Genomic DNA, 57,671 nt, shown 5'->3' with positions numbered 1-57,671 from the left:
GGTGCACGCCCTCGCCGGGCCGGAACCAGCCGAGGTCCCACATCGGGCGGTGCAGCATCGCGAAGGCGGGCTCGCCGTCCGGGCCCGGCACGGGCTCGGGGAAGTGCACGACGTCCTTGTTCGGGAAGAGGTTGAGGTCGGTGTCGAGGTCGGCCTGGTAGGCGAACTGGATCGGGCCGAGGCGCTCCCAGGTGACCAGGTCCTTCGAGACGGCCAGCGCCGGCTTGGGGCCGAGCGGGCCGTAGGCGACGTAGGACATGACGTGCAGGCCGAGGGCCTCGATCCAGGTGGTGCGGGGGTCCTCGACGCCCGCGTTGTTCTTGCCGCGCTCCCAGCCCGCGTCGGGGGCGAGGACGACGCCGCGGCGCTCGACGCCGGTGGGCACGCCGTCCTCCAGTACGACCTCGGCGAGGCCGACGCGGGAGATGTTGCCCTCCGCGACGAGGCGGGGCAGCAGGTGCAGGGTGCCGTCGGGGGTACGGCCGGAGGCCGGGTTGAGCACGCCCTCGGCCTCGGTGGCCTCGCCGGGCAGCGGGGACATCACGACGCCGACGCGGGTGAGGCGGTAGGGGACGGAGGTGGTGCCGGTGGTGCGGTCGTTCACAGGGGTTCAGCCCTTCGTGGCGGAGTCGATGTCGGTGGAGGTGAAGCGGCTCTGGAAGACGAGGTAGAGGGCCACCGCGGGCGCGGCCAGCACGCAGGCGCCGGCCAGGATCGCGCCGAACGGGTTGGCGGCGGCGGAGGAGACGGTGCTGATGTAGTTGGCCAGGGACACCGCCAGCGGCTGCATGCTCTGCTCCTTGGTGACCAGGAACGGCCAGAGGAACTCGTTCCACGGCCCGGTGAAGCTGAGCAGCACCACCGAGGCGATCGCCGGCTTGCACAGCGGGATCGCGATGCGGAGCAGGATCTGCAGTTCGCTGGCGCCGTCGATGCGGGCGGCCTCGAACATCGCCTGCGGCAGTTGCAGGAAGAACTGCCGGAAGATGAACACCGCGCTGGTGTTGATGGCGAACGGCAGGATCATGCCGAGGTAGGAGTCCGCCAGGCCGTAGTCCCGCACGATCAGCACGTACAGCGGGATCATGAGCAGCTGGAACGGGACGACCTGCACCAGCAGCACCATGGCGAAGGTGGTCCCCTTGCCCCGGAAGTGCAGCCGGGCCAGGGCGTATCCCGCCAGCAGGCCGAAGACGGTGGTGCAGATGATGACGCCGCCGGTGAAGATCCCGGAGTTGACCAGGGAGCGGCCCAGCGAGATCGCCGAGTTGATCTCGGAGTAGTTGTGCAGGGACAGGTTCCCCGGGCGGGGGAACGCCCCGGCCGGGCTGCTGTCGGGCTCACGCTGGAGGGAGCCGATGAGCATGTAGTAGAAGGGGAAGAGGAAGGCGAACGCCCCGAGGAGGAGCGCCAGGCGCGACAGGATGCGGCGCGCGCGGGTGTGCGTGTGCCGGTGCGGCGTGTGACGCACCGGAGCGTGCATCAAGGTGGGGGCGTGGGCGTCGGCCATGTCAGTCCCTCTCCAGCACGCGGCGGTAGACCAGGGAGACGGCGGTGATCAGCACCACCAGGATCACGCCGATCGCCGCGGCCTCGTCCGGGTGGCCCTGCTGCAGACCGCGCTGGTACATCAGCAGTACGGGCGAGGTGGTCGCGCCGTCCGGACCGCCGCCGCTGGTCAGCAGATACGGCTCGGTGAACAGGTTCGCGCCCGTCACCGTCGCCATGACCAGCACCAGCAGCGTCGCGGTGCGCACCGCCGGGACGGTGATCGACCAGAACATCCGCACCTTGCCGGCGCCGTCGAGCGAGGCCGACTCGTAGAGCTCGCCGGGCACGTTCTGCAGCGCCGACAGGTAGAGCACGATGAAGAAGCCCAGTTGCTTCCAGGCGACGAACACCGCGATCGTCGGCATCGCCAGGTGCGAGTTGACCAGCCACGACGGGCTGGGGGCCAGCGGTCCGAGCGCCTGGTTCACCAGTCCGTTGGAGTTGAACAGGAACAGCCACACGCCGACGACCGCGACGCTGGCGGTGATGTACGGCACGTAGTAGGCGGTGCGGAAGAACGCGCGCCCGCGCAGCTTGGAGTTGAGGGCGGTGGCGAGCACCAGGGACGCCCCCACCGTCAGCGGCACGTTGATGACCAGGAAGATCGCGATGTTGAGGAAGGAGTGCCACACCGCCGGGTCGGTCAGGACGCTGGTGTAGTTGGCGAACCCCACGAAGGGGCGGTCGACCTGGGCGCCCGGCGCGGCGAAGAAGTAGTCGTGGAAGGACATCCACACCGCGAAGCCGAGCGGGTACAGGAAGATCGCGGCCAGGTAGAGCACGTACGGGGAGACGAAGGCGATGCCGATCGGGTGCCGGCCGGCGAACCGCAGCCCGCCGGCGCGCGGCCCGCGGCCGGCCCGGGGGCGCGCCCCGGGCCGGGCCGGCCCGGGGCGGACGAGGTCATGCTGCGTGGAGGACATGGCGTCGGCTCACTGCTTCGCGAGGCCGTCGACCTTGCCCGCAGCCTCGTTGAGGGCGCTGCTCACATCGCCCTTCCCGAAGATGACGGACTTGGTGTACGCGTCGCGGAAGGTCTGCCAGATCTCGACGGAGTTCGGGACGTTCGGGGCCTCGACGGTGTGGTCCGCCTGCTCGGCGAAGGTCTTGTACTCGGGGTGCGAGGCGAAGTACGCGGGGTACGTGGTGACGAGGTCGTGACGCATCGGCATCTGGCCGGTGGCCTCCAGCAGCTTGCCGTCCTGCTCCTTGCTGGTGGCGAACTTCAGGACGTCCCAGGCCGTGCCCTTGTTCTGGCAGGCGGTGAACATACCGATCGACTTCTCGTCGCTGAAGGTGCCCTTGGCGGCCGCGCCGGTGGCGGTGGGGACCGGCACGGCGCCCCACTTGACCTTGTCGCCGTACACGGAGACCGCCCACGGGCCGACGATCGCCATGGCCGCCTTGCCGTCGGCGAAGGAGTCGCCGTTGTACTGCTCGTTGGGCGCCAGGTGGTCGGCGTACATGGTCTTCCAGAACTCGGCGGCCTTGACGCCGTCGGGCGAGTTGAACTGGGCCTTGCCGTCCTCGACGAGCTGCTTGCCGGTCTGGGCCGCGAACAGCGGGTAGAAGTCGAACCAGGACTGGTAGAACTCGGAGGTGGGCGCGGGCCAGATGGCGGCGTGCACACCGCTCTTGACCAGGGTGCGCGAGGTGTTCAGGAAGTCCTGGTAGGTGGCGAGCTCGGGGTGCTCGGGGTCCAGGCCGGCCTTCTTGAACAGCTGCTTGTTGTAGAAGATCATGACGGGGTTGCTCTTCCAGGGCATCTGGTAGTGCTTGCCGTCGGGCGAGGCGTACTGGGAGAGCCGCTCGCCGGTCCGCTCCTGGAGGTACTTCTCGGCACCCGGGAAGTCGTCGAGGGCCACCAGGCCGCCCTGCTTCTGGAAGCCGGGAACCGCGGCGGGGGCGGTGTTCAGCACCAGGCACGGGGCGTTGCCGGCCGTGATGGCCGCGCCGATGACCTCCTCGGAGCTCTTGCCCGCCGGTATCTCCTGCGCCTTCACCTTCTCCTTCGGGTGGGCGGCGTTCCAGTCGGCGACCATGCTCTTGCCCCAGGCGACTTCCTGGGCGTTGTTGGAGTACCAGACGGTGATCGGCCCGTGGGCGTCCTGACCGCCGCCGGTGCCGGAGCCGCCGCTGCCGCACGCGGCGAGCGGCACGGTCAGGGCCACGGCGGAGAGTACTCCGAGGAGGGTCTTCTTCATTGCGGTGTGCTCCATCTTCTCAAATGCGGATGAAACGGCTGTTCCGAGGCGTCGTCCGGCCACGGTGACTGCCTTCAGGAGAGAAAAACGTCGGGGGCGCGCGGGGCGCGGTCAGAGATGCGGTCTCCCACTGGGCGCCGGACCCGTGGAACCGCGCAGCATGAGCGCCGCGGGTTCCAGTTCCACATGCGGGGTCGCGCCGGTATCGATCGTCTCGATCAGGGCCAGCGCGGCGGCACGGCCCCAACGGGCGGCGTCGGCACGTCCGGTGGTGAGCGAGGGGCGGGTCCAGGAGGCCAGCGGCACGTCGTCGAAGCCGACCACGGAGAGGTCCTCGGGCAGTCTCAGGCCCGCCTCCTGCGCGACCGCCATGCCCGCGGTCGCCGACAGGTCGTTGGCGTACACGATGGCGGTGGGCCGGTCGGGGCGTGAGATCAGCGCCTGCGTCGCCAGCGCGCCGCCCTCGGCGGTGAACCCGCCGGGCAGCACGGGGCACGGGGGCAGGCCCGCCTCGGCGAGAGCGTCCTGGCAGGCCCGCAGGCGCCGCTGGGCGTGCAGGTACTCCTCGGGGCCGGCGACGTAGGCGATGTTCCGGTGACCGAACTCGACCAGGTGGCGTACGGCACCGGCGACCACGGGACGGTCGTCCAGGTTCACCGTGGCCAGGCCCTCGATGCCGCCGTCGGCCCCCACGGCCACGCCGGGCAGACCCAGTTCCCGCAACAGCCCCGGCCGGGGATCGTCCACGCGGAGGTCGGTGAGGAAGACCCCGTCCACGCGCTGGTCGTCCACCAGGCGGCGGTAGGTGTCCATTTCGCGCTCGGGCCGGCAGACGTGCAGCATCAGTCCGTCACCGGAGTCGGCTATCACCGACTCGATGCCCGCCATGAAGGCGGGGAAGAAGGGGTCGCTGCCGATCAGGTCCGGCTCACGGGTCAGCACCAGGCCCACCGCGCGGGCCCGGCCCGTCGACAGGGCGCGGGCGCTGCGGCTCGGTGTCCAGCCCAGCTTCTCGACGGCCGCGCGGACCCGTTGCTGGGTCGCGGCGGCCACTCCGGGGCGGTCGTTGAGGACGAACGAGACCGTGGCCCTGGACACGCCGGCCAGCGCGGCGACATCGGCGATGGTGGGGCGTCTGGCCATGGCGAACTCTCCGGGGACGGCTGCGGACGGGCGCCACCTCGGCATCGTGGGCTCCGTCGGGCGGCGCGCGTCGAGGCACGCCGTCCGGCGGCACCTTCGACGCCGGAAGCAACACGTTCTGTGCTCGCATAACGGTGCAATAACGGCGAAGCGCTTGCGTCACTTGGCGTTTGAACCGGTTTAAACGAGCGATGTCAGGAACCATGGCCGCGATGACGCCGGGTGTCAAGAAGTTGTTTGGAAACGCACGTCGATACGCGTTATTTTGAGCGAAATGTCCTAAATGCCATCAAGGGCACCGACCACCCCTCGGCCCGGCAGGCATGACGCGGCGTTACCGGTGCCCACGCCTGCGAGATGCGCACTCAACGGACAAAAGGGGCGGGCGGCCCGCCCCCGTAAGGGATGCGGACCGCCCGCCGGACGATCAGTGTGCGGTGCGCCTCACCGACGCAGCGCGCCGAGTGCCTTTCCGAGCAGTGCCGCGCGGTCGGCCGCCGAGGCCAGGTGCTCCAGGCCGAAGCCCAGCAGCACGGTGTCCTCCGTGGTGACCGCTCCGTACGTCTGGAACAGCGCACCCGTGCGCGCCCAGTCGTGGACGAGGGCGGGACTGCCCGGGGGCGGCCCCGCGACGGTCCACGGGCCGAACGAGGTCTCGAAGCCCTCGGTCTCGGTGACCGCGCCGCCGATGACGAGCGAGGCCTCGTCGACCTGGAGACCCTGGCCGCCGGAGTTCGGGTCGGTGACGTAGCTGAGCGAGACCTCGACCGTCTTGCCGGCGTAGGCGCTGAGGTCGAAGTTCACCGGCTGCCAGCCCGCGGAGGAGCCGGTGAAGCTGTTCCACTGCCCGGTGGTGCCGGTCGCGGTGCAGCCGTCGGTCCCCGGGGTCAGGTAGTGCTTCAGCCACGGGTGCTCGTCGATGTAGAAGCCGGCCTCGCACTCCGCGGGCACGTCGGTGCCGGTGGCGCCGCCCGTCTCCGGGAGTGTGGTCCAGTCGTCCGCGCCGACGGTGTGGATCTCCAGCAGCGCGTTGTCGTAGCCCGGCTCGGTGCTCCACAGTAGACGGGTGCGGAGCGCGGGCGCCTGGGCCGCGCTCACCCCGGTCAGGTCGATGGTGCGGGTGAGCCGGTTGTACGCGTCGTCGGCGTGGACGGCGGCGGCCATGAAGGAGCCCGCGTACGGCGCGTTCGGAGGCGCGGTCCCGTCGAACTTGCCCGCGCCCGCGCTCGTGAACTGCGGGTAGTCCTCGGGCGCGAGGTTGTCCGAGGTGACGCGGTACGTGCCCGCCCGGTCCAGCGGATTGCCCGGCGCGGCGCCGAGGGGACCGCCGACGCCGCCCAGCGCGCCGGACCCGGTGAAGGCGGTGGGCCCGGCCGTCGACGTGCGCGAGTAGGCGCCCAGGTAGTACTGGCTGAAGTCGTTGGACAGGTTGCCGCCACCGAGGTCGACCGACCCGCCGGCCTGCTCGCCCGCCTCGATCACCTTGCCGCGCTCGTTGAGAAAGGCGCGCAGCTGCAGCTGGGTGGCGTTGCGGGGCGCGGCCGCGCCGGTGTAGTGCACCACCGTGCGGAAGTGCCCGAGGACACCGAGCGCGTCGGGCACGCCCTGCGTGGCGACGTCCCAGACCGCCGCCTTCTGGCCGTTGGCCTTGAGCGCGTCGACGTAGACCTGGGTCTGGGTGGCCGCGGCGCCCTCCTCGGCGACGACCAGCACATCCGCCTTGGGCCGGTCGGCCACGGTGTAGCTGAAGTGCGTGCTGGAGACCCGCTCGCCGCTCTTGGTCTCCCCGGTGTACCAGACCTCGACCGTGTCGCCCGGGTCGCCGTCCCTCACCTTGGCGCGGTACTCGTCGAAGTAGAGGTTGTCCTCGCCGCCGTAGGTCTCGCCGCCGTTCCAGGAGTGCAGGGCCTCACCCTTCGCGGGGCCCCCGTTGACACGGTAGTTGAGCCTCTTGTCGCGCAGCGCCTCACGGACGACGACCGAGACCTCCTGGTCGGAGCCGCGGGAGTACGACGTGGTGAAGGTCGCCGGCGTGAAGTCGGCCGCGTCCAGGCCCACCGAGGAGGACGGGGTGTCCGGGTGGGAGGCGGTCTCCGCGACGGAGAGCGCGAAGGGGATGTTCTTCTCGAACTCCTGCTGGATCAGCGTCTCGTCGTCCGGGAAGTTGAAGACGGACTGGCAGTCGGCCGCCCGCCACTGGTCGTCCGGGTCGCTGTTGGAAGCGGTCTGGCAGGTCGACATCTCGGGCGTGAACATCGCCATGCCGTTGACGTTGGAGGCGTGGCCGTCGGCCTCGCCATTGGTCGTGTACAGCTCCGAGGAGACCTGCGGGTGGTAGCCGGGGATGGCGGAGTTGTCCGGCGTGCCGGCGAGCGAACGGTACAGGACGTCGTCGGGGGTGTCGGTCGCCACCTGCCAGCCGACGCCGTACAGGAGCAGTTCGGCGGCGGAGTGGTAGTTGATGCCGTAGGTGAAGTCGACGTGCTTCTCGAAGGCGTCCAGCGCGCGCGTCTCGGGCTCGGAGGCGGGACTCGCGCCGCGGTAGGTCTCGCTGGCGGGGCTGGGCGAGGAGCCCTCGTCGTCGTAGCCCCACTTGTAGCCGAAGTTGCGGTTGAGGTCGACGCCGTCGCCGGCGGATATCACGCCGTCGTTGTTGACGTCCCGCAGGTTCTTGCGCCACAGGCGCTTGCCCGGGTCCTGGAAGGTGTAGTCGTAGCCGTCCGGGTTGGCCGAGACGACGAACCACAGCTCGGTGGAGTCGACGAGCTTCTTGATGCGCGCGTCGGTCGCGTAGTGGTCCAGGTAGTAGTGCATCAGCCGGCGGGTCATCTCCGGCGTGATCCACTCCCGCGCGTGCTGGTTGGACATGTACAGCACGGAGGGCTTCGAGCCGTCCTTGGACCTCTTCGCGTCCTTGGTGAGCTTGAGCGCCAGGATGTCCTGGCCGCGCACCGTCTTGCCGATGGAGACGACCTTGGTCAGACCGGGGTTCGCCTGGCCCGCGGCCAGGATCTCCTCCTTGATGCCGCCCGCCCCGCTGTACGGCCGGAACACGCCTTCGGCCGCGCTCTGCACGCGCGCCTCGGACCTGGCGGCGAGGGCGTGCTCGGTGAGGGGCACGCCCTTCTCCTCGAGCTGCGCGGCCTGCCGGTCGGTGAGGTAGACCTCGACCGTGGCGGTGCCGCTCTCCGGCGCCTGCTCGCTCAGTTCGTGGCCGTCCTGCCCCGCTTCGAGCAGCAACGGGATCTGGCTCTTGGTGACTTCCGCGCGGAACACCTTGACCTCGTCCGCGTCGCCGCCGGCCGGGATCGGGCCCCGGGCCTGGGCGACGGGCGCGATGGCCGCGCTGCAGAGTATGAGAGCGCCGGCGATGACGGTCGTTAAGACTCTGGGTCTCACGACTCTCCTTCACATGGGTCTCGACAAGAACGCCAATACCATAAGAAGTTCACGCGCCAGTCAAGGGTGTCTCAAGGCGCGCTCTCGTCACCGCGACCCCGCGGGCACCAGCGCCCTGTGTCGGCCGGAAGCACGACGAGCGGGGCCGTCCTCCCGGCGGAGGGCGGCCCCGCTCGTACGGGCACGGCCCGCGAGCAGAGGGCGGATCAGCCGCGAACGATGTTCTCCGCCTGCGGGCCCTTCTGGCCCTGCGTCACCTCGAAGGTGACCTGCTCGCCTTCCTGGAGCTCGCGGTAGCCGTTACCGACGATGTTGGAGTAGTGGGCGAACACGTCCGGCCCCCCGTCCTGTGCGATGAAGCCGAAGCCCTTTTCGGCGTTGAACCACTTCACGACTCCAGATGCCACCGTGTCCATCCCTACATGTGCCGACGTGGCAGCGCACCCAGGTGCGCCGACGGGCCCCCGCGGCTGCGGGCCCCCGAGCCTGCTTACCCGAGGATGCGGACGTCTATCCCCCGACGGACCCCCCAACCGCGCGGATGTCCTCCCACCGGCCCGCTCGGCGGCGGGACTTGGCCGGCAGGCCCGCGAGTGGACCCGGAGCCCCGGTTCCGGGCACCATGCCGGCGTGAGCGTCATCGTCAGGTTCTTCGCCGCCCCGGACCACCAGGCGGCCGCCGCCGTCGTGGAGCGCGGCCCCGAAGGGGTCTTCGAGTCGTCGTACTTCGGCAACTTCGACCCGGACGAGGCACTGGTCGAGTGGCAGGGCATCCTCACCGGCCGCGGTTTCGAGGAGCTCGTCGCCGCCGGTGAACCCGAGGTCGTCGCCGGCCCCGACGACGGGGAAGGCCCCCTGCTGCTCGCGGTGTCGACGGCTCTCACGGAGGCGCTCGCCGTCGCGGGCCCGGACCGGATCGCCGAGGCCGGCCGCACCCGGTCCCTCGATCGGGCGGCGGACGGCGAGGTGATCGACCCGGAGACGGCGGTCCTGATCCTGGGCGACCTGGCCGCTCTCGCCCGCGGCATCGGCGGGCGGGGACACCGCCTGTACTGCTGGACCGCCTGAGCGCGGTCGCGTCCGGGGCTCAGACCTCGCCCTCGCTGCGGGCCAGCAGCGCTCGGGCGTTGCCGTGGAGCCACGCCGCGGTCACGTCGGAGGGCAGCCGGAGCGCGGTGAGTTCGTCGGCGAGGACCGCGACGGGGACGGGGTTGACCCAGGTGGACGTGCCGAACAGGACCCGGTGGCGGGCCAGGCTGGTGGCGTGGTGCAGGAGCGGGGCCCAGCCGGAGCCCGGGGCGGGCATGCGGCGCGGGCGGTGGGAGGAGAACTCCAGGTACACACCCGGGTGGCGGGCGGCGGTGAGGAGCATGTCCTGGACGTCGGGCCAGCCAGCGTGGCCCGCGACCAGCAGCAGGTCCTGATGGCGGGAGGCGAGGGTCTCGACGGTCCGCCAGCTGCCGAGGCCGGTCGGGTACCGTGCGGCGAAGTGGTGGCCGGTGTGGAGCCACACCGGCAGGCGCAGCGCGGCGGCGGCGTCGAACACCGGGGCGTAGCGCGGGTCCAGCGGGTCGGTGCCGTCCAGGAACGGGATGACGCAGAGCCCTCGCGCTCCCCCGGCGACGGCCCGCTCCAGCTCCCTCAGTGCCGCTGCCGGGTCGCGCAGGCCGATGCCGGCCCAGACGTGAACACGGTCGCGTACGGCGGCGGTGGTGTCGAGGAGCCATGCGTTGACGGTGCGCCCGTCCGGGCGCAGCTCCTGCGATCCCATGGCGAACTCGGCGACCACGCCCTGCCGTTGCCGCGCGGCGAGATGGGCGTCGAGGTCGAACCGCGGCCGCCCGGGCGGCAGCAGCACGTCGACCGCGTCCTGCCAGCGGCGGGCGAGCGCGTCGCGGTAGTCCTGGTGCGCGGCACCGAAGGTGCGGCAGAAGGCGCCGGAGAAGACGTCCAGGTACTCGGGGGCGTTGTGTGCCAGGCGGGCGAGGTACAGGCGCCATCCGATGTCGTCGTAGACCAGCGAGCAGGCGTCCACGACGGGCGGGCGGTCGCCCGGGGCGCTGTCGGCGGGGGACGTTGCGGGCGTGTTCACATCGCTCCGGGGGTGTGGGCGGCCTGGCCTTCCGCCCGCCGGGCGGGCAGGGGGTCAGGCGCCGGTGAAGCGGGGCCGCCGCTTCTCGGTGAAGGCGGCCAGGCCCTCGGCGGCGTCGGCGACGGTGGCGTGGGTCCGCAGGTGGTACGCGTCCTGCAGCCGCAGCCCATACTCCGCCGGCTGGCCCCAGCTGCGTTCGCGCAGCTCCTTGAAGAGGCCGACGGAGGCGGTGGGCAGGGCCGCGAACGCCGCGGTGAGCGCGCCGAGTTCACCGTCGAGCTCATCGGGCGCGCACAGCCGGTCGAACAGGCCCAGCCGCAGCGCCTCCTCGCCCGCGACCATCCGTCCGGTCAGGTAGATCTCGGTGGCCCGGGCCGGCCCGGTGAGCCGCGACATCAGCACGACGTTGCCGACGTGCCCGACACCCGCCAGGCAGCTGCCGATCGCCGCGTTGGTGTCCGCCAGCCGGTAGTCCGCCGCGCAGGCGATCTCGGCCCCCGCCCCCGCCGCGGCGCCGGTCAGCGCGACGACGACCGGCTTCGGCAGGTGGAGCATCGCCTCGCAGACGCGCAGGTAGTGCGCGTCGGAGGTGAGCGGGTCGAAGGGGGCGTCGGCGCGGTCGCCGAGCCTCCAGCGCCGGACGCTGTCGACGTCGTCTCCGGCGCAGAAGGCCCCGCCGTTGCCGGTGATGACGACGACGCGCACGCTGGTGTCGTCGCCGGCGCACAGCAGCCCCAGCAGCAGGTGCCGGGAGAGCCCGGCGGTCAGGCTGTTGCGGCGGTGCGGCCGGTCCAGGGTGAGGGTGGCGACGCCGCCGGACTGCCGGGCGCGCAGCGGCACGCCGTCGTCGCCGTCGACCCGGTCGGCGAAGTCGGCGAACGACTGCGTGGCCGCGCCGGCCCACTCGTCCACGGGCCGGGCGCTGTGCGGGCTCATGGGGTGGTCTCCCTGACCGGACGGGCGTGGGCCGGCGTATCGGGGGTGCCGTTGATGTGGTCGGTCATGGCGTGCCGGGTGGCGGCCCGGCTCGCGGTCGGCTCGATGCGGATGACCGGTCCCACGCAGGCCCGTGCGGGGCGTTGCAGCAGCCAGTCGACGGTGTCGGCGATGTCGTCGGGGGTGAGGACGTCGTCGTCGGACACGCCGAGGTCGGCGGGGCGGGCCGCGAGCCGGGTGGCCACCCAGCCGGGGGCGACGGTGACCGCGCGGATGCCGTGGTCCCGGTTCTCCTCGTGGATGAGCTCGGTCAACCGGTTGAGGGCGTGTTTGCTGACGCCGTATCCGCCGGTGCCCGGGACGACCTCCGCACCGGCGCCCGAGCCGATGGTGACGACCCATCCGTAGCCGCGCTCGCGCATACCGGGCAGCACATGGCGCGCGAGCAGGAACGGCACGGTGAGGTTCACCTGCAGCTGCCGGTGCCAGTGCCGCTCCTCGCTCTCGTGGATGGGCGCCAGCCGGACGGTTCCCGCGCTGCACACGAGCAGGTCGACCGGGCCGAGGACCCGCTCGGCCCCGGTCACGGCCCGTTCCGCGGCGCCGGGCCCGGCCAGGTCCATCGCCAGCGGCAGGGCGACGCCGCCCGCGGCACGGATGCGGTCGGCGACCGCGTCCAGTTCCGCGGCACGGCGCCCCACGAGTGCCACGGCGGTGCCGCGTGCGGCGACCCGCTCGGCCACGGCCGCGCCGATCCCGGACGACGCGCCCGCCACCAGGGCGACCTCCGGGTAGAGGGCGGTGCTCAACGGGTCGTTCACGCGGGCTCCTTGGTGGTGTGACCGGGACGCAGAGGGGCGATGTCGCCGAGTCCGAAACCGCCGTCGACGCGCAGGACCGCGCCGGTGACCCGGGCGGCCGAGGGGCCGAGCAGGTGGCCGCAGACCGCGGCGACCTCCTGGGGCAGGCCGACCCGGCCGGCCGGGATGCGGCTGATCCAGCCGCGCCGGTGGGCGGGACCGGCGGCGTCGCCCATCGGTGTCTCGATGATGCCCGGCGCGACGCAGTTGGCCCGGATGCCGTGGCGGGCCACCGACACCGCCAGGCAGCGGGTGTACTGGACCATCGCGGCCTTGCTGGCCCCGTAGTAGTCCAGGCCCGCCACCGGGCTGAGCGTCGAGCTGACCGAGGCCACCGCGACCAGCGACCCGGGCACGCCGTCCTGGCGCCAACGGCTCGTCAGGTCCTCGGCGACAGCGATGTAGCTGTGCAGGTTGACCGCGAACGTGCGGCCGGCGGAGGCCGGGTCGCCGCCGGGCGGGCTGAAGCCGAGGTGTCCGGCCGCGTACAGCAGTCCGGACACCCCGCCCGCGGCTTCCTGGGCGCGCTCCCCCAGCGTGGCGGCGTCGAGGGGGTCGGCCAGGTCGCACCGCAGCGTCCAGGCCCGCCGTCCCAGGGCGGTGATCTGCGACGCCACGTCGTCCAGGGCCTCGGTGCGGCGCGCGGCCAGCACGAGGTCGGCGCCGCGTTCGGCCAGGTGCAGCGCCGCGGCCCGGCCGATGCCGCTGCTCGCGCCGGTGACGAGCACGCGGGCGCCGGCGGTGCCGGGTCCGGTCACCGGCGGTGCCGCGGACGGCTCCTGGGACGGTTCACGGGACGGCCGCGCCGGGGCGGGGGCCGCCGCCGCGTCGGCGAGGGCGGGGATCTGGCCGAGGCCCGCGCCGCCGTCGACGGGCACCGTCTCGCCGATCAGGTAGGAGCAGCCCGCGGACAGCAGGAATCCCACGGTGCCGGCCACGTCGGCGGCGGTGGTGGCCCGGCGCTGCACCAGGTAGCGCAGCAGCCCGGCCTCGGCCGTGGCCGGCAGCGCGTGGCCGAGGGCCGGGGCGTAGCCGGTGCGGACGGTGTTGGCGGCGACGCCGTACCCGGCCATGCCGGTGGCCAGGTGCTGCCACCAGGCCAGGTCGGCGGCGAGCCGGGCGTGCCGCTCGGGGTCGGTGCCGGTGTGGGTGCCGCTGCCGGCGTCGGTGACGAGTACCAGCCGGCCCCGGCCGGCGGCGGCCATGGCGTCGGCGGCGGCCAGCACGCGGCCCCGGTCGAGGCCGCGCGCGGCGTCCGCGCCGTAGGCCTCCTCGCCGATCAGCAGCGCGCAGTAGGCACCGGGCGGCCCGGAGTGTTTGTACGGGGCCTCGGGCGCGAACCCGAGGCCGGCCAGGGCGCCGGACAGCGCGTCGGCCGCGGCGGGGCCGGCGCCGGAGGCGTCGATGACGACACGGGCGCCGAACGGCGCACGGGGCGCGTCGTGCCCCGCGTCGGCCGCGGCGGGCAGCTCGGCCGCGCTGTGGACGTCGGTCATGGCAGGTCGCCGCCTTCGTGTTCCAGGAGCATGCTCGTGGCGTCGCCGCCCGCCCCGGAGGACAGCACCAGGGCGCTGTCGCCGGTGGTCGGCCGCCCCCCGGCGAGCACGGGGGTGCCCGGCAGGTGCCGGTAGGGCACGACGGTGTTGGCGCTGGGCGCGATCCGGCCGTGGTGCAGCATGAGCAGGCTGCCGAGCAGTTTCACCAGACCGCCGGTCCCGGCCACGTGCCCGAACACCGCCTCCTGGTTGGTCAGTACGAGCTCGCCGCGGTAGCCCGTCGCCTCCCGGGCCCAGGTCAGCGCCTGGCACAGGTGGTCCTCGACGAATCGGTTGCCGTCCGCGTAGTCGTTGACGAAGGCCACGTCGCCGGGTGTCCGGCCGGCCGAAGCGAGCACGGCGCGGATGTCGCGCACGACGTTGTCCGGGGGGCCGGTGGCCACCGTGGACGGGCCGTTGCTGCGGGAGCTGCGCAGATGCGCCCGGTGCAGCAGTCCCGGTCGTGCGCCGGTGGCCGCGGGGTTCTCCAGGACGAGGGCGACGGCGCCCTCGCCGGTGGCGTTGCCGGTCTGCGTCTCGTCGTGCGGCCGTACGTCGGCGGGGTCGCCGGACAGCGAGGACGCGCGGTAGCCGCTGCGCCCGGTGTGCGCGGTCCCGGCGACGAAGACCGGGTCGACGGTCTGGTCGACCCCCACCACGACGGCCCGGTCGATGTCTCCGCAGCGGAACATCTGCTGCGTGACCTGGAGCGCGCGCAGCGCCACATTGCACGAGCCGGCCACGCTCAGGGTCTGGCAGGGCAGTTGGAGCGCGGAGGCCACCGTGCCGACGACGCTGGGCGGGGTCCCGGTGAGCCAGTAGTCCATGCCGATCGCGGTCATGCCCTTGGCCTGGGCGGTCGCGTAGTAGCGCTCGGACTCGGGGAACGCGAACTGCAGCGACGCGGCGACCAGCGCCGTGCGGTCCGGGTCGAGGTCCGAGGCGGTGAGGCCGGCGTGGGCCAGCGCCTGGCGCACCGCGGCGGTGGCGAGCAGCCCGGCCCGGGAGGAGCGGCGCAGGGTCCGCTCCGGCAGCGGCAGCTCCGTCAGCGGGTTCCAGCCGTTCACGGTTCCGGCCAGCCGCAGCGGCAACTCGGGGTGCGCGTACGGCGACAGGCAGCTGACACCGTCGCGGATCAGGTCCCAGAAGGTGCCGATCCCGGTGCAGGCGGTGCCGTGCGGACCGGGCAGGACCATCCCCGCACCGGCCAGCCGCAGCAGGGGCGGCGGCGAGGGTTCGGCCGACATCGGTTCAGCAGACATCGGCACCGCCCAGCAGCAGGGCGCTGTTGACCCCGCCCACCTGGTAGTTGAAGCTGAGCGCCCGGGAGAAGCTCAGTGGCCGGGCAACGGTGCCCGGCACCGGGTCGAAGGTGCACACCGGCGACGGGGTACGGCAGTTGGCCGTCGGGCAGACCTGGCTCTCGCGCATCATCATCAGCGTCAGCGCCGCGCCCAGGTTCCCCAGCGGTGCGCCGCTGTGCCCGAAGCAGGCCTCCTGGGAGCTGAGCAGCACCTCGTGGGAGCGGTCGCCCCACAGCCGGCGCACCGCGTTGGCCTCGATGCGGGTGAACAGCGGGTCTCCCTCGCCGCCCCCGTTGACGTACGGCACCTGGTCGAGCGAGGTGTGGTCGCCCAGGCAGCGGCGGGCCGCCTCGGCGAGCCCGGTGCCCTCGGTGTCGATGGCCACGGCGCTGTCGAGGCCGCCCCTGGTGGTGGCCTGGCCGAGCAGCGCCCCGTGTGCCCGGGCACCGCGGGCCGCGGCGTGCTCCCGGCTCTCCAGGACCAGGGTCACCGAACCGTCGCCGTAGTTCATGCAGTCCCCGGCCGCGTCGTAGGGCCGCATCGGCCGGTCGTGGCGGGGGTCGGCCGGCGGGTCGCTGTTGTGCCGGACGGCGACGGCGCCCTCGCGCTCGACGACCTCGCGCAACCGGTGCCCGTGCAGGACGCGTTCGGTGTCGAAGCGGTCGACCCCGGTGACCACGACCAGGTCGGCCGAGCCGTCGGCGATCATCATGCGGGCCAGGCCGAGCAGCACCGACGAGGAGGCACAGCCGCAGCTGACCGTGAAGGAGGCGCCGGTGCTGGCGAGCAGCGCGGCCTGCACCGGCCCGACGTCGCTGGAGGTGCCGGCCACGACCAGGCGGACGAAGAGCGACTTGGCGTCGGCGGGGCTGATCGTCGCGGGGTCCGCGTCGTGCCAGGCGCGGTAGCTGTCGTAGTTGCTGTCGACACCGGCGCGGGCGGTCAGCACGGCGGCCTGCCGCAGGTCTCCCGCGCGGTGGTCGAGTCCGGCGTCCGCGCAGGCCTCGGCGAGCGAGACCAGCCCGTAGAGGTGGACGTCGGCGTAGCTGCGCAGGTAGCGGGTGGGCATCTCCGGCAGCAGTTCGGTGAACGCCTCCCGGGCGCCGCGGACGACGCCGTGGTGGAAGCCGTCGCGTTCCACGTGGCTGGTGCCCGTGGACGCGGTCTCCCAGACCTGTTTGCCGGTGCGCACCGGTTCCTCCCCCGCGCCGGGCAGGCAGAAGCCCCAGCCGGTCACGAGGGTGTCGCGGGGGCCCGGCGTGAAGGGCCGGGCGGGCGGGCCGGGCAGGCGTCCGGCCTCCGCTGCGCGGTACGTGTCGTTCACAGGGCGCCCGCGTCCACGTTGACCGCCTGCCCGGTCATGCCGCCGGACAGGTCGGAGAGCATGAACAGCACCTGGGAGGCGACCTCCTCGGGCCGGACCAGGCGCCGCAGGATGGTGCTGCCGACCGCGCGCCGCAGGTACCGCTCCCAGGTGAGGTCGGGCGGTCCGTGGTGCTTGGCGACAGCGGCCATGAAGGCGTCGCCGTAGCGGTCGCCGTCGGTGGCGGCCGGGCTGTCGGTGAGGCCCGGGCACACCGCGTTGACGCGGATCCCGAAGGCGCCGAGCTCGGCGGCGAGCGCCTGCGTCATCCCGTTGAGGCCGAACTTCGCCGCGCAGTAAGAGGTGTTGGCCGGCAGTCCGCGCTTGCCCGCGACGGAGGAGACCATCACGACGCCGCCCCTGCGGCGCTCCATCATCCCCGGCACGACCGCCCGGGCGACGCGGAACGCGCCCACGAGGTTGCTGTCGAGGGTCGCCGTCCACTGCGCCTCGTCCTGGTCGCACAGGAACGCCTGGTTGCGGGCCTCGCCCGCGCAGTGCACCAACTGGTCGACCGGGCCGAGGGCTTCCTCGGCCGTCCGGACCGCCGACCGTACGCCCTCGGCGTCGGTGAGGTCGGCGGGCACGGCCACCGCCCGGCCGCCTGCGGCCTCGATGTCCTCCGCCAGCAGGCGCAGTTGCTTCTCGTTGCGGGCCAGGAGCGCGACCTGGGAGCCGTGGGCGGCGAGCGCGGCCGCCAGGACGGCGCCGATGCCGCTGCTGGCACCCGTCACCAGGGTCGTCCGACCCGCCAGCAGGGTGGGTGCGAAGCCGCTGATCATGCTGAGTCCTCCACCGTCGTCGGGTGAGTCGTGGGCGTGGCTGCGGGCCGGGGCGTGGCCGCGGGCCGCCGGGCGCCGGCCGCGGGCGGCGGGACCCGGGCGGGCAGTCCGCCGCCGTCGACCTCCAGCACCGTGCCGGTGAGCGAGGGGTTGTCCGCGGCGAAGACGACGGCGTCGGCCACGTCCCCCTCGTCGCACCAGCGGCCCAGCGGCACGTGGCGGAGCAGGTCGTCCATGTACGCGGCGTGCCGGGGGCTGGCCGCGGTGCGGCGGCGCAGCGCCTCGCCGTCGAGCACACCCGGTGCCACGGCGACCACACGGATGCCGTACTCCCCCAACTCGACGGCCCAGGTCCGGGTCAGCGACTCCACGCCCGCCTTGGCCGCGCAGTACGCCGACTGCCCGTAGGCGCCGTGCCGGACGGTCGAGGAGATGTTGACGACGACGCCGTGCGTCCCCGCGGCCAGCATCGCCTGGGCCGCGTGGCGGCCGACGAGGAAGGTGCCGGTCAGCAGCAGCCGTACCGTGTCCTCGAAGTCCGCCAGCGGGTGCGGTGACAGCAGGGGCGTGCCGTCGCCGCTGTCGCGGACGCCGACCAGCCGGCGGGAGAAGTTGTGCCCGGCGTTGTTGACGCACAGGGCGAGCGGCGGCGCGTCCGCGGCGAGCCGGGCGAACAGCGCGGCCACCGACGCCTCGTCGGTGACGTCGGCGGGTACGGCGTGCAGGGTCAGGCCGTCGCGCGCGGCCTCCTTCACGCACAGCTCCAGGCTGTCCCGGTCGCGTCCGCAGATCACGGTGTGCCGGCCCTCGGCCGCCAGGCGCCTGGCGATGGCGGCGCCGAGTCCGCGGCTGCCGCCGGTCACCAGGGCGGTGCCGCGGGCGCCCGGGCCGGAGCGGTTCACGTCAGACACGGAAGAGCAGACCTCCGTAGTACCAGCCCGAGCCGACGGCCGGGGTGTAGCACAGGTCGCCGGGGCGCAGCCGCCCGTCGCGGGACATCTCCGACAGCACGATCGGCACCGAGGCGCTGCCGGTGTTGGCGCGCGTCTCGTAGTTGGTGACGAACCGCTCCTCGGGTATCGCGAGCAGCTCGCGGACCGCGGTGTGCAGCTGGCCGGTCCCCGGGTGCGGGACCACCCAGTCGATCTCGTCCATCGTGATGCCCGACCGCGCGAGCACGCGCTCCGCGAGGTCGGCGTGCGACTCGGCGGCGACCTTGATCAGGTCCGCCTGGCTCTTGATCCAGCCGTTCGGCGGGTAGACCGTGACCGTCTCCCGGGCCGATCCGTCGCTGATCACCAGCGAGTCCCAGAGACCGTCGTCGTCGCCCGCGGCGGTGTCCCGCGTCAGCACGGCGGCGCCGGCCGCGTCACCGACGATGAGTTCGCCCTTGCTGCCCGGGCGGACCCGGCGCGAGAAGCGCTCGCTGGACATCACCACGGCCGTGCGCCAGTGCGGATGCGTGGCGAGCATCGCCGACGCGGTCTGCACCCCGTGGACGAAGCCGACACAGGCGGCGCACACGTCGAAGGCCAGGGCGCGCCGGGCTCCGAGCAGCCGGGCCGCCTCCGGGCCCCACTCGGGCACGAACTGCCGGTCGGTCCAGTTGCTGAAGACCAGCAGGTCGACCTCGTCGGCGTCCTTGCCGGCCTGTTCCAGGGCGGCCCGGGCGGCCCGCACCCCCATGTACGGCGGCGTCTCCTCCTCGTCGGCCACGTGCCGGCCGCGCACGTCGAGCCGGCCGATGACGGCCGCGTCCACCGCGTTGCCGCCGCCCCCGTCCGCGTCGTCCATCGCGTTCTCCACACGGTGGCGCGGGTAGTAGTGGCCGTACCCGGCCAGGCGCAGGCCGCTGCCGCGCCACAGGGGGATCTCGTCGTCCATGCCTCGTCCTTCGGGGGATCGGATGTCTCAGCTGGTCGCGCCCGGCGGAGCGGTCACGAGTGGCGCAGCAGCATGGCGCCCCAGCTGTAGCCGCGGCCGATGCCGATGGTGACGATCAGGTCGCCCGGGCGGATCGTCCCGGCGCGGACGTTCTCGGAGATGCAGCTCGGGATGGACACGCTGGAGGTGTTGCCCCGGTGCTGGATGTTGGTGAGCACCTTCTCCCGCGGGATGTCCAGCGTGGCGCACACCTGGTTGATCATGTTCAGGTTGCCCTGGTGGGGCACGAACCAGTCGACGTCGTCGACCGTGAGCCCGTTGCGCTCCAGGATCTCCCGGCCGACCTGCGAGAGCAGTTGCGGCCCGACCTCGCCGACCTGGCGGCCGCGCATGACCATCTTGTCGTTGTCGTCGATGTCGAACGCGTCGAAGTACGAGCCGTCCGCGTGCAGCGCGACGTCCAGCAGGCCCGGCCCCTGGGTGTCGGCGGACCACACGGCGGCCGCGGAACCCGCGCCGAACAGCACCGAGTAGCGGTAGTCGAAGTTGAGGATCGGGCGCGGGTTCTCGGCGCAGACCACCAGGGCGTTGCGCATGCCGAGCGCGGGCAGCATCGAGGCGGCCACGGCCGTGCCGTACATGAAGCCCGCGCAGGCCACCGAGGTCACGTCGAAGCAGGTGGCGTGCCGCAGTCCGGCCTGCCGCTGCAAAGGCAGTGAGATGTCCATGTAGTTGTTGGTCGCGCTGGACGGGTTGGTGCGCGGCCGGGTGGTGGAGGTGGTGCCGATCACCAGGTCGATGTCGTCCGGCTCCAGACCGGCGTCGGCGAGCGCCGCGTCGACGGCCAGCGCGGCCATCTCGACCGCGCGCTCCTTCTCGTCGCCCGGCCAGTGGCGGCTGACCACCCCGGTGTTCTCGCGGATCCACGCGTCGTCGATGCCGAGGGCGTCGATCCGCTCGAAGTGCTCGTTGGTGATGGGCTCACCGGGGAAGTAGTGGCCGATGCCGGCCAGCCGGACGGGCGCGATGGCCGTCGGCGGCAGCGGACGGCGGAGTGCGGTGACGTGCTCGGTGGCGGTCATCGGTAGTGGCCTTCCGGGTCCATGCTGCGCAGCAGCGTGAGTTCTTCGGTGGTGACGGCCTTCTCGTCCACGAGCCGGTCGCCGACGCCGCCGGCGGCCGTGGGGTCCTCGGGTCCGGGGAAGGACCAGCCGGTCAGTTCGCGGACCGCGCGGGCGGGTGTGTCAGGCGGCTCCGCGGCGCCGCGGCCGGGCACCGGCGGCAGCCAGGTGGTCAGCCGGAAGGGGGTGCCGGGTCCCGGCCGGCTGAACCGGCCGAACTGGCTGACCACGTCGCGCACCCGCTCACCCGGACTGGTCAGGTGGGCGAGCCGGGGAACGTACCGTCGCGGCGAGGCGGCCGCGACGACGACGCAGTCCACGGTGGAGGCGATGTCATTGGCGCCGCCGGAGCCGGTGATCCAGCGGCCGTCCGGCAGCAGGGTGGTGTTGATGTTCCCGTCCGCGTCGAGTTCGGCGGCCGACAGCACCCCCAGGCAGCGCGGGTTGGCGGCGACGGCGGCGCCCAGGGTCTCGGCCACTCCGGCGAGCATCCGGGACCGTTCGGCGTGCCGCTGGCTGAAGAGGAACACGTCGCCGGGCTCGGGGGCCATCTGCTGCAGGCCGAGTTCGGCGACCGCGTCGACGGTGATGCCCCGGTCCGCCAGCAGGCGGACGGCCAGCCATGCCGCCATGTGCGAGGTGCCGATCCCGGCCAGCAGCGTGTCGTAGCCGCGCTCCTCGACCAGGTCGGCGACCGCGCGGGCGGCGAGCACGATCAACTGCTCCTGCTCGGTGGGCGGGGCCGCCTCCGCCGCGGTGACGCGACGGCCGGTGTCCCGCGCGGTCGCCGCGGTGGGCGGGTAGGCGAGAGAGTCGCGGCGGCCGGCGCCGAGCCGTTCCAGGTACTCCTCGTGGCCGCTGACGCCACCGACCCAGGTGTCGTACCAGCCGGCCGCCGTCCCGGGGTCCTTGCAGGCGTTCACGATGTCGGTCAGGAAGGCGTAGTCGTCCAGGTAGCCGCTCACTCCCGCCAGGCCGCCGGTGCGCAGGGACTGCGGGTGCGCGCCGAGCGGCGCCTCGCACAGGCCGAGCACCCGCCGGGCCGGGATCACCACCCGGTCCGGCATCGCGGCCACCACCTCGTCGTCCACGATCGCCTCCACCGAGACCAGGACGCCCTCGGTGGCGGCGTAGGCGGCCCAGGCGCCCTCGCCGAGCGGCGGGACGGCGACAACGTTGCCGTGCCGGTCGGCGCAGACACCGTGGAAGAGGGTGACGTCCGGCCGCAGCGGGCTGAGCAGGGTCACCGTGCGGCCCGGGTCCTCCGGGTGGGCCACCACGTGCAGGGTGCCCTCCTTGCCGTGCCGCAGGTCGGTCTGCGCCAGCCGCGAACCGGTCGTGGCGAACGGCTGGCCGAGCGCGGCGGCCATCAGGCGCTGCGTGTAGCCGAGCAGCGACCACAGTTCGACCTCGAAGGGCTCGCCCGTGGCCAGGTCGCGGTAGAGCCGGTTGGGGCGGGGCGACGGATAGGTGTCGCCGACGAAGCCGGTGATGACCTTGCGCACCGCGCCGGACAGCGCGAGCGCGTGCGCGTTGGAGTGCACGGCGGTGGTGCTCACGGTGAGGCTGCCGGTGCCCGCGAAGACCCGGCAGACCGCGTTCAGCAGGGCGTTGGGCCGGGACATGGTCGCGGCGGCGTGCACGTGCGCGCCCTGCCGGACGAAGCGCCGCACCAGGTCGTCGGGGTCGGCCGCCAGGTACGGCCGCACCGCGGTCACACCCGCTCCAGGGCGATCACGGACGTCTGGCTTCCGAAGGCGAACGACAGGGACACCGCGAGGTCGAACTCGGCGTCCCGCGGGCCCTCGGCGACATGGTCGTACGCGCACTCGGGGTCCGGCGTCGTGTGGTTCGCGGTCCGCGCCAGCCGCTGGTGACGGAGCATCAGCGAGGTCGCCGCGACATTGATGATCCCCGCCATGCCGAAGGTGTGGCCGTAGACGGGCTTGTTGGAGCCGTGCGGAGGCAGGTCCTCGTCGGCGTGCCCGGGCAGCAGCCGGCGCAGCGCCCGGCTCTCGGCGATGTCGTTGTAGCGGGTGGCGGTGCCGTGGCCGCAGACGTAGCCCAGCTCCTCGGGCTTGCGCCCGACCTCGTCGAGCAGTCCGGAGACGACCGACGCCGTGACGTCGCCGACCAGGTCCATGCTCGTCGCGTGGTGCGCCTCGTTCAGCGCGCGGTGGCCGAGGACGCGGGCGTAGATCCGGGCGCCGCGCTCGCGGGCCGAGGACTCCCGCTCCAGGCAGAGCGTCATCGCGCCCTCGCCCAGGGCGAAGCCGCGCCGGTCGCGGTCGTACGGCCGGACCGCGGTCGCCGGGTCCTCGCTCTCCGGCGAGAGCACGCCGTCGCCCAGTGCCAGGTAGCAGCGGGCGACCTCGGGGACGATCGGGAACTCGTGGCCGCCGGCCAGCACCACGTCCGCCGCGCCGGAACGCAGCTCGCGCAGGGCGAGTCCGATCGCGTGGTGGCCGCCCACGCAGGCGCTGCTGATCGTGGTGACCAGGCCGCGCGCGCCGACGTCGATGGCCGCCAGCGTGGCCGGGCAGCCGGCCAGCCCGCGGAACATGCCGGTGCCCTTGCCCTGGTAGGGGTCCGCTCCCGGCTCGGCGTGCATCGCCTCGCGCCACCAGGACAGGGGGCCGCGGGAGGACGACTGGACGATGCTCAGCCGCTCGGGGGCGACCTCGCCGCGCGCCAGCCCGGCGTCGTCCAGCGCGTCGCGGACGGCGGCCATCGTCGCGAGGATCTCGCGGTTGTACTTGGCGGCGTGCGCCTCGGGCAGCCCCGGCAGCCGCGTCGGGTGGTCGAACGCGCCCAGCTGCGCGGCGGCGTGGACGGGCAGGCCCGCGGCGGCGAACTCGGGCCGGTCCAGCCCGGTGACCTGGGAGGTACCGGTCTCGATGTGGCTCCAGAACACCTCGGCGTCCGGCGTGCCGGGCAGCGCACACCCGATGCCGGTCAGTACGACGGAGTCGGAAGGGTCGGGGACGGAAGCTGTCCTGCTGTCCATGCGACGAAGCTACGGCCGGCCCCGACGGCGGTGGAATTGCCGCCGGGTACTCTCAGGTCCCCCTCACCCATGACCCCCGGTACCCATCGGGCGAAGCCCGCCACCCGGGCGGCACCGGACCGCCACCTCCACGTCATCGACGGGCACCTCCGGCCCGGGCGAAGCGGGCGCACGATGACTCGCCGGCGGTCTGCCGATGCCTCCGGGGCACGCGGCCGGGACCGTCCCCCGGCGGCGCCGACGGGGGTACGGGCGAGGCACGTCAGCGCACCGGGCCCCCTTGTTCCGGAGAGCTCCCGGACCGGGAGGACCGTCGCGCCGACCGCTCGTCAGTGGTCTGCCGATGCCTCCGGCGCTGTCACGGTGGGGAGGTCCCGCCTGACCCCAAGTCGCCGACACGCGACTGTGGGCCACAACGGCGCAAACGCCCAGAGCGCTTGGCACCGCACCCGGTCCCTCGGCCACCGGTGCGCGAGCGCGGACACGCGGTCCCGGAGCCCCCTCCCCACCGCGACGGCGGAAACACGAAGCAAGGGAGTCAGCCGCCGCCCACTAGCGCGGCCGCACGCGCCAGACGACCGCGCTCAGGACGCCCAAGCAGGGCAGGCCAGCCCTCAGCCCAGCGCTGCGCACGCGGGCGCGGACACACGGTCCCGGAGCCCGCAGCCCCCACCCCACCCCACCGACGGCGGAAGCACGAAACAAGGGGATCAGCCGCCGGTCTGCGGCCGGCCCATCGCCGCCGCCCACCAGTGGCCGTCCTCCACGGCGAGCGCGGCCGTACGGTCCAGGTGCCCGGAGTCGCGCAGCAGGCGCACGCCCGACGTCAGGAGGTCCGCGCGCCGGCCCGCCACGCGGGCCGCCAGTTCCCGTCCCGCCGCCAGCGCGGTGCCGTCGGGCACGACCGCCTCCACGGCACCCAGCCGGCCCAACTCGGCGCCGGTGACCCGCAGTCCGGGCACCAGGAGCAGCCGCGCGGCCGTGCCGCGCCCGGCCCTGCGGATCAGCGAGTGCACCGCCCCGCCGCCGGGCACCGCGCCGACCTCGAGTTCCGGCAGGCCGAACAACGCGTTTTCGCCGGTTACCACCAGGTCGCAGGCGAGCGCGAACTCCAGGCCGCCGCCGAGGGCGTACCCCTCCACGGCGGCGATCAACGGGAACGGCGCCTGGTGCAGCGACGCCAGCACTGACCGGAAGTGGCGGCGCCGCACCGCCCGCCGCGACAGATCCCGCCAGTCGGGCTCCCGCGTGTCCGCACCGCTGGAGAACGTGCCGCCCGCGCCCGTGAGCAGCAGGGCGCGCGGCGCCCGACCCGCCGGGGCGCCGGCGAAGCCGCCCAGCACGCCGTCCAGTTCGGCGAGCAGCCCCGTCGACAGCGCGTTGCGCACCCGGGGCCGGTTGAACGTGACAACGACCACCGCGCCGTCGTCCTCGACCAGCAGTTCCGCGGCCTCCGTCATGTCCCCCGTCACCCTGCCTCGATCAACTGGAACAGCTCCTTGCGCCCCGAGACACCCACCTTGCGGAAGACCCGGCTGGCGTAGTTCTTCACCGTCTGGCGGGTGAGGACGAGTTCGTCGGCGATCTCCTCGTTGGAGCGCCTGCGCAGCAGCAGCGCGAGCACCTGCTCCTCACGGCCGCTCAGCTGCCACGTGCCCTGCGGCGGGACGTCCGCGCCGGGCACCGGGCGCCCGGGCCGGTCCTCGTCCCCCAGGTACCAGAAGGTGCCGCCGCCGAAGACATCGTGGAGCGCCTTGACGATGACCTCCGGCGGGCACGACTCGTGCACAAAGCCCGCGACTCCGCTGCGGATGCCCTCCACGACGAGGCGCGGCGTGTTGTCCCGGCTGTAGAGCACCACCCGGGTTCCGCTCCGGCGCATCAGGGCGTCCCGCCACCTGGGCCACTGCTCGTGCTCCACCAGCATCACGTCCGGCCGGCCCGGGGGGATGTCGTGCGCGGTACGGAACGCCGGTAAGGCCCCCAGCACGGTGATGCCCGGGTCGTCTTGGAAGAGGTCCAGAAGCGCTTTCCTGATCAGGGGAGAAGAATGCAGGACGAACAGGGTCAGTCCAACCGCTTGCGCCATACCAGGGTCCCCACCCTCCGGTGCCGCCGGACCGCATCCGGCTCGTTGTCACTGGCTACGTCGTCGATCCGGCGTACACCGTGGCCACGCGTGCGGGAGCGACGCCTCTGCTCGGTTCCAGGGCAGCCCGGGCACGCCCGCCGGGCACGGGGACCCGTCCCGTCACGGCCGGCGAAACGCGCTCTCGGGAATCCTCGCCACGCAGCGCGAAAACCCCCGGCACAACAGCCACGTTGCTGCCGGCATTCATCTTCCCGGAGGACCGGCAACAGGCCGGAGCCCCCGCGTTAAGCTTCGATGACCTTTCCGACCCGACGGCTCGGTAACAATTAACCGGAGTCGATCGCGTCGTCGGGGGCGCGCCCGGCCGGGCGCGCCCGTACCGCCGGGACCTGGCCACATCGTCCCGCACCTGCTGTATACGGTCATGACTTCCGCCTCCGCCGACCGGAGTTCGCGGCCAGTGATCACTGGCACGAATATGAACCCGCCGCGATGGGGAGCCGCACCACGGAATGGCCGAATACGGCACGTCTGCAATGACCGGTGGGCGGCACGGTGCGACGTCGGAAAACCTGCGAACACGCGCGCCATTCGCACAATTTGATGCCGTAGCCGCCGGAACCCGACATGTACGGCCGGCGGGGGCGATGGTGCGGCGGCCCCGGACACGGTGCCGTCACTACCCCCTCCGGGGAACAGGCGCGACAACCTACGAAGGGGGCAGGGGAGTTGGGGGCACCCCCGGCCGGAGGCTGGGGGAGGGTGGGCGTTCTGGACTGTGGAGCATATGTGGGTGCACAACCCGGGATGAGATGAGCAGGTACCCGAGGCACCTAAATGTGCTGTCCAGAATGCCCAGCCCCGGAGGCCCCGCACCCGTTCCCCACGAAACGCGCGCCGGGCGCGTGACTTCACAGGGCTGGGGGCACCCCCGGCCGAAGGTTGGGGGAGGGAGGGCGGGCGGGTAAACACCCCGGCACAGCGGCCACGCGCCCACCGCACAGGAGCCGGGCTCTACACCAACACGCCCGCTCACAGCGGGACACGTCACAGGAAGTTCACAGCGAACATCCCCGATGATCATCTGTTTCGGGGCACGGCGACACCAACGGCACATCGACTGAGCCTGACCCCGACCACCCGCACGGAAAGAAGCCGGCCAGTGCCCCTCCCCCTTGACTCCGTCGTCGCGCGGCCGCGTGCCGCGGCCCGGCGCGGTGCCGTCGTCCTGGCCTTGGCCACGGCGCTCAGCATCGGCGCCGGGATGATGACGACCGCCCAGGCGCTCACGCCCGAGCATCTGATGCCGGCGTCCGTCGACGCGCCGAAGCCCGCCGGTTCCGTTCAGGAATTGATCCCGAGCACGCCCGGCCAGTCCATCGTCACGCGCGAGGACCGCACGCCGATCGCGCCCGGGCTGAACCTCACCCGATTCGACCGCTTCGAGGCGGACGGATGGGTGCGCGGGCAGGTGCTCGTCGCGGACCTCGCCGACGACCGGGTCAAGGTGGACTACATCTCCTCCGGCACCGTCACCGGCAAGGCCCCGGTGACCGAGCAGGCCAGGCACGCGGGAGCGGTCGCCGCCATCAACGGCGACTACTTCGACATGAACGACACCGAGGCCCCGGTCGGCGGTGCCGTGTCGCGGGACGGCGGCCTGATCAACTCGCCGACCGAGGGCCGCAGCCAGACGGTCGCCATCGGCGCGGACGGTCTCGGCAGGCTCGCCCAAGTGTTCCTGGAGGGCGAGGTCACGGTCGGCGGTTCGCAGCACCTGAAGCTGTCCAGCGTCAACTCCCCGGTCCTGGCGGCCGGCGGCATCGGCCTGTTCACCGACCAGTGGGGCCCGTCCCCGCGCACCAAGCCCGTGAGCGGTGCGACCCGTGTCGCCGAGGTCTGGCTGCGCGACGGCAAGGTCACCGAGGTGCACACCTCGGTCAGCGGTGGCCCCGTACCGGCCGGCACCAGCGTGCTGCTCGGCCGTGAGGCGGGCGCCGACGCGCTGGCCGGCCTCGTACCCGGTGACTCCGTGAACGTCGCCTACCGCCCGCGCGCCGACTTCGGCGACGTGGCGGTCGCGGTCGGCGGCGGCCAGGTCCTGGTCGCGGACGGCGTGGTGAATCACTACACCGACGGCGACACCGTCACCGCCACCTCGCGCACCAGCGTGGGCTTCTCGGGCGACGGCCGCACCATGTACCTGGTCGCGATCGACGGCAAGCAGACCAACAGCCGCGGCATGGACCTCAATGAGCTCGGCGCCTTCATGAAGGGCCTCGGCGCCGTCAACGCCCTCAACATGGACGGCGGCGGCTCCACCACCATGGCCGCGCGGCTGCCCGGCGAGAGCGTGACGGGCCTGGTCAACAGCCCCTCGGACGGCTCGGAGCGCCAGGTCGCCAACGGCCTCGGCCTGTTCGCCGCCCCCGGTTCCGGCGAGGCCCGCGGCTTCCGGGTCCTGCCCGCCCTGACGGCGGACGGCTCCGACAAGGTCTTCCCCGAGTTGCACCGCACCCTCAAGGCCCTGGCGCATGACGAGACCTACGCGCCCGCGCCCACGCCGCGCGTGCACTGGCGGGACGACTCCCTCGCCGCGGTCAAGGGCGGCGACGGCACCATCGCCGTCGTGACCGGCAAGCACTCCGGCACCAGCGAGATCGAGGCGACCTCCGCCCACGGGGTGAGCGGCACGACGAAGCTGACCGTGCTCGCGCCCGCCGTACGGATCACCCCGAGCAGCAGCCTGGTGGCGCTCGACGGTCCGGAGGACTCCGCCCGCCTGACGATCACCGGCTACGACGCGCTCGGGGACTCCGCCCCGATCGAGGCGTCCGACATCGAGGTCACCGGCGGCGACGGCGTCGTCTCGCTGACGCCCGCGGGCGACGCGACCTTCACGGTGCGCGGCCTGGCGGACGGCGCCTCCACCACCCTGCACCTGACGGTCGGGAAGATGACCACCGACGTGGCCGTCACCGTAGGCCTGGCGGAGAAGAGCTTCGCGGACCTGTCCGACGCGGCCGCCTGGACCTCGGCGAACGACCGCGCCCCCGGCGGCTCGGTCACCCCCGCCGCCGGTCACGACGGCGCGCCCGGCCTGGCCCTCACCTACGACTTCACCAAGTCGACCGCCACGCGCGGCCAGTACGCCGTGCCGCCGCAGCAGATCCAGCTGCCCGGTCAGCCGCAGGCCGTCACCATGTGGATCAACGGCGACGGCAACGGCGAGTGGCCGCGGCTGCAGTACCGCACGGGCGCGGGCGTGACCGCCAACCTCGACGGCCCGCTGATCACCTGGACCGGCTGGCGCAAGGTCGAGTTCCCGGTGCCCGTCGGCACCCCCTACCCGCTCACCTTCCAGCGGGTCCGGCTGCTGGAGACCAGTGCCGCCCGTTCGTACACCGGCAAGGTGACCGTCAGCGACCTGCGGGTCAAGGTCGCACCCGACGTGGAGCTGCCCGCCCGGCCGACGGTCGCCGACCCGGTGGTGGTGACCAACGGCACCGTGGACGGCCGTCCGCTGCGCGTCGCCGTCATGTCCGACGCCCAGTTCGTGGCCCGCGACCCCGGCAGCCCGCTGGTGGAGGCGGCCCGCCGGACGCTGGCCGAGATCGCCGACGCCAGGCCCGACATGCTGGTCATCGACGGCGACTTCGTCGACGAGGGCTCGCCGGCCGACTTCGCGCTGGCCCGCACGCTGCTCGACGAGTTCGACGCCCGCACCGGCGGCACGGTCCCGTGGCACTACGTCCCGGGCAACCACGAGGTCATGGGCCCCGGAACGCCCGTCAACTTCACGGCGGAGTTCGGCGCCACCACGTCGGTCTTCGACTCCGAGGGCACCCGCTTCATCACCCTCGACTCCTCCAGCGGCACCCTGCGCGGCGGCGGCTTCGCCCAGCTCCAGCTGCTGCACGACCAGCTCGCGGACGCGGCCGCGGACGGCTCCGTCAGCGGCGTCGTGGTGTTCGAGCACCACCCCACCGAGGACCCGCTGCCGGACAAGGCCAGCCAGCTCGGCGACCGCAAGGAGGCCGCGCTCGTCGAGCGGTGGCTCGCCGACTTCCGGGCCGACGGGCACAAGTCCGCCGCGTTCGTCGGCGGTCACGTGGGCGCGTTCTCGGCGTCCTCGATCGACGGCGTCTCTTACCTGGTCAACGGCAACTCCGGCAAGAACCCTGCCAGTACGCCCGACAACGGCGGCTTCACCGGCTGGACGATGCTGGGCATCGACCCGGCCAAGGGGAAGGTCCCGGACGCGTTCGCCGTCCCCGCCCGTGACGCCGACGCCTGGCTGCGCGCCGAGGTGCACGTCCGCACGGACGCGGTGGACCTCAGCGCGCCGGACAGGCTGACGGTCGGCGACCGGGCCGAGGCGTCGGCGACGGTCACGCAGGACGGCACGCGTGTCGTCCCCGTGGCCTGGCCGGTCAGCGCCTCCTGGACCGGCTCGCGTGTCGAGATCGCCGGCCGCACCGAGGACGGGTCCGCGGTCGTCTCCTACGACCCGGCCACCGGCGACCTCACCGCGCTCCGCGCCGGCACCGCGGTGCTCCGCGTCACCGTCAACGGCATGAGCACCGAGCGCACCATCACGGTGGGCCGCCGCTGATCCCCGGCCCGGCGACCGTGCCTCCCGCACGGTCGCCGGGTCACGGCGCGACCGCCCCGCCGGACGCCACCTGGGTCCTGCGCCACTCCACTTCCCGGGTGGTCATGGGGACGTGGATCTTGTACACGTCACCGACCCGCAGACGGTCCGGCGTGCTGTACTCGCCGTGGGTGCCGATGACGGAGATGCCCACCTGGGCGCGGGGCTGCCAGAAGGTACGGAAGTACGGTGCGTTCGCCGTGTGTTCCGGGATCTCCACCAAGGGCACGCCGCGCCGCTCCAGCAGCCGTCGCAGCTTCTCGAACCGGAGCCGCGGCGCGAATCTGCCGTACCGGGCGCGCAGCGTCTCGTTCACGAGGCGGCGGTCCCGGTGCGCGAGCCGGTGCACCTGCAGGGTGACATGGTGCCCCTCCCACGGTTCGCCGCGGGAAGCGCGGGTCCAGTGGAACTCGGCGAGGCCGTAGTCGCGGACCATGCTGTACCTGCCGATGACGTTCTCGGCGACATCCGGTCCCAGCACCTCCGTCGCACGGTCGGGGGACTCCGTCGGGCCCACGCCGAGCACGGTGCCGGTCGTGGACGACGTCCAGGTAGAACGCCAGGGAGTGCGGGGTCACGGACCGGCCACCCGCGGGGGAACCTCGTCCCGGCCCTGCCAGGTCGTCACGCAGGCCTCGTTGCCCTCCGGGTCGGCGAGCACCCAGAAGGCCGGGGCGCGGCTCGCGGACACGAGCCGCCCCCCGGCCGCCAGCGCCGCCTCGATCCGGCGGGACGCCTCGTCGTGCGGAACGCTGATGTCGAGGTGGATGCGATTGCGCTGCGGGCGCGGCCGGTCCATCTGCTGGAACCAGACCGCCGGGCCCTGCCAGTGCGGATCGACCAGCGCGTCCTCGGGACCGTCGGCGCCCGCCTCGTCGGCGTAGCCGAGCACCGCCTTCCAGAACGGCCTGATCCCGGCGATGTCCAGCGCGTCGATCGCGACCTCCAGGAGCTGCACCGATCTCGGCGCCCCCGCGCCGGCTTCGGAAACCGTCGCGAACCCGGCCGCACGCAGCGCGGCGGTGATCCGCCGCGCGAGGTCGACGTCCCGGGCGGTGACCGTCGCGTGCGCGACCGACTGCAGGGCGAGCAGCACCCGCCCGGGACGGATGTCGACGCGCAGGTGCCGGTCGGCGTCGTCGCCGCACGCGGCGACGGCGTCCGCCGCCAGGCCGGTCCCCCGGGCCATCGACCCGACGGGGACCGACGTCTGCAACGTGCCCAGCACATACCGCCACCCGTGGTCCTCGACCGCGTCCGAGGCTTCCTGCCGGCTCAGTGTCCGCTCCATGCGCACATCCTCGCAGCCACCACCGACAGACAGGGCGCTTCCGGTGCTCGGGAGTCCCCGGGCCTCAGCCCGCGCGCCGCACCTCGATCAGGAGTGCCTGCTCCGGGTTGAGTTGGGGCATCGGGAGGCCGGCGGAGGCGAGGACCGCCCCCGGGAGGGGGAGCCAGCCGTCGATGGCCGCGGGGAGCCAGGAGGGACCGCTGGTCTGATGGAAGGAGGGCAGACCGAGGTCGGTGCGGACGCGCACCTCATAGGGGTGGGCGGGGTCGAGGCCCGGGAACTGGACGCGGCCGGACTGGCCCTCGGAGGAGGTCGCGACGCGGGCCCAGCAGTAGACGGCGGCGGTGCCGTCGTGGGCGACGACGCCGTGCAGGAGGGTGGCGTCGTCGGGGAGGTCGGCGCGCACCGTGCGGCCGCCGTGCAGCAGGGGACGCAGTTCGCGGTAGAGGGCCGTCCACGCGCCGAGCCGGGCGATCTCCTCGGGGGTGCAGCGGGTGAGGTCCTGCTCGATGCCGGCGTGACCGAACAGTGCGGTGGCCATCCGGAAGGCGTCGGAGCTGACGCGTGCGGTGGTGTGGCTGGGAGTGGCGCCCACATGGGCGCCGACGAGCTCGGGCGGCAGCAACTGGCCGGTCCACCGCTGGATGGACTGCCGCTCCACGGGGTCGTTGCAGTCCGAGGCCCACACGCGGTCGGTCCTGGCGAGGATGCCCAGGTCGACACGGCCGCCACCGCTGGCGCAGCTCTCGATCTCCAGCGCCGGGTGGCGTTCCTTGAGCGCGTCCAGCAGCCGGTAGAGCGCCACGACCTGGGCGTGGCCGGCGGGGCGGTCCCCGGGGCCGTGCACGGCCTCGTACAGCTCCCGGTTGTGGTCCCACTTCAGGTAGGCGATGCCGTACGTGGTGATGAGGGTGTCCAGCGCGTCCAGCAGGTACGCGGCGAGGCCGGGCTGCGACAGGTCGAGGGCGTACTGGTGCCGGGCCGTGGGGCCGAGGCCGGCGGCGGGGCCGAGGACCCACTCGGGGTGCTCGCGGGCCAGGTCGGAGTCGAGGTTGACCATCTCCGGTTCGAACCAGAGGCCGAACTCCATGCCGAGGGACCGCACGTGGTCGACGAGCGGAGTGAGCCCGCCGGGCCACACCTTCGGGTCGACCGTCCAGTCGCCGAGTCCCGCGTGGTCCGAGCGGCGGCCGCGGAACCAGCCGTCGTCGAGCACGAACCGTTCCACGCCGACCTCGGCGGCGCGGTCGACGAGCCGCAGCAGGTGGTCGAGGTCGTGGTCGAAGTACACGGCCTCCCAGCTGTTGAGGATGACCGGGCGCGGGCGCCGGGGGTGGCTGGGGCGGGCCCGCAGCAGGGTGTGGAAGCGCTCGGCGAGGCCGTCCAGGCCCGCGCCGGACCAGGCGTAGTGGCACACGGGGGTCTGGTAGCTCTCGCCGGGGGCGAGCCGGATCTCGCCGGCGCGCAGCAGTTCGCCTCCGCCGAGGACCGCGGTGTGGCTGCCGGCGCCCTCGGGCAACCGCTCGACCAGGTAGCGCTGGTCACCACTCCAGGCGACGTGCAGGCCCCACACCTCGCCGTCGCGGAAGCCGAAGCCGGGCACGCCGACGGCGACGAGGTACGGGGAGTCGAGGCCGGGCTTGCCTCGGCGGACCTCGCGGGCATGGGTGCCGAAGCCGACCGGGCGCCGCTGCGGGGAGCGTTCACGGCTCCACTTGCCGGTGAAGTCGAGGATCTCGCCGGCCCGCCGGGGCAGCGGCAGCCACACGGTGGCCTGGGCGAGGTCGTACGGTGCCGGGTCGGCGGTGGTGTGCCGGGTGATCCCGGCGTGGACGGCCAGCACCCCGGACGGGTCCAGCCGGTATGTGACGGCGATGTCGAGCCCGGCGGCTCCCTCGGTGAGGGCGACGGTCAGCTCGCCGCCGCCCTCGGGGTCCTCCCGCAGGGACGTGCCGGTGGTGATCAGCCGCGGCGCCGCGGAGCCGCCGTCGACGTGCCCGTTGTGGGCGGGGGTACCGGCCCATCCGTCGGCCTCGGTGGGCCAGATGGTGTACCGGCGCGGGATGTCCACGGCGTTGTTGAGGACCGCGGGTTCGGCCGTCAGGGCCAGCGCGGCGAGGTCCGCGGTGGACAGGTCGCCGAGGTCCTTCCCCCAGTGCAGGACTCTGGGCACCGGCTCGGTGAGCTCCAGGACGAACGCGGTGCCGGCCGCGCGCAGGGTGACGATCCGCGCGGTGGTGTCTGCCATGGGGGTCCTTCCTTTCGATGTGCCCCGCCGCCCGGAGGAACCCCGAGGAGGGGCCGCGTCCGGGCGGCGGTTCTGCGGGTCACTGCAAGTGGATCAGTTTTTCGCGAGCAGCGTCTTGCTCTGATCCTGCATGCCGGTGAAGACGGAGTCGTCCTTCTGCCCGGCGAAGTACGCCTCGAAGAGCGGGTTCATCGCGTCCTGGACGGCGGCGCCGTTGCCGTAGACGGGAGAGGGGTAGAGGACCTTGTTCTTCAGCATGTCGGTGAAGACCGTCAGGTCGACACCCTGGGCGGACAGCGCCTTGGCGGAGGCGTCCATGGAGGCCGGGATGGACGGGAAGAACGTCCCGGTGAGCGAGGCCTTGCTCTGGCAGGCCTCGGAGCCCATGTACGAGACCCACTTCCAGGCCAGGTCCGGGTTCTTGGTGCCGGCCCAGATGTTGTTGCCGTTGGAGTTGCTCATCACGGCGCGGGTCGTGCCGTCGGGGCCGTACGGGGGCGCCGCGATGCCCGCCTTGATGCCGGGGATCTTCGCGAAGGTGGAGGCCTCCCAGGAGCCGCCCATCTCCAGGGCGACCTTGTGGGAGGAGAGCAGGTCGACGTCGCTGACACTGGAGGTGAACTCGCCGATCTTGGGCGCGTAGCCCTTGTCGGTGAGGGAGCGCACCCACTTCATCGTCTTGATGAAGCGCGGGTCGCCGTAGTTGAACACCGTCGGCCAGCTCTGCTTGTCGCCCAGGCGCCACCCGGTGCTGGAGACGAAGGGGCTCCAGGTGGTCTGGCCGATGAAGTCCTTGGCCGCGATCTGGCCGAAGCCGAAGGTCTTGACGTGGGCCTTGTCGAAGCCCTTCTCGTCGCCGCGGTGCCCCTTCTCGTCGATGGTGAGGTGGGCGATCAGCTTGCCGAAGTCACCGCCGTCGTCGGGGTTCCACTTCAGCGAGTCGAGCTTCTCCTTGGTGTAGCCGGCCTTGGTCAGCGCGTCCTGGTCGTAGTACAGGGCGGCCGCGGCCCAGTCGAGCGGCAGCGCGTACTGCTTGCCGTCGGTGAACTTCCACGCGTCCACGCCCACGGAGAACCGGGACATGTCGAACTTGTCCTTGGCGATGAAGTCGTCCATCGCCAGGAGCTGGTGCTGCGTGGCGTAGGCCTGGAAGAACTGCACGCTGTTCTGGAAGGCGTCGGGGGCGTTGCCCGCGACGAAGCCGGCCGTCAGCTTGGTGAAGTAGTCGTCGACGGCGTACTGCGAGATCTTGACGGTCGTACCGGGGTTGGCCTTCTCGAAGTCCGTGGCGCAGACCTTGTACGCGGCCGCCTGCTTGTCGTCCCAGGTCCACCAGTTGACGGTCTGCGAGCCGCCGGCCGAGGACGAGCCGGACGAGCAGGCGGAGAGCACCGCCGCGAGGCTGAGCGTGGCGCCCAGCGCGACGACCTTGCGTATTCTCATGATTCCTTCTTTCGGGACGGTTCCGGGTGAGCGTGGGACGACGTCTTGAGGAGCGCGCGGAAGGCGCTCAGCGTGATGGCCAGGTCCTCGGAGCCGCCGGCGTCGTGGCCGTTGAACTCCCACAGCCGCATCTGCTTGGGCCCGCCGTAGGCGTGGTAGGCGGCGATCGCCGTGGCGGGCGGGCAGACCTGGTCGCGCAGCCCGGCGGAGAACCAGGCGGGGGCGGTGGCGCGGCGGGCGAAGGCGAGGCCGTCGAAGTAGCCGAGCGTGCGGAAGGTCTCCTCGACCCGGTCACGGCGGGCCGCGAGGTAGCCGACGATCTCCGCGTAGGGCTGCTCGCCGGTGAGGCGGGTGGCCTGGCGGATGTCGCAGAGGAACGGGGACTGGAACTGTGCGGCCGTCAGGTCCGGTACGAGCCCGGCGACCGCGAGCGCGATGCCGCCGCCCTGGCTGGGGCCGGCGACGGCGACCCGGGCGGGGTCCACGTGCGGCGAGCCGCGCAGCGCCTCGACGGCGCGTACGGCGTCGGTGAACACCCGCCGGTAGACGTACGTGTCCTTGTCCTCGATGCCGCGGGTGAGGAACCCGGGGTGGGAGGGACCGCTGCCGACCGGGTCGGGCGTGGCGCCGCCGCCCGCCCAGGCGCCGCCCTGACCTCGGGCGTCGACCAGCAGGTGGGCGTAGCCGGCGCAGGCCCACATCAGGTCGTCGACGGGGGCGCCGCGGCCGCTGCCGTAGCCGTGGAACTGCACGACCGCCGGCAGGGGGCCGCCGCGGTGCCGGGGCATCCGCAGCCAGCCGCGCACCGGGTGGCCGTCGAAGCCGGGGAAGACGGCGTCGAAGACGTCCACGGCCTCCAGTCCGGTGTCGACCGGGGTCAGTTCGAGGCGGGCGTCGTGGGTCCGTGCGCTGTCGAGGGTGTCCTTCCAGAAACCGTCGAAGTCGGCGGGCTCCTGGTACGTGCTGCGGTAGGACCACAGGTCGGGGACGTCCTTCTCGGTCAGCACGGCCGGCCCTCCCCGTGCTGCCGGAGGTCGGCGCCGAGGGTGACGGCGGTGCCGGCGGGAACGCGCAGTTCCACGGTGCGGTCGCGGTGGCGGACGCGGACCGGCGCCGCGTCGTCCCCGGTGTGCCGGCGGATCGTCACGGCCGTCAGATCGCCGTCGCGCCAGGTGAAGTCGGCGCCGAGCCCGCCGCGGCAGCGCAGGTCGGCCGCCTGGCCGTCGGGCCACCCGGAGGGGAGGGCGGGCAGCAGGTGGACGGTGCCGGTGTGGCTCTGCAGCACCATCTCGGTGAGGGCGGCGGTGAAGCCGTAGTTGCCGTCGATCTGGAACGGCGGGTGGGTGGAGAAGAGGTTGGGCAGCAGTCCGCCCCATTGCGATCCGTCGACGGGCGCGTCGGTGCCCGGGTCGCCGGCGAGCGGCCGGGTCGCCTCGTCGAAGAGGGAGCGGGCCGCGGCCGCGTCGCGCAGCCGGGCGCGCAGGGCCATCTTCCACGCCCAGGACCAGCCCATCGCGCCGGGTCCGCGCCGGTCCAGCAGGGCGGTGGCGGCCGCGGCGAGTTCCGGGGTGGCGTCGGGGTCGATCCGGCCGAGCGGGTGGACGGTGACCATGTGCGACAGGTGGCGGTGGTGCGGGTCCTGCTCGGGCAGGTCCTCGGCCCACTCCTGCAGCCAGCCGCCGGCGGCGATGCGCGGCGGGTGCAGCTTCGGCAGCGCCTCGCCGATGCGCGCGGTCAGCGGGGTACCGAGGCCGAGCAGTTCCGCGGAGCGCAGGGTCCGTTCGAACACCGCGCGGATCAGTGCCATGTCCATCGCCGTGGAGCGGGTGACCGAGGCCGGGGCGCCGCCGGGGGTGAGGAAGTGGTTCTCCGGCGACGTGGACGGCAGGGTGTCGAGCCCGCCGGCGCCGTCGTCGACCAGCCAGTCGAGCAGGAACTCCGCGCAGCCGCTGAGCAGGGGCCAGGCCCGCTCGCGCAGGAAGGCGCTGTCCTGCGTGAACTCATAGTGGTCCCAGACGTGCTGCACCAGCCAGGCGCCGCCCATCTGCCAGATCGCCCAGGACGCCGCGCCGTGGCCCATGCCGACGGGCAGGGCCCAGCCCCACATGTCGGTGTTGTGGTGGGCGACCCAGCCGCGGGCGCCGTACAGGTCCCTGGCCACCTCCCTGCCGTTCGCGGCGACGCGGTCCAGCAGGTCGAAGAGCGGTTCGTGGCAGGAGCCGAGGCCCGCGGCCTCGGCGGCCCAGTAGTTCATCTGGGTGTTGATGTTGATGGTGTAGTTCGAGGACCAGGCCGGCCGCAGGTCGGCGTTCCAGATGCCCTGGAGGTTGGCCGGCGGACCGGCCTGCGGGCGGGAGGCGGAGGCGAGCAGGTAGCGGCCGAGCTGGAACAGCACGGTGGCGGTGAGGAGTTCGTCGTCGCCGCCGAGGATGTCGCGGGCCACGTCGTAGGTGCCCGAGCGGCGCGGACCGATGCGCAGCGACGTGCCGCCGAGGAGGCCGCGCAGGTCGTTCTCGTGCCCCTTGAGCAGTTCCCCGGTCCCGCGTTCCGCGGCCCGGGCGGCGCTGCTCGCGGCGGTGTCCAGATGTCCGGCGCGGTCGGCGGGTCCGGCCAGGCCCCGCCAGTGCCGCAGTGCCGCGGTGGAGCTGGCCACCACCGCCAGGAGCCGGGTCGCGCCGGTCACCCGCAGTCGGCCGGCGTCCGCGGTCACCTCGCCGTCGGTGTCCACCCGCAGGGCGAGAGCGCCGAACGGGTCGTAGCCGTCGACGGGGCCGTCGCCGTACCGCAGCGGCTCCTGGACACCGGGTTCGTGCGCGGGCGCGCCGTCGACGGGGATCTCCACGCCCAGGACGACGCCGTTCGCGTCCGCGGCGCGGTGGACTTCCTTGAGCGGGCTGGTGAGTTCGAGCCGCAGGTCCAGGCTGCCGCCCTGCGCGACCAGGTCGGTGCACAGGGTCCCGGTGCCGGCGTCGGCCCAGGTCCTGCGGTGGACGACGGTGCCGGAGGCGAGCTCGAAGGCGTCCTCGGCGAGGCCGTTGTCGAGGTTGAGGGTCCGCCCCCGGTACGTGGCGTCCGCTCCCCCGGAGACGGTCAGCCACAGGTCGGCGTAGGGCAGGTACTCCTGGCTGTAGGGCCCCTCGAAGGCCATCAGCAGTTCCTCGGCGCGGTGCGGGTCCCCGGCGCGCAGGGCGGCGCGGACCTCGGCCAGCCGCTCCGGGCCGGCACCGGCGGCGACGACGTCGGCCAGGGCCCTCGCCGGTCCCGCGGGGGTGCCGGACCACACGGTGGAGTCGTTGATCTGGACCCGGGCGCGGTGGGCGCCGCCGAAGACCATCGCGCCGAGCCGGCCGTTGCCGACCGGGGCGGCCTCGTTCCAGGCGGCCGCGGGCGCGGGCCAGCCGAGCAGGAGATCAGTGGGGTTCATGAGGGTGCCGTCCAGGTGCGCTTACGCGGTTACTTGAGGCCGGAGAAGCCGATGGAGTTGACGATCCGCTTGCCGAAGGCCAGGAAGAGCAGCAGCATCGGCAGCGCCGCGATGAGCGCGGCGGCCATCAGCCCGGCCCAGTCCGGGGCGGCCTGCGGCGAGGACTGCTTGAACACGCCCAGGGCGAGGGTCAGCGGCTGCACACTCGCGTCGTTGGTGACCAGCAGCGGCCACATGTAGTCGTTCCACGCGTTGACGAACATCAGCAGTGACACGGTGGCGATCGGGGCCGCCGACATCGGCAGGACGATGCGCACGAGGATCCGGAGCGGCCCCGCGCCGTCGATGATCGCGGCCTCCTCGATCTCGCTGCTGAGACCGAGCATGAACTGCCGCAGGAAGAACAGGGTGAACGCCTGGAAGAGCCCGCCGGGCAGGATGAGGCCCGCGAAGGTGTTGGTCAGGCCGAGGTCCTTGATGAAGACGAAGTTCGGCAGCAGCGTGAAGACGCTCGGCACCATCAGTGCGCTGATGAGGATCGAGAACACCAGGTTCCGGCCGCGCCAGTGCAGCCGCGAGAACGCGTAGGCGGCGCAGGCGGAGAACAGCACGATGAGCGCGGTCTGCACGGAGGCGTAGATCAGGGAGTTGCGCAGGTAGAGCGCGATGTCCAGGGAGGCGCCGGAGCCGCCCTGGGCCTGGGCCTCGGCGAGCGAGGCCAGGCCCAGTGCCCGTTTGAAGGCGCCGAGGGTGAAGCCGACCGGCAGCGGCGACGAGGGGTTGGTGGCCAGCTGGTAGTTGTTGGACAGCGCGGTGCGCAGGATCCAGTAGAAGGGGAAGACCGTGACCAGGGAGATGATCCCGAGGTAGGACCAGGCCAGGATCCGGCCGGGGCCGGCCTTCCGGGTGCGGGGGCGCCGCACGGACTTCGTGCGGGGCGCGAGAGCGACCGTCATCGGGGCCTCCGTCAGTTCAGGTCGGATTCGTCGGCCCGGGCGAGCCGCAACTGGGTGAAGGTGACCGTGATGAGCAGGACGAACAGCGCCAGCGACATCGTCGCCGCGTAGCCGAAGTCGAACTGCCGGAAGGCCTTGTCGTAGATGTACATCTGCAGCACGTTCGAGGCGTTGGCCGGTCCGCCCTTGGTGGTGACCGCCACGATGTCGAAGACCTGGAAGGCGTTGATCACCGTCAGGACGACCACCATCACCAGGATCGGCCGCAGCAGTGGCACGGTGAGCCGGCGGAACATCTGCAACTCGGACGCGCCGTCGACCCGGCCGGCCTCGTAGATGGTGGACGGGATGGTCTGCAGTCCGGCGAAGATCAGCAGCGCGTAGTAGCCCATCCACTTCCACACGCTGATCGCGGCGAGCGAGGGAATGGCCCACGGGCCGCTGCCGAGGAACAGGATCGAGTGGCCGATGACATGGTCGAGCACGATGTTGATGACGCCGAGGTGCGGGTCGAGCATCCACTGCCAGACCAGCGCGGCGATCACGTTGGAGATCAGGAACGGCAGCAGGATCACGCCGCGCAGCGTCGAGGAGCTGGTGACGCGGTGCAGGATCACCGCCGTCACCAGGGACACCAGGGTGCCGAAGACGACGGACAGGACCACGAAGTAGACGGTGACCAGGAGCGAGTGCCAGAAGACGTCGTCGCCGAACATCTCGCGGAAGTTGGCCAGTCCGATCCAGTTGGGCGGGGTGAGGACGTGGAAGTCGGTGAACCCGAGGTAGATGCCGCGGAGCGTCGGATAGGCGTAGAAGATCGCGAAGCCGACCACCGAGGGCAGGATCAGCAGGAGGGCGACCGGCAGGTCCCTGCGCCGGGCCGCCACCGACCTGGTGGCGGCCGTGCGCCTGGTCCTGCCCCCGTTCCTGCCCGGGGACTTCGTGGTGCGGATGCGGCGGGTCGCGCTGGATGAGGCGGCCGTGGTGGCCTCCGCGCCGGCTGCGCCGGACGGTGGTGTCACCGGCGTCGTGTGGTTGCCCTGCGATGTGACCACCACGGCACTCTCCTTTTCCTGCATCGGTCGAACGGGTGGTTCGGTGGTGCGTCCGCCCAGTGGTGCGGCGGATCGGCGGTCCGGTGGTTCGGAAACGGGTTCCGCCGCCGGTCAGACGGTGATGCGGTCGATGTCGGACACGTAGTCGGACGGGTTGCCGAAGCTGACCGTGTTGGCGCCGGCCTTCAGCCGGACGGGCACGGTGACGGTCCGCGGCCGGCCCCACTGGTTGTCGTTGCCGCCGGGCAGCGGGAGCTGGAACGCCGTCCCGTTGACCGTGACGACCACCGTGCGGCCGGAGGAGCCGTCGGTGTAGTCGAGCTTCATCAGGTAGGTGCCGTCCTCCGGCGCCGCGACGTTGTTGATCGCCACCGATCCGTTGCCGCCGCCGAGGTTGCCGACCTTCTTGCCGCCGGAGCAGGCCGAGCAGTCGTTGACGCTCGCGTTGCCGGTGAGGGTGTTGCCGGACGCCTCGGCCTCGTAGGCCACGGGTCCGTCGGCGGCCGGGGTGGTCACCGGGACGGCCTTGCCCGCCGCGGACCGACGGCCGCGGGAGTCGTGGGCGACCACGGTGAAGGCGTAGCCGGTGGCGGCCTTCAGGCCGGTCACGGTGGCGGAGGTGCCGCTCGTGGTGGCGACCTTGGTGCCGTTCGCGTAGACGTCGTAACCGCTGGTGGCGGTACCGGTGTTCACCGGCAGCCAGGCCAGCGAGACGGTGGTCGCGGTGGAGGCGGTGGCGTGCGCGGCCAGCGGGACGCCGGGCTTGCCGGTGACGGCCTCCGGGGTGACGCGCAGCAGGCGCGAGCCGTGCGGCGGCAGGTTGTCGGTGAAGCTCCCGTTCACCTTGCCGAGGTTCTTGTGGCTCCACAGGTCACGGACCGCGGCCTTGCCGCTGATGCCCAGGTCGCTCCAGTCGGCGGTGACGTCGGCGTAGCCCTTGCCGAGGTTGAACAGCGCCACGGTGTAGCTGCCGTCGGTGTTGCGGGCGTACCAGACCTGCTCGGGGCTGTCCTGGCTGACCGGCCGGGCCGGGTTGCCGGCCTGGTCGACCGCGATGACCTCGTCGTTGGTGAGCAGCGACAGACCGTACGGGTCCAGGTGGGTGAGGTCGTCACCGATGTACAGCGGGGCGCTCTCGATGGCCCAGAGCGTCATGTGGCTCTGCCGCTCCACCTCGTTGAGGCCGTCCAGGGGGCCGGCGCCGACGTCGAGGGAGTCGAGGTTGTTCCAGTGGCCGGGACCGGCGTCGTCGATCCACGGGACGACGTCGTTCCAGCGCTGCTTGACGGAGTTGTTCCAGGTCACCAGGGTGTCGCAATAGCACTCGACGTCGGTGTCGATCCGCCAGCCGTTGGAGTTCTGCTTCCAGACGTCGGCCTTGTCGTGGCTGAGCGACCAGGACAGGATGAACTGGATCGGACGGCCGGTCTTCTCCAGCGCGCTGTGCCAGGCCTGGATGTCGGGGACGTTGTTGTGCGCCTCGTCGCCCTGGTTGGAGCCGGGGCCGACACCGTCGATCTTGAGGAAGTCCACGCCCCAGTCGGCGTACTCCTGCGCGATCGAGTCGATGTACTTCGTGGTGCAGGGGCTGGAGAAGTTCAGCTGGTAGGAGACGTTGTCCCAGCCGCTGGTCTTGCGCAGGTCGGGGTAGACGATGTCCTTGGTGGTGCAGCCCGGCGCGTCGAGGATGGGGCTCCTGCCGTCGTTGTACGCGTCGATGTAGAGGCCGACCGCCATGTAGATGCCGAACTTCAGGCCCTTGGCGTGCAGCTTGTCCCCGAGGTACTTCATGCCGTGCGGGAACTTGACGGGGTCCGCGGCCGGGCGGGCGTACTCGTCGACGACGTTCTTCTGCGTGTTCGGGTTGACGTTCCAGCCCGCGTCCACGTTGACGTACTCGTAGCCGTGCGACTTCAGCTTCGAGGCGAGGATGTCCGCCTGCTGGAGGACGTGCGACTCGGTGAGCCAGGGACCGCCGTAGCCGGGGAAGTTGGTGGACTCCAGGCTCCAGCTGCTCCAGCCCATGTACGGCTTGGCGGCGAGCACCGGCGCCGTCGTCGTGCCGGCGGTCCGCGCGACGGCCGGGGCCGGGGCGGTGGCGGGGGCGGCGACGGCGGGGGCGACGAGGGGCGCGGCGAGGGCGCCCACCGCGAGGGCGGGGAGGATGAAGGCCCTGCGCATGCCGCTGCGCGTCCGGGGCCTGGGCCATCTCAGACGTGCGCGTGCAGCTGAACGAGCCATGGGTGTACTCCATTTCGGCGCGACGGGGTACGGCAGAACGCTGCGGCGCGCGACCGGGTGGGCCGGCGCTCGGCGTCCGCTGGGATATCGACGGTGGTGCGGGAGGACAGTCCTGCCCGCGGAGCCTTCCTCGGTGGCGGTCGTCCCGGAACGCCACCGAGGCCGGAAAGTGCTGCGACCGGGGGCCGGTCGCACTCCTCCCCCATGAGGACCGTCTCGTCCGCACCGACGAGGAGTGCGGCGAATGTAGCCAGGGTTTCCTTCCAGCGTCAACATATCCGGCGGGAGAAATCCGATGTCTTGCCCCGCCACCACCGGTGATCACCCGGAGATGCCCAGCAACTCCCCAGCAGATCAAGGAAAAGGTGGGATCATTGAGGTTCGCCGCGCCACTTTCTTACTTTCCATTGGAAAGGTATGGTCCCGGCCATGAGCCTCGCCGACCAGCCCCCCGCCGCTGTCCTGGTCTTCCAGACACTCCTCGCGTACGGCCCCCTGACCCGGGCCGAGATCGGACGGCGCACGGGGCTGTCGGGCGGGGCCGTGACCAAGGCCGCCACTCCCCTGCTGGCCGACGGATGGATCACCGAACTCGGCCGGCCGTCCGGGGAACGGGCCCACGGCCGCCCGCCGACGCTGATCGCCGTCCACGCCGAGCGCGCGCGCTTCGTCGGCGTGAAGGTGACCGGCGACGAGCTCATCGGCGTCGTCACCGACCTGACGGCCCAGCCGCTGGCCTCGCGGCGCGCCGCCCTCGACTCGCGCGACGTCGGAACGGTGGTGCTGGCCATCTCCCGGCTCATCGCCCAGCTGCGCACCGCCGCCGGTGCGGAGGACGACGGCGCGATCCACAGCGTCGGCGTCACCATCTCCGGGGACGTGGACGGGCAGACCGGCATCGTGCACTTCTCCCCCTTCCTCAACTGGCGCCGCGTCCCGCTGGCCCAGCTCGTGGAGACGGCCACCGGCATCCCGACGGTGATCGAGAACGACGTACGGGCCCTGACCGTCGCCGAGCAGTGGTTCGGGGCCGGTGTCGGGCTGTCGTCGTTCGCCCTGGTCACGGTGGGCGCCGGGATCGGCTGCGGGCTGTCCATCAACGGGCGGGTGGTCTCCGGCGCGCACGGGGTGTCCGGTGAGGTCGGGCACCTGCCGGTGGGCGGCACCGACCGCACCTGCACCTGCGGCAACACCGGCTGCGTCGAGACCGTCGCCTCGACGCACGCCATCACCGAGCAGGCCCGCCACGCCACCGGCAACCCGGCCCTGACGATGGAGGAGGCGGTCCGCCTCGCCCATGCGAACGACACCGCGGTCCGCGCCGTCTTCTCCCGCGCCGGACATGTGATGGGGCTCGCCATGGCGTCGGTGGCCAACCTCATCGGCCCGGAGCGCATCATCATCTCCGGTGAGGGCGTCGCCTCGTACGACCTGTTCGCCGACCAGCTCCGGCAGACCTTCGCCGGCCACGCGTTCGGCGCCGCGGCCGACTGCGACATCGAGGTCCGTCCGCTGCCCTTCGAGGAGTGGGCCCGCGGGGGTGCGGCGGTGGCCGCGCAACGGGTGTTCGCCCCCACGAAGTGACCCTCTCCGTGATCCCGAAAGGTACGTGGTCGTCCCCATGAGCAGGATCAGTCGCGTCGAGTGCCGGATGGTCTTCCTCGAACCGGAGGTGCTGCGCACCGACGCCCTGCAGACCTTCGTCCGCCAGGAGACGATCCTGGTCTCCCTCACCACGGACGACGGCCTGACGGGCACCGGCTACGCGTACACCATCGGCACCGGCGGCAGTTCGGTGCTCGCCCTGCTCCGCGACCACCTGGCCGGGCTGCTCGTCGGGGCCGACGCCCGCAATGTCGAGGCGCTGTGGCAGCGGCTCCTGTCGGTCACCCGGGCCACCTCGGTCGGCGCGATCACCTCGCTCGCCCTGGCCGCCGTGGACACCGCCCTGTGGGACCTGCGCTGCCTGCGCGCCGGCGAGCCGCTGTGGCGGCTCGCGGGCGGCGCCCACGAGCGGCTCCCGCTGTACGACACCGAGGGCGGCTGGCTCCACCTGACCCCCGACGAGCTGGCGAGCAGCGCCGTGCGGGCCAAGGAACGCGGCCTGCGCGGCGCGAAGGTCAAGGTCGGCAAGCCCACCGTCGGCGAGGACACCGAGCGCCTGGCCGCGGTCCGTGCGGCGGTCGGGCCCGACTGGGTGCTCATGGTCGACGCCAACCAGTCCATGACCGGCGCCGAGGCCGTCCGCCGGGCCCGCGCGTACGAGCCGTACGACATCGCCTGGTTCGAGGAGCCCCTCCCCGCCGACGACCTCGCGGGGCACGTCCGCCTCGCGGCCTCGACCTCGATCCCCGTCGCGGTCGGCGAGTCCCTCTACGCCGTCGGCCGCTTCGCCGAGTACCTGTCCGCGGGCGCCGCCGGCATCGTCCAGGTCGACGTCGCCCGCGTCGGCGGCATCACCCCGTGGCTCAAGACCGCCCACACCGCCGAGGCGTTCAACGTCCAGGTCGCCCCGCACTTCCTCATGGAACTGCACGCCAGCCTGGCCTGCGCCGTGCCCGCGGGCATGTACGTCGAGCACATCCCGCAGCTGGCCGCGATCACGCGCACCCCGCTGAGCATCGTGGACGGCTGCGTGGTGCCCCCCGAGTCCCCGGGCATCGGCATCGACTGGGACGAGGACGCGATCGGCGACCTGCGGGTGGCCTGAGCGACGGTCACCGCCGGGCAGGGCGAGATCGTGCCGAGGCGGGCGTCGGCCAGGACTTCGGGGGAAGAACGGTGCCCGGGTAATCCAGGGGCTCCCCGGGGTCGGCGGCCACCGCCCGCCCGAGCATCTGCCCGCGCCCGCTCCAGGCGTCGCTCGACGCGATCACCGGGCGGGCGCGCCCGCGGTTCAAGCAATGAGTAGGCGCAGACCGAGATCTGCCGCGTCGAGGTCGGCGAGGTGGCCGTTGCGCTCGGACCACCGGCCGGAGGCGAGGTCGTTGCCAAGGCTTCGTACCGCCCGCTGCTCGGCCTCCGGCCCGACCCTCGTCCACACCGACATGGCGCGGCGTACGTGATCCTCCAGATACGTCTCCGGCCGGCGCCAGTACGCCTCGAACAGGCCGTCGGCGCAGTCCCACGGGACGGGCACCGGCTCAGCGCGGGCGCCAAGCGCGTCGGCCATACAGGCAAGCGAGGGAAAATCTGCGAGGACGGCGGCGAACTGGGGCAGGTAGTCGCGGGTAAGCCAGAACCGGTCCTGCCATCCGGGCTCGTCGGTGTCGAACGTGAGCACCACCACGCGGCGGGCCACGCGCCGCATCTCGCGCAACCCTGCTATCGGGTCTCCCCAGTGGTGAACGGTGGAGACGGCCATCGCGACGTCGAAGGAGTGGTCCTCGAAGGGCAGGCTCTCCGCGGCGGCGGCCACGCACGGCGCCGAGTCGGCAGGCCGCTGCTCTCGCATGACCGCCGATGGCTCCACCGCGGTCACGTCGCGATCAGCAGGCTCGTAAGAGCCGGTGCCGGCCCCGACGTTCAGCACCGTCTGCGTGTCCCCGAGCGCGTCCCAGATCTTCGCGGCGATCCGCGGATCGGTACGCCGTGTCGCGGTGTAGGCGCCGCCGATCGCGTCGTACAGCCGTGCACCGAGCATCTCCAGTTGCTTCTCCGGTGTCACCATCACTCCCTTCGCCCGTGCCCCAAGCTCCCTGTCGATGGCCGCCACCATGGCGTCAGCGCGATCACGCCGCTCCATCAGCAGGCGGCGCAGTTGGCGCAGGTGCGCGACCGCGTCGATGGACGGGTCGCCGACCAGTTCAGCAACCTCCCGCAGCCCGAAGCCCAGCCGCCGGTAGGCCAGAACCTCGCGCAGCCGCTCCACGTCGGCTGCCGAATAGGCTCGGTACCCGCCCGCGGTCCGCGCCGACGGACGCACGAGCCCGATCTCGTCATAGTGATGTAGCGTGCGGACACTCACGCCGGCCAGCTCAGCTACGCGCCCCACGGTCCAGTGATCCTCCACGGCACCGACTATGAAGCCTGACGCCGCGTGAGGGTCAAGAGCCGGCCTTGACTCCGAGCGTCGGGGCACCCTGTGCGTCACCGTCACCCCTGCGGTCTCCTCGCCCGCTCAGCCGCTTGGCGACGCAGGGCCTCCCGATCGCCCCGGCCCAGCGCAAAGCGCATGCACAGCGCGCAATTTGATCACACGGCGTCCGGTGCGGGTGGTGTCGTCGACCTGACCCGTGCCGCCCCGATACGCGGGGTCCCGAAGTTCTCGTCGTGTTTCCGGCTGTCCTGGGCCTAGGCCCAGGACAGCACTGCGTCGGTGTCATGGCGCACCCGCTGCGAGGCGCTGGAGCCCGGCCTTGGGTGCACGGTGAGTATCAAGCTCGAAACGGCGAACCCGGTCAGCAGCTTCAAGGCCCGCGGCACCGAGGTCGTCGTCAGCCTGCTCGCCTACAGCGGCTCGCGAGCCGTGGTGTGCGCGAGCGCGGGCAACCTTGGCCAAGCCCTCGCGTGGTCCGGTCGCGGCCGGGAGATCGACGTGACCGCCGTGGCTCCCCGCTTTGCGACTTTGGCCAAGCTTGATCGCATCCGCGCACGCCTGAGCCGGCACGCCCGGTCCCGCGCCCTCCGCCCGGCGGAGGCGGGCGCGGTGACCGGCCGCGGGACGCTCAGTCGGTGCAGTCGCGCAGGTCGGCGGCCATGTCCGGGACAGCGCCTCGCTGCCGGCGCGCGAGGGCCCTAGGGGACGAACCCGGTCCTGTGCATGGTCGACTCGTTCACCGCGATGTTGACGATGCGTCCGCCTCCCGCGGCCGGCATCCGCGGCGTGCGTCACCTCGCGGGCCACCAGGAAAGTAGCTGGTCGGATGGGTCTCGATCACCGCGCGGAAGCCGTCGGCCGGAACGTCCCAGAGGGCCTGCGGTTCCGTCATGAAGCGCGGGTTGACCGTGCGCATGCCGATCCCGGCGTTGTTCACGAGCAGGTCGATGCCGCCGAGCCGCGACCACACCCGGTCGACGGCCCGGGCCACGGAGGACTCGTCGCGCACGTCCATCGCGACGCCGACCGCTCCCGGCAGCCGCCCGGCGACCTCGTCGGCACGCGTGCCGGAGCGGCCGGTCAGCGCGACCGTCGCGCCCGCCTCGGCCAGGGCGGAGGCCATGGCCAGGCCCAGGCCGCTCGTCCCGCCGGTCACCAGCACCCTCACCGGGCGGTCCGCCCGCAGTTCGCTCATGCCGCACACGCTACGGATGCGAGCGCACTCGAAGTCAAGGCGCGTCGAAGCGGCGGAAGAAAGCACTTGGCGACGATCGTTGCACCAGAACCGAACGCATTGGACTGTGAAGGACGAGGTCACACCATGGCAACTCTTGGACTGATCGGCAGCGGATCGATCGGCGGCACTCTGGCGCGGCTCGCGACGGACGCCGGGCTGGACGTCGTCCTCAGCAACTCCCGGGGGCCGGAGACGCTCGCGGACCTGGTGTCCGAGCTCGGCCCGCGGGCCCGCGCGGCGACCCCGGAGGAGGCCGCGGCGGCGGGCGACTGGGTCGTGGTCACCATCCCCCTCAAGGCCGTCGACCAGGTCCCGGTGGCACCGCTGGCCGGGAAGACGGTCATCGACACCGGCAACTACTACCCGCAGCGGGACGGTGAGATCGCCGTGCTGAAGGACGGCAGCAGCACCGACAGCCAGCTGCTCCAGAGCCACCTCCCCGAGTCCCACGTGGTGAAGGCCTTCAACAACATCTTCTTCCGCCACCTGGCCGCGCTCGCCCGGCCGAAGGGCTCACCCGACCGCACCGCGCTGCCGGTCGCGGGCGACGACCCGGCCGCCGTGGCGCACGCCGCCGAGCTCCTCGACCTGCTCGGCTACGACGCGCTCGCCTACGGCACCCTCGCCGACAGCTGGCGCTCGCAGCCGGGCACTCCGGTCTACGGCCCGCCGTACGCGGGCGGCTCCGCCGACTTCGCGAACGCGGCGGCCACCCCGGCCTCCGCCGACACCATCCGCGCGCTCGTCGACGCGGCCACCCGCTGACCTGAGCCCGTTCCGGCGCGGCGGACCGCCGTCCGCCGCGCCGACGCCCGCCGAGGCCCCCGGGAGCTCCGGACGAGCGGCTTCCCCGCCGCCGGCTCCGTCGTCGTGACAGGGCGCGCGACGGGCCCGGCACCGGCACCCGACGACCAGTGCGGCCGGGGTCCCGCCCGCGACTTCTCGCGGGCGGGCCCCCGGCCGGATGCCGGTGCTCGGTACCGGTGCGGGGTCAGCTGTTGGCGTTCAGGACGGGGTAGTAGCCGCTCGAGTGGCCGGTGGCGGTGGGGTGGTAGGACTCCCAGCTCGGCGAGATGACGAGGGAGTGCAGGTAGTCGTCGCCGGAGCAGAGCTCGTGGTTGTTGAAGGTGCCGCGGACGTCGCCGAAGACGAAGCCGTGGGCGGCCGCCCGGGCGGCGATGACGCTGTCGAGGACGTCGGCCGCCTCGTCGATCTTGCGGTGCTTGGTGTCGGAGAGGCCGACGCAGAAGACGTTGAGGGTGTAGACCCGCGGGTAGCCCAGAACGACGACCTTCGCGTTGGGGGCCTTGGCACGGATCGCGTCGTAGGTGGCGTCCAGGCGGGCCGGGAGGGTGTTACGCGCGTAGTTCTCCGCCGTGTTGACCCGGTTGACGCAGGTGGTGTCGGAGCCGGTCACACAGGTGGTCATGACGTCGGAGAAGCCCGCGTCGTTGCCGCCGATGGTGATCGAGACCAGCCCGGTGGAGGCGTTCAGCGGACCGAGCTGACTGTTGGTCACGTCGGTGGTCACCGCGCCGGAGCAGGAGGTGTCGGCGAACGAGGACGGGGCGTGGGCGTTCTTCCACAGGTACGGGTACGCGCTGAAACTCCGGTGGCAACTGCCGCTCGCACTGTCGTAGTTGCCCGCGCCGTTGCCCGCGGAGTACGAGTCTCCGAGCGCGACGTAGGCAGGGCCGGCGGCGTGTGCCGGACTCGACAGGAGCAGGCCGAACACCATGGCCATGATCAGGGTAGCCAGGGCCGACAACGACTTCGTGGGTCTCACGGAACCTCCCTGAGCGGTGAACTGACTACCACTTAGTAGCGCCAGTTCCGGCACCTTGGGAAGTGTCCATGACAATAATTCTTCCCGCGTAGATCTCGCGTTCGCCGGACGCCGAGCCGGCGTTGGCCCGGGCGTCACACTGCGGAGCGGCCTCGCCGCGGGACCGGCACGCGGAGCTGTCACAACAACCGGTGCACACCGTGGGGTCGACGGTTCAGGACGCCCTCCCGTCCGACCGCAGGTCAGGGACGCACACGGTGTGCAGCGCGACAGGACGGCACGGCAGGATGCGCGACAAACCGGCGCACCGTGTGTCCGTGGGTCATGGTGGGAGGACGCGACACACCGGAACCCGACGAGTGGTCCGCATCACAGGGACCGGTTCGAACTTTCCGCCCGGCGGCGACGTCATGTCGGTGTCCGCCGCCGCGCCCCGCGCGGCGCCGGGCCCCGTGCAGTCCGAACCGTCCGTACACGCACCAGACCCGAAAGAGCCGGTAGCCCCATGAACACCCTGGTCCACCCGTCGGTCGCCGAGCAGTCGGAGGCAGAGGCGCTGTTCCGTTTCGAGACCGGCGCTCCTGAGTCCCTCCGCGCCGCCATGGGCATGAACGCCGCACGGATCGGCGGCGGAGTCGTGCTGTCGGTGCGCAACGACCCCACCCGCTTCTGGAGCAAGGCCCTGGGCTTCGGCACGACCGGCCCCGTCACCGCCGAGCTGATCCGCGAGGTCTGCGACTTCTACCGGGCGGAGCGCACCCCGTACGCCGTCCTCCAGATCGCCCCCGCGTTCCTCCCCGAGGACTGGGACGCCATCCGCGCGAGGGAGGGCATCACCGCCGGGTCGTCCTGGGTGAAGCTCGTCGGCACGACGCAGGACGTCATCGCCCGCGCCGACGCCCTGGAGACGGCACCCGCCGGCATCACCGTCACCCCGGTGGAGCCGCAGCACGCCGCGGAGTGGGGCACGGTCCTGGTCCGCGCGTTCGGGATGCCCGAGGAGCACTACGCCGAGCTGTCCGCGTCGTCGGCCACCCAGCCGGGATGGCACGCCTTCGCCGTTTGGCTGGACGGGGAGATCGTCGGCACCGGCACCATGCACGTCCACGGCGACACGGCCCAGTTGTTCGCGGGCGCGGTCCTCCCCCACGCGCGCAACCGCGGCGGCCAGACCGCCCTTCTGGCCGCCCGCGCACGGGCGGCGCGGGACCTCGGCTGCCGTTTCCTCATCGCCGAGACCGGCACGGAGGACCCGGGCACCCGCAACCCCTCCCTGCACAACATGCTCCGGCTCGGCTTCGAGGTCGCCTACGAGCGCCCCAACTGGAGCTGGCAGCCCGCACCCGGCGCCGCCTGAGCCGGCGCGCCCGGCCCCGCGCCCTCCTCCGGCGGAGGAGGGCGCGGAGAGGGCGCGGGGCCGGCCGGGGGACGCTCAGTCGTGCCAGGCCACCTTGAAGACCCACACGTGCTCCCCCGCCCTGCGGGCCGCCTCGGGGACGTCGATCACCAGGGCCCCGTTCCGGACCGTCCAGTGCAGGGGCCGGTCGTGGCCGAGCATCGTCACCGTGTCTCCGCCGCGGACGGGCACCGGCGCCTCGACGGTGAGCCGGGCGCCCGGCCGGACCAGGCTGTGGATGTAGAAGGCCCGGTTCGGCCGGACCGTGAAGCGCAGGTCCTCGCCGAGCTGCGCCATCAGCGACCAGTACGTCGTGTCGTAGATCGCCTCGCCGTTGGTGCGCAGCCAGCGGCCGGTCTCCCGCAGCCGCCGCTGCATGATCTCCGGGATGGTGCCGTCGGCGCGCGGCCCGATGTCCAGGAGGAAGTTGCCGTTCTTGGAGACGATGTCGACGAGGCTGTGCACGACCTCCTCGGCGGTCATGTAGGCGTCGTCCGGGGTCGCCCGGTTGTATCCGTAACTGCGCGGGTCCAGGCCGCGGCTGGCCTCCCACTTGGCGACGACGGTGGTGTCGTACGTGGTGTACTCGGGCGTGGTGTAGTCGTGGAACCCGATGCCCGAGCGGTCGTTGACGGTCACGTCGACGGGCCGGTGCCGGTTCTTGGCGTGGTTGAAGTACTCGGCCAGCACGTGGACGCTGTCGTTGTCGCCGCCGATGTCGCACCAGAGCACGTGCGGGTCGTAGTGGTGGATCAGCTCCAGCATCTGCGGGGCCTGGTAGTCCCTCACGAAGTCCTTGCCGGCCGTGTAGCCGGTGTACGGCACGGACGCCAGGGTGTACGGATTGCGCGGGGCATGGCCCATCCAGGGGCTGTCGGGGTTGAACCACTCCGGCATCGAGAAGTACAGGCCGCGGCGGAGTTCGGGGGCGTACCGCCGGGAGGCGTCGAAGAGTTCCCTGATCAGGTCGCGGCGCGGGCCCAGCTTCACGGCGTTGCGGTCGGAGACCGCGCTGTCCCACAGGGCGAATCCCTCGTGGTGCTTGGAGGTGAGCACGTGGTACTGGGCGCCGGCGTCGCGGAACAGCTCCACCCAGGCGCGGGGGTCGAACTTCTCCGCCGTGAACATCGGGATGAAGTCGTCGTAGGCGAAGTCCTCGCCGTAGGTGGCCCGGTGGTAGGCGTACACCTCGTCGCCCGGGTCCTGCATGCTGTTCCAGTACCACTCGGCGTACTGCTTGCCGACCGGTGACCAGGCGGGCACCGAGTACACGCCCCAGTGGATGAAGATGCCGAACTTCGCGTCCTGGAACCAGTACGGCGCCTGGTGGCCGGACAGCGAGGTCTCGGTGGGTTCGTAGTCGGCGGTCCCCAGGGTCAGGCCGGCGCCGGCCGCGGCCGCGCGGGTGCCCCGGCCGTGCACGGTGACCGTGCCGTCCCGCCGGGTGCCGGGCGCGGTGCCGGGGCGGTTGCGGATGCCGACGCGGACGCGGGCCTGCTCGCCGGGGCCGAGGCGCCGGATACGGGCGGGCTCGACGGTCCTGGCGCCGGGGACGTCCACGGTCACGGAGACCGCGTCGTGGGCGAGGACCGCCACGGTGCCCGCGTTCAGGACGGTGGCCTCCACGCTCTGCGCGCCGGTGGACTCCAGCAGCGAGTGCGTGGAGTGCGCGTCCCTGACCAGCAGCGCCCGGCCCTCGGCCGGCGCCTGGAGGGAGAGGGCGAAGACGTGCAGGGCGGTGCGGCCCTCCTCTGCGGGGCCGACGTCGGGGAGGGTGACGGCGACGGCCTCCCGGCCCGCGTCGATCCACACCTCGGCGACCCCGATGCCGACGCTGTGCCGGTCGGTTCCGCCGCCGGGCGTGTAGCGGTACGGCGCCGACAGCGGGCCGCCGGTCGCGTACCAGTCGGCGCCGCCGAGTCCCGCGGCCGTCGTCGAACCGTCGGCGTAGTGCACCGTGGCCGTTCCGGAGGCGTTGCCGTAGCTGCCGGACGTCAGGAACAGCGCGGACAGGTAGCGGCCCCTGGGCAGGTCGATGCGCTGGCCCCTGGCGACCACGTTGTTGTACGTCCCCGCCCCGGCCGCCGGGAACAGGAAGGGGATGCCGCCGACCTCGATCCGGCCCGAGGGCAGCTCCTCACCGGGGAAGGTGTAGCCGGAACCGTCGAAGCTCCCGCCGCCGGCGGCCGCGGTGTCGATGCCGTCGTTGTCGAAGAGCGCGTCGAGCGGGACGGGCACCGGATCCGGGACGGCGGCCCAGGGGCCGGTCCCCCGCTCCCCCACCTGCCCCGCCGCTCTCTCCGCGGCAGCGGCCGGGCCGGCGAGCGGTACGGCGGCCAGGGCGGCGGCACCGGCCGCGGCTCCCAGCACCTGGCGTCGTGGATACATGGCCATGATCAGCCCCCAAAAAAGGCGACTCGATTCATCGGACGTCTGATGATTGAGCCGTACATGATTGACTGTCAACGGGGCTGACGTTCAAGGATTTTCGCGCATTGATCCGATGACAGCCGACTGACGGCGAGTTCCGGACAACGACCGCGAAGCCCTCACCCGCACCCGGCAGGTGTTCCCCCGGGCCGCCCTCCCGGGGTAGGAAGGGAGTCATGACCTTGCCCTTCAGCACGCTGACACACCTCGAGTGCGCGCGGTGCGGCCGTCGCCACGACGCCGACCGGGTGCAGAACCTCTGCGCCTGCGGCTCACCCCTGCTGGCCCGCTACGACCTGGAGCGGCTGCGCGCCTCGCTCACCCCCGCCGACCTGGCGGGGCGGGAGCCGTCGCTGTGGCGGTACCACGAGCTGCTGCCGGTCCGTGACCCCGGCAACGTTGTCAGCCTGGGCGAGGGCATGACCCCGATGGTGCCGCTGCCGCGCTACGGCCGGTCCATCGGCGTCCCGGGACTGGTGATGAAGGACGAGGGACTGGTGCCCACGGGCAGCTTCAAGGCCCGCGGCGCGGCGGTCGGCGTGGCCAGGGCCCGTGAACTGGGGGCACGCGGCGTCGCCATGCCCACCAATGGCAACGCCGGTGCGGCCTGGGCGACGTATGCCGCGCGCGCCGGCCTCGACGCGCTGATCGCCATGCCCGTGGACGCGCCCGCCATCACCCGGGCCGAGTGCGCGGCCGCGGGCGCCGATCTGTACCTGGTGAACGGGCTGATCGGGGACGCGGGCCGGCTCGTCGCGGAGAAGATCAAGAGCGACCCCGGGACCTGGATGGACGCGGCCACGCTCAAGGAGCCGTACCGCATCGAGGGCAAGAAGACGATGGGCCTGGAGATCGCCGAACAGCTCGGCTGGCGGGCGCCGGATGTCATCGTCTACCCGACCGGCGGAGGCGTCGGCCTCATCGGCATCCACAAGGCCCTGCTGGAACTGCGCGAGCTCGGCTGGCTCCAGGGCCCCCTTCCGCGCCTGGTCAGCGTCCAGTCCACCGGCTGCGCCCCCATCGTGCGCGCCTTCGAGCGGGGCGAACGGACCAGCGAGCCCTGGCAGGACGCGCGCACGGTGGCGTTCGGCATCACCGTTCCCAAGGCACTGGGCGACTTCATGGTGCTGGACGCGCTCTACGAGACCAAGGGCCACGCCGTGGCCGTCAGCGACGAGGAACTGCTCGCCGACCGGGACGCGTGCGCCGCCGCGGACGGCGCCCTGCTCTGCCCCGAGGGAGCCGCGACGCTGTCGGCGGTGCGCGTCCTGCGCGAACGGGGGTGGCTCTCGGGCGAGGAGGAGGTCGTGGTGCTCAACACCGGCGCGGCGGCCAAGTACCCGGAGACCTTCAGGATCGATCCCCCGGTCCTGGAACTCACCGACCGCATCCCGTAGGACCGGCGGGCTCGTCCACCGGGGTCCCTGACCAGGGGCCCCGGGGACCGGGGCGGCCTACGGGCGCGGCAGCAGCGACAGAGCGGTGTCGGCGATGGCGTGCAGGGACTCGGGGCTGCTGCCGCCCTTGCCGAGGGCCTCGATGCCGCGGATGACGGCGAGCAGCAGGGCGGCCAGGTGCCCCGGGTCGGCGCCGGGGGCGATGTCGCCCGCGCGCTGGGCGGCCGCGACGCTGGAGGTGAAGAGCTCCTGCAGGGCTGCGAAGGTGCGGCGGGCGATCGCCTGGACCTCCGGGTCGCGGCCGGAGAGCTCCGCCGCGCCGTTCGCGAGCAGGCAGCCGCGCAGGGCCACGTCGGCGGCGGTGGCCTCGGCGATCTCCCGCACCTGGGCGCTCAGGCGCTCCAGCGCACCCTCGTCCGGTCCCTCGAGCCGGCCGCCGATGGCCGTGACGAGCCCGTCGCAGTACTCGCGGAAAGCGCGCAGGAACAGTTGGTGCTTGTCGCCGAAGGCGCCGTACAGGCTGCCCTTGCCGAGTCCGGTGTCGCGCAGGATGTCGTCGACGCTGGTCCCCGCGTAGCCGCTCGACCAGAACCGGTCCCTGACAGCGCGCAGTACCTGGTCCTCGTCGAAGCTTCGGGGTCGTGCCATGGCCCTACCGTACCAATTCTTGACGGCGCGGTCCAGAAAGGGGTGCGGCCGGAGCGACCCCCGCACACCGCGGGGGTCGCTCCGGCTTCCCCCGCAAGGACCCGCGATGCCCCCATGGACGGAAAGACAGCCCCGGTCACACGGAGCCTCCGGCGGCGCCGGACGCACGACCGCCCAGCGCCTCGCCGGCCACCGCGGAGATCGGCCGCGCCGCGGTCGCCGTGCGGTGCGACGTGCCAGGGGCCGCCGGCCTCGACCGCGCCGGCGGAGGGCACCTGGACTCCGTGATCGCCGATGCCGGCCCAGGCGTCGCGGGCGGCCTGGCGGAGGCCGTGGCGGGAGGACGATGACCTGGTCCTCGGCGTCAGCGTCCAGGGTGTCCCGGGCACGGGGAACTCCTCACCCCGGGCCCGACGGCCGGACGCGGCATCGAGGACCCGGCCGGGCACCGGGCCGGCCACGAGTCCTCCACCCGGCGCCGCGGACCGGACACCGCTCCAGCGGGCCGGCCGGCCCGAGGAGGTCGCAGCGGCGGCCGGGTCCAGGCCCGACCGGCGGACCGGCGCCCGCCGGTCCGCCGTCGCGGACTACGGCTTCCGGGCCAGCCCGGCCGAGATCAGGTGCTCCCAGACCGTCAGTTCCCGCTCGGCCTGGCCGATCCGGGCGGTGTCGGCCGCCTCGGGCCGCCACAGGGCCGCGGGGACGATCCCGGGCTCCAGGATCTCCAGACCCTCCAGCAGGCCCTCGATCTCCTTGTCGGTGCGCCACCGGCCGCGGCCGAAGGTCTGCTGCAGGACCCGCTCGGCCTCCACGGTCTGCGGGTTGTTGCCCGACCGGAAGTGGCTGACGAAGAAGTAGCTGCCCGACGGCACCTGGTCGCGCCAGTAACCGACGATGCTCGCGGGGTCCTCGTCGTCGTTCACATGGTGCAGGATCGCGCTGAAGATGACGGCCACCGGGCGGCTGAAATCGATCAGTTCCAAGGTGTCCGCGTGCTCGCGGATGCCCTCGGGCTGCCGCACGTCCGCCTGGATCACCCGGGTGTCGTCGTTGTCCTCCAGCAGCGCCCGGCCGTGCGCCAGCACGATCGGGTCGCTGTCGACGTAGACCACCCGGGAACCCGGCGCGTGCCGCTGCGCGACCTGGTGGACGTTGTCCGCCGTCGGCAGACCGCTGCCGAGGTCGAGGAACTGCCGCACATCGGTGGTGGTCGCGATCTCCCGGATCGCGCGGACCAGCGCGGCGCGGTTGGCGAAGGCGATCGCCACCGAACCGGGCATGTCCCGCTTGAAGACGTCACCGATCTCCCGGTCGACGGCGTAGTTGTCCTTGCCGTCGAGCAGGTAGTCGTACACGCGCGCGATGCTGGGTCTGGTCTGGTCGACCCAGGAATCCTGATCCGTCATGCCGGCCATCCTTCTCCACACCGCCGCTGCCCAACCACCCTTGTGCGCAAGGATAGTGTGCCGATCCGACGGCGTGCCGGCCGTCAGCCGAGACGGTCGATCAGGCCCGCCAGCAACCGGGCGGAGTTGCGCGGCGGCTCGGCCTCGGCCGCCAGCCGGTCCATGACCGTCAGGTAGTGCTCCACGTCCTCCTGCTTGTCCAGATAGAGGGCGCTGGTCAGCTGCTCCAGATAGACGATGTCGGGCAGCGCGGGCTCGGAGAACCGCAGGATCGTGACCGGGCCGCCCGCCGCGGCCAGGCCGCCGACGTCGAACGGGGCGATCTGCAGCGTCACATGCGGCAGCCTCGCGGCCTCGATCAGGTACTCCAGCTGACCGCGCATCACCTCGACACCGCCGAGCGGCCGGCGCAGGCACGCCTCGTCCAGCACCACCCACAGGCGCGGCGCGCCCGGCCTGGCCAGCAGCTTCTGACGGGTCATCCGCATGGCGACGCGACGCCCGACCTCGCTCTCCGTCGCCCGGGGGTGGCCGAGCCGGGTGACCGCCCGGGCGTAGGCCTCGGTCTGCAGCAGCCCGGGCACGAACTGCACCTCGTACGTCCGGATGGTGTGCGCGGACTCCTCGAGACCGATGTGCGTCTCGAACCAGCCCGGCAGGACGTCGGCGTACTGGTGCCACCAGCCCGGGGTGTTGGCCCGGCGGGCGAGGCCGAGGAGCTCACCGCGCTCCTGCTCGTCACTCACG

General features: G+C 72.6%; 44 protein-coding genes and 1 pseudogene (2 of these 45 cut by a window edge). 8 read left to right on the top strand and 37 right to left on the bottom strand.

Annotated elements, in window-relative coordinates:
- The 7 genes from ACIP98_RS18830 to ACIP98_RS18800 all read right to left on the bottom strand — a co-directional run.
- Nucleotides 1–541, bottom strand: partial view of a glycosidase gene (locus ACIP98_RS18830; protein WP_319659655.1) — the 5' portion only. 476 nt of this gene lie to the left of the window's left edge; 541 of the gene's 1,017 nt are visible here — the first part of the coding sequence; the start codon lies at nt 539–541; the stop codon falls past the left edge of the window.
- 69 nt (nt 542–610) lie between these two features.
- Nucleotides 611–1,483: a carbohydrate ABC transporter permease gene (locus ACIP98_RS18825; RefSeq protein WP_319659656.1), complete on the bottom strand. Its 873-nt coding sequence runs from the start codon at nt 1,481–1,483 to the stop codon at nt 611–613.
- A 28-nt stretch (nt 1,484–1,511) separates the two neighbouring features.
- Nucleotides 1,512–2,474 carry a sugar ABC transporter permease gene (locus ACIP98_RS18820; RefSeq protein WP_319659346.1) on the bottom strand — a complete coding sequence of 321 codons (963 nt, stop codon included), beginning with the start codon at nt 2,472–2,474 and terminating at the stop codon, nt 1,512–1,514.
- 9 nt (nt 2,475–2,483) lie between these two features.
- Entirely contained in the window at nt 2,484–3,755 is a 1,272-nt protein-coding gene (locus ACIP98_RS18815; protein ID WP_319659347.1) for an extracellular solute-binding protein, read from the bottom strand.
- A gap of 111 nt (nt 3,756–3,866) precedes the next feature.
- A complete protein-coding gene (locus tag ACIP98_RS18810; protein WP_319659348.1) occupies nt 3,867–4,898 on the bottom strand; it encodes a LacI family DNA-binding transcriptional regulator in 1,032 nt (343 codons plus the stop codon).
- Nucleotides 4,899–5,342: 444 nt separating this feature from the next.
- Complete coding sequence (locus ACIP98_RS18805; RefSeq protein ID WP_319659349.1) at nt 5,343–8,297, bottom strand: M14 family zinc carboxypeptidase; 2,955 nt, start codon at nt 8,295–8,297, stop codon at nt 5,343–5,345.
- Between the two features lie 206 nt (nt 8,298–8,503).
- Nucleotides 8,504–8,704, bottom strand: a complete 201-nt coding sequence (locus ACIP98_RS18800; protein ID WP_319659350.1) for a cold shock domain-containing protein — start codon at nt 8,702–8,704, stop codon at nt 8,504–8,506.
- Between the two features lie 223 nt (nt 8,705–8,927).
- Between ACIP98_RS18800 and ACIP98_RS18795 the strand changes: the two genes are divergently transcribed.
- Complete coding sequence (locus ACIP98_RS18795; RefSeq protein ID WP_319659351.1) at nt 8,928–9,365, top strand: hypothetical protein; 438 nt, start codon at nt 8,928–8,930, stop codon at nt 9,363–9,365.
- Between the two features lie 19 nt (nt 9,366–9,384).
- On the opposite strand, the gene ACIP98_RS18790 is transcribed toward ACIP98_RS18795, so the two are convergent.
- From ACIP98_RS18790 to ACIP98_RS18725, 14 genes are all read right to left on the bottom strand, one after another.
- On the bottom strand, nt 9,385–10,389 hold the full coding sequence (locus ACIP98_RS18790; protein WP_319659352.1) for an amidohydrolase family protein: 1,005 nt from the start codon (nt 10,387–10,389) through the stop codon (nt 9,385–9,387).
- 54 nt (nt 10,390–10,443) lie between these two features.
- On the bottom strand, nt 10,444–11,325 hold the full coding sequence (locus tag ACIP98_RS18785; protein WP_319659353.1) for an enoyl-CoA hydratase-related protein: 882 nt from the start codon (nt 11,323–11,325) through the stop codon (nt 10,444–10,446).
- A complete protein-coding gene (locus tag ACIP98_RS18780; RefSeq protein ID WP_319659354.1) occupies nt 11,322–12,146 on the bottom strand; it encodes an SDR family oxidoreductase in 825 nt (274 codons plus the stop codon). The genes ACIP98_RS18785 and ACIP98_RS18780 overlap by 4 nt, the downstream gene beginning before the upstream one ends.
- Nucleotides 12,143–13,681 (bottom strand): SDR family NAD(P)-dependent oxidoreductase, encoded by a 1,539-nt coding sequence (locus ACIP98_RS18775; protein ID WP_401976909.1) that lies wholly within the window; start codon nt 13,679–13,681, stop codon nt 12,143–12,145. Before ACIP98_RS18775 ends, ACIP98_RS18780 begins: the two co-directional genes overlap by 4 nt.
- Nucleotides 13,678–14,967, bottom strand: a complete 1,290-nt coding sequence (locus ACIP98_RS18770) for a beta-ketoacyl synthase (protein WP_319659356.1) — start codon at nt 14,965–14,967, stop codon at nt 13,678–13,680. Before ACIP98_RS18770 ends, ACIP98_RS18775 begins: the two co-directional genes overlap by 4 nt.
- A gap of 4 nt (nt 14,968–14,971) precedes the next feature.
- A complete protein-coding gene (locus ACIP98_RS18765) occupies nt 14,972–16,348 on the bottom strand; it encodes a beta-ketoacyl synthase N-terminal-like domain-containing protein (RefSeq protein WP_319659357.1) in 1,377 nt (458 codons plus the stop codon).
- Nucleotides 16,345–17,169 (bottom strand): SDR family NAD(P)-dependent oxidoreductase, encoded by an 825-nt coding sequence (locus ACIP98_RS18760; RefSeq protein WP_319659358.1) that lies wholly within the window; start codon nt 17,167–17,169, stop codon nt 16,345–16,347. Before ACIP98_RS18760 ends, ACIP98_RS18765 begins: the two co-directional genes overlap by 4 nt.
- The gene (locus ACIP98_RS18755; protein WP_319659359.1) at nt 17,166–18,080 is read right to left on the bottom strand and encodes an SDR family NAD(P)-dependent oxidoreductase; all 915 of its coding nucleotides are present in this window, start codon (nt 18,078–18,080) and stop codon (nt 17,166–17,168) included. Before ACIP98_RS18755 ends, ACIP98_RS18760 begins: the two co-directional genes overlap by 4 nt.
- Nucleotides 18,073–19,053: a ketoacyl-ACP synthase III gene (locus tag ACIP98_RS18750; RefSeq protein WP_319659360.1), complete on the bottom strand. Its 981-nt coding sequence runs from the start codon at nt 19,051–19,053 to the stop codon at nt 18,073–18,075. The genes ACIP98_RS18755 and ACIP98_RS18750 overlap by 8 nt, the downstream gene beginning before the upstream one ends.
- A gap of 53 nt (nt 19,054–19,106) precedes the next feature.
- Entirely contained in the window at nt 19,107–20,135 is a 1,029-nt protein-coding gene (locus tag ACIP98_RS18745) for a ketoacyl-ACP synthase III (protein ID WP_319659361.1), read from the bottom strand.
- Nucleotides 20,132–21,892 carry a CoA-transferase gene (locus tag ACIP98_RS18740; RefSeq protein WP_319659362.1) on the bottom strand — a complete coding sequence of 587 codons (1,761 nt, stop codon included), beginning with the start codon at nt 21,890–21,892 and terminating at the stop codon, nt 20,132–20,134. The genes ACIP98_RS18745 and ACIP98_RS18740 overlap by 4 nt, the downstream gene beginning before the upstream one ends.
- Nucleotides 21,889–23,181 carry a beta-ketoacyl-[acyl-carrier-protein] synthase family protein gene (locus ACIP98_RS18735; RefSeq protein WP_319659364.1) on the bottom strand — a complete coding sequence of 431 codons (1,293 nt, stop codon included), beginning with the start codon at nt 23,179–23,181 and terminating at the stop codon, nt 21,889–21,891. The genes ACIP98_RS18740 and ACIP98_RS18735 overlap by 4 nt, the downstream gene beginning before the upstream one ends.
- 710 nt (nt 23,182–23,891) lie before the next feature.
- Nucleotides 23,892–24,641, bottom strand: a complete 750-nt coding sequence (locus ACIP98_RS18730; RefSeq protein WP_401976907.1) for an enoyl-CoA hydratase/isomerase family protein — start codon at nt 24,639–24,641, stop codon at nt 23,892–23,894.
- An 8-nt stretch (nt 24,642–24,649) separates the two neighbouring features.
- Nucleotides 24,650–25,270 carry a response regulator transcription factor gene (locus ACIP98_RS18725; protein ID WP_319659366.1) on the bottom strand — a complete coding sequence of 207 codons (621 nt, stop codon included), beginning with the start codon at nt 25,268–25,270 and terminating at the stop codon, nt 24,650–24,652.
- Between the two features lie 1,165 nt (nt 25,271–26,435).
- Here ACIP98_RS18725 and ACIP98_RS18720 point away from each other — a divergent pair.
- Nucleotides 26,436–29,888 (top strand): phosphodiester glycosidase family protein, encoded by a 3,453-nt coding sequence (locus ACIP98_RS18720; RefSeq protein WP_401976906.1) that lies wholly within the window; start codon nt 26,436–26,438, stop codon nt 29,886–29,888.
- Nucleotides 29,889–29,928: 40 nt separating this feature from the next.
- On the opposite strand, the gene ACIP98_RS18715 is transcribed toward ACIP98_RS18720, so the two are convergent.
- The 9 genes from ACIP98_RS18715 to ACIP98_RS18675 all read right to left on the bottom strand — a co-directional run bounded on the left by ACIP98_RS18715 (nt 29,929) and on the right by ACIP98_RS18675 (nt 42,525).
- Nucleotides 29,929–30,444 carry a hypothetical protein gene (locus ACIP98_RS18715; RefSeq protein WP_401976904.1) on the bottom strand — a complete coding sequence of 172 codons (516 nt, stop codon included), beginning with the start codon at nt 30,442–30,444 and terminating at the stop codon, nt 29,929–29,931.
- 57 nt (nt 30,445–30,501) lie between these two features.
- A complete protein-coding gene (locus ACIP98_RS18710; protein WP_401976903.1) occupies nt 30,502–31,218 on the bottom strand; it encodes a VOC family protein in 717 nt (238 codons plus the stop codon).
- 64 nt (nt 31,219–31,282) lie between these two features.
- Nucleotides 31,283–33,466, bottom strand: coding sequence for an alpha-galactosidase (locus ACIP98_RS18705; RefSeq protein WP_401976901.1), 2,184 nt, complete (start codon nt 33,464–33,466; stop codon nt 31,283–31,285).
- 93 nt (nt 33,467–33,559) lie between these two features.
- Nucleotides 33,560–34,909, bottom strand: coding sequence for a sugar ABC transporter substrate-binding protein (locus ACIP98_RS18700; protein WP_319659371.1), 1,350 nt, complete (start codon nt 34,907–34,909; stop codon nt 33,560–33,562).
- Nucleotides 34,906–35,916: an acetylxylan esterase gene (locus ACIP98_RS18695; RefSeq protein WP_319659372.1), complete on the bottom strand. Its 1,011-nt coding sequence runs from the start codon at nt 35,914–35,916 to the stop codon at nt 34,906–34,908. The genes ACIP98_RS18700 and ACIP98_RS18695 overlap by 4 nt, the downstream gene beginning before the upstream one ends.
- The gene (locus ACIP98_RS18690) at nt 35,910–38,333 is read right to left on the bottom strand and encodes a glycosyl hydrolase family 95 catalytic domain-containing protein (protein WP_401976899.1); all 2,424 of its coding nucleotides are present in this window, start codon (nt 38,331–38,333) and stop codon (nt 35,910–35,912) included. Before ACIP98_RS18690 ends, ACIP98_RS18695 begins: the two co-directional genes overlap by 7 nt.
- Before the next feature lie 29 nt (nt 38,334–38,362).
- Nucleotides 38,363–39,289, bottom strand: a complete 927-nt coding sequence (locus tag ACIP98_RS18685) for a carbohydrate ABC transporter permease (protein ID WP_401976897.1) — start codon at nt 39,287–39,289, stop codon at nt 38,363–38,365.
- An 11-nt stretch (nt 39,290–39,300) separates the two neighbouring features.
- Entirely contained in the window at nt 39,301–40,347 is a 1,047-nt protein-coding gene (locus tag ACIP98_RS18680) for a carbohydrate ABC transporter permease (protein WP_401976895.1), read from the bottom strand.
- A gap of 108 nt (nt 40,348–40,455) precedes the next feature.
- Entirely contained in the window at nt 40,456–42,525 is a 2,070-nt protein-coding gene (locus ACIP98_RS18675) for a fibronectin type III domain-containing protein (RefSeq protein ID WP_401976893.1), read from the bottom strand.
- A 489-nt stretch (nt 42,526–43,014) separates the two neighbouring features.
- Here ACIP98_RS18675 and ACIP98_RS18670 point away from each other — a divergent pair, with 489 nt between their 5' ends.
- Both ACIP98_RS18670 and ACIP98_RS18665 read left to right on the top strand, forming a co-directional pair.
- Nucleotides 43,015–44,169, top strand: a complete 1,155-nt coding sequence (locus ACIP98_RS18670; protein WP_319659377.1) for an ROK family transcriptional regulator — start codon at nt 43,015–43,017, stop codon at nt 44,167–44,169.
- Nucleotides 44,170–44,206: 37 nt separating this feature from the next.
- Nucleotides 44,207–45,295, top strand: coding sequence for a mandelate racemase/muconate lactonizing enzyme family protein (locus tag ACIP98_RS18665; protein ID WP_401976891.1), 1,089 nt, complete (start codon nt 44,207–44,209; stop codon nt 45,293–45,295).
- A 186-nt stretch (nt 45,296–45,481) separates the two neighbouring features.
- Here the strand turns inward: ACIP98_RS18665 and ACIP98_RS18660 are convergent, their stop codons facing one another.
- Entirely contained in the window at nt 45,482–46,579 is a 1,098-nt protein-coding gene (locus ACIP98_RS18660; RefSeq protein ID WP_401977001.1) for a MerR family transcriptional regulator, read from the bottom strand.
- Between the two features lie 324 nt (nt 46,580–46,903).
- Between ACIP98_RS18660 and ACIP98_RS18655 the strand changes: the two are divergent.
- Nucleotides 46,904–47,179, top strand: a pseudogene (locus tag ACIP98_RS18655) (pyridoxal-phosphate dependent enzyme); the annotation flags it as partial.
- Between the two features lie 181 nt (nt 47,180–47,360).
- On the opposite strand, the gene ACIP98_RS18650 reads toward ACIP98_RS18655, so the two are convergent.
- Nucleotides 47,361–47,819, bottom strand: a complete 459-nt coding sequence (locus ACIP98_RS18650; RefSeq protein ID WP_401976890.1) for an SDR family NAD(P)-dependent oxidoreductase — start codon at nt 47,817–47,819, stop codon at nt 47,361–47,363.
- Between the two features lie 126 nt (nt 47,820–47,945).
- Between ACIP98_RS18650 and ACIP98_RS18645 the strand changes: the two genes are divergently transcribed.
- Nucleotides 47,946–48,626 (top strand): NAD(P)-binding domain-containing protein, encoded by a 681-nt coding sequence (locus tag ACIP98_RS18645; protein WP_319659381.1) that lies wholly within the window; start codon nt 47,946–47,948, stop codon nt 48,624–48,626.
- Between the two features lie 226 nt (nt 48,627–48,852).
- Here ACIP98_RS18645 and ACIP98_RS18640 read toward each other — a convergent pair whose 3' ends face one another.
- Nucleotides 48,853–49,605 carry an SGNH/GDSL hydrolase family protein gene (locus ACIP98_RS18640; protein ID WP_401976999.1) on the bottom strand — a complete coding sequence of 251 codons (753 nt, stop codon included), beginning with the start codon at nt 49,603–49,605 and terminating at the stop codon, nt 48,853–48,855.
- A gap of 547 nt (nt 49,606–50,152) precedes the next feature.
- Between ACIP98_RS18640 and ACIP98_RS18635 the strand changes: the two genes are divergently transcribed.
- Nucleotides 50,153–51,004 (top strand): GNAT family N-acetyltransferase, encoded by an 852-nt coding sequence (locus ACIP98_RS18635; protein WP_401976889.1) that lies wholly within the window; start codon nt 50,153–50,155, stop codon nt 51,002–51,004.
- 75 nt (nt 51,005–51,079) lie between these two features.
- Here the strand turns inward: ACIP98_RS18635 and ACIP98_RS18630 are convergent, their stop codons facing one another.
- Entirely contained in the window at nt 51,080–53,437 is a 2,358-nt protein-coding gene (locus ACIP98_RS18630) for an alpha-L-fucosidase (protein WP_401976888.1), read from the bottom strand.
- Between the two features lie 212 nt (nt 53,438–53,649).
- Between ACIP98_RS18630 and ACIP98_RS18625 the strand changes: the two genes are divergently transcribed.
- Entirely contained in the window at nt 53,650–54,870 is a 1,221-nt protein-coding gene (locus tag ACIP98_RS18625; RefSeq protein ID WP_401976887.1) for a threonine synthase, read from the top strand.
- Between the two features lie 57 nt (nt 54,871–54,927).
- Here the strand turns inward: ACIP98_RS18625 and ACIP98_RS18620 are convergent, their stop codons facing one another.
- The 3 genes from ACIP98_RS18620 to ACIP98_RS18610 all read right to left on the bottom strand — a co-directional run.
- A complete protein-coding gene (locus tag ACIP98_RS18620) occupies nt 54,928–55,518 on the bottom strand; it encodes a TetR/AcrR family transcriptional regulator (protein WP_401976886.1) in 591 nt (196 codons plus the stop codon).
- A gap of 587 nt (nt 55,519–56,105) precedes the next feature.
- Nucleotides 56,106–56,933, bottom strand: a complete 828-nt coding sequence (locus tag ACIP98_RS18615; RefSeq protein ID WP_401976885.1) for an SAM-dependent methyltransferase — start codon at nt 56,931–56,933, stop codon at nt 56,106–56,108.
- Nucleotides 56,934–57,007: 74 nt separating this feature from the next.
- Nucleotides 57,008–57,671, bottom strand: the 3' portion of a protein-coding gene (locus ACIP98_RS18610; RefSeq protein WP_319659389.1) for a helix-turn-helix transcriptional regulator. Its footprint extends 245 nt past the window's final position; the window shows 664 of its 909 coding nt (coding positions 246–909); its start codon lies beyond the right edge, outside the window; its stop codon occupies nt 57,008–57,010.

The sequence above is a fragment of the Streptomyces sp. NPDC088354 genome (genome assembly GCF_044753585.1).
Taxonomy (GTDB): domain Bacteria; phylum Actinomycetota; class Actinomycetes; order Streptomycetales; family Streptomycetaceae; genus Actinacidiphila.
The sequence above is the reverse complement of the archived record's forward strand: the minus strand, read 5'-3'. Positions and strand labels throughout refer to the sequence as shown.

What these genes read in the sequence shown, in the direction of transcription:
- ACIP98_RS18705 (WP_401976901.1), bottom strand. Translation starts at nt 33,466, where the DNA reads ATGGCAGACACCACCGCGCGGATCGTCACCCTGCGCGCGGCCGGCACC.
- ACIP98_RS18725 (WP_319659366.1), bottom strand. Translation starts at nt 25,270, where the DNA reads ATGGCGCAAGCGGTTGGACTGACCCTGTTCGTCCTGCATTCTTCTCCC.
- ACIP98_RS18820 (WP_319659346.1), bottom strand. Translation starts at nt 2,474, where the DNA reads ATGTCCTCCACGCAGCATGACCTCGTCCGCCCCGGGCCGGCCCGGCCC.
- ACIP98_RS18760 (WP_319659358.1), bottom strand. Translation starts at nt 17,169, where the DNA reads ATGATCAGCGGCTTCGCACCCACCCTGCTGGCGGGTCGGACGACCCTG.
- ACIP98_RS18670 (WP_319659377.1), top strand. Translation starts at nt 43,015, where the DNA reads ATGAGCCTCGCCGACCAGCCCCCCGCCGCTGTCCTGGTCTTCCAGACA.
- ACIP98_RS18775 (WP_401976909.1), bottom strand. Translation starts at nt 13,681, where the DNA reads ATGACCGACGTCCACAGCGCGGCCGAGCTGCCCGCCGCGGCCGACGCG.
- ACIP98_RS18625 (WP_401976887.1), top strand. Translation starts at nt 53,650, where the DNA reads ATGACCTTGCCCTTCAGCACGCTGACACACCTCGAGTGCGCGCGGTGC.
- ACIP98_RS18750 (WP_319659360.1), bottom strand. Translation starts at nt 19,053, where the DNA reads ATGGACGACGAGATCCCCCTGTGGCGCGGCAGCGGCCTGCGCCTGGCC.
- ACIP98_RS18630 (WP_401976888.1), bottom strand. Translation starts at nt 53,437, where the DNA reads ATGGCCATGTATCCACGACGCCAGGTGCTGGGAGCCGCGGCCGGTGCC.
- ACIP98_RS18770 (WP_319659356.1), bottom strand. Translation starts at nt 14,967, where the DNA reads ATGTCGGCCGAACCCTCGCCGCCGCCCCTGCTGCGGCTGGCCGGTGCG.
- ACIP98_RS18690 (WP_401976899.1), bottom strand. Translation starts at nt 38,333, where the DNA reads ATGAACCCCACTGATCTCCTGCTCGGCTGGCCCGCGCCCGCGGCCGCC.
- ACIP98_RS18685 (WP_401976897.1), bottom strand. Translation starts at nt 39,289, where the DNA reads ATGACGGTCGCTCTCGCGCCCCGCACGAAGTCCGTGCGGCGCCCCCGC.
- ACIP98_RS18730 (WP_401976907.1), bottom strand. Translation starts at nt 24,641, where the DNA reads ATGACGGAGGCCGCGGAACTGCTGGTCGAGGACGACGGCGCGGTGGTC.
- ACIP98_RS18675 (WP_401976893.1), bottom strand. Translation starts at nt 42,525, where the DNA reads ATGCGCAGGGCCTTCATCCTCCCCGCCCTCGCGGTGGGCGCCCTCGCC.
- ACIP98_RS18825 (WP_319659656.1), bottom strand. Translation starts at nt 1,483, where the DNA reads ATGCACGCTCCGGTGCGTCACACGCCGCACCGGCACACGCACACCCGC.
- ACIP98_RS18640 (WP_401976999.1), bottom strand. Translation starts at nt 49,605, where the DNA reads ATGGCCATGGTGTTCGGCCTGCTCCTGTCGAGTCCGGCACACGCCGCC.
- ACIP98_RS18810 (WP_319659348.1), bottom strand. Translation starts at nt 4,898, where the DNA reads ATGGCCAGACGCCCCACCATCGCCGATGTCGCCGCGCTGGCCGGCGTG.
- ACIP98_RS18710 (WP_401976903.1), bottom strand. Translation starts at nt 31,218, where the DNA reads ATGGAGCGGACACTGAGCCGGCAGGAAGCCTCGGACGCGGTCGAGGAC.
- ACIP98_RS18815 (WP_319659347.1), bottom strand. Translation starts at nt 3,755, where the DNA reads ATGAAGAAGACCCTCCTCGGAGTACTCTCCGCCGTGGCCCTGACCGTG.
- ACIP98_RS18635 (WP_401976889.1), top strand. Translation starts at nt 50,153, where the DNA reads ATGAACACCCTGGTCCACCCGTCGGTCGCCGAGCAGTCGGAGGCAGAG.
- ACIP98_RS18665 (WP_401976891.1), top strand. Translation starts at nt 44,207, where the DNA reads ATGAGCAGGATCAGTCGCGTCGAGTGCCGGATGGTCTTCCTCGAACCG.
- ACIP98_RS18615 (WP_401976885.1), bottom strand. Translation starts at nt 56,933, where the DNA reads ATGGCCGGCATGACGGATCAGGATTCCTGGGTCGACCAGACCAGACCC.
- ACIP98_RS18735 (WP_319659364.1), bottom strand. Translation starts at nt 23,181, where the DNA reads ATGGACAGCAGGACAGCTTCCGTCCCCGACCCTTCCGACTCCGTCGTA.
- ACIP98_RS18785 (WP_319659353.1), bottom strand. Translation starts at nt 11,325, where the DNA reads ATGAGCCCGCACAGCGCCCGGCCCGTGGACGAGTGGGCCGGCGCGGCC.
- ACIP98_RS18745 (WP_319659361.1), bottom strand. Translation starts at nt 20,135, where the DNA reads ATGACCGCCACCGAGCACGTCACCGCACTCCGCCGTCCGCTGCCGCCG.
- ACIP98_RS18620 (WP_401976886.1), bottom strand. Translation starts at nt 55,518, where the DNA reads ATGGCACGACCCCGAAGCTTCGACGAGGACCAGGTACTGCGCGCTGTC.
- ACIP98_RS18700 (WP_319659371.1), bottom strand. Translation starts at nt 34,909, where the DNA reads ATGAGAATACGCAAGGTCGTCGCGCTGGGCGCCACGCTCAGCCTCGCG.
- ACIP98_RS18650 (WP_401976890.1), bottom strand. Translation starts at nt 47,819, where the DNA reads ATGAGCGAACTGCGGGCGGACCGCCCGGTGAGGGTGCTGGTGACCGGC.
- ACIP98_RS18645 (WP_319659381.1), top strand. Translation starts at nt 47,946, where the DNA reads ATGGCAACTCTTGGACTGATCGGCAGCGGATCGATCGGCGGCACTCTG.